Origin of the sequence: Streptomyces sp. S3(2020), from assembly GCF_013044505.1 — a bacterium.
GTDB lineage: Bacteria > Actinomycetota > Actinomycetes > Streptomycetales > Streptomycetaceae > Streptomyces.
In genome coordinates, this window is sequence record NZ_JABERD010000040.1 from 1 (window position 1) to 57,671 (window position 57,671).

43 protein-coding genes (1 of these 43 running past the window's edge) are annotated in these 57,671 nt (G+C 71.7%); 29 read left to right on the forward strand and 14 right to left on the reverse strand.

From position 1 onward, the window contains the following. Positions 1-515: helix-turn-helix domain-containing protein (locus HLK59_RS15625; RefSeq protein ID WP_171142023.1), on the reverse strand; the 515-nt coding region annotated here is incomplete at its 3' end. A 271-nt stretch (positions 516-786) separates the two neighbouring features. Between HLK59_RS15625 and HLK59_RS15630 the strand changes: the two genes are divergently transcribed. Beyond that, positions 787-1,995, forward strand: coding sequence for an acyltransferase (locus HLK59_RS15630; protein ID WP_277349485.1), 1,209 nt, complete (start codon positions 787-789; stop codon positions 1,993-1,995). Between the two features lie 35 nt (positions 1,996-2,030). Here HLK59_RS15630 and HLK59_RS15635 read toward each other — a convergent pair whose 3' ends face one another. Further along, on the reverse strand, positions 2,031-2,426 hold the full coding sequence (locus tag HLK59_RS15635) for a VOC family protein (protein WP_171142024.1): 396 nt from the start codon (positions 2,424-2,426) through the stop codon (positions 2,031-2,033). Positions 2,427-2,859: 433 nt separating this feature from the next. Here HLK59_RS15635 and HLK59_RS15640 point away from each other — a divergent pair, with 433 nt between their 5' ends. Further along, positions 2,860-3,825, forward strand: a complete 966-nt coding sequence (locus tag HLK59_RS15640) for a GNAT family N-acetyltransferase (RefSeq protein WP_171142025.1) — start codon at positions 2,860-2,862, stop codon at positions 3,823-3,825. A gap of 74 nt (positions 3,826-3,899) precedes the next feature. Here HLK59_RS15640 and HLK59_RS15645 read toward each other — a convergent pair whose 3' ends face one another. Together HLK59_RS15645 and HLK59_RS15650 are read right to left on the reverse strand one after the other, a co-directional pair. After that, positions 3,900-4,553: a response regulator transcription factor gene (locus HLK59_RS15645; RefSeq protein WP_171142026.1), complete on the reverse strand. Its 654-nt coding sequence runs from the start codon at positions 4,551-4,553 to the stop codon at positions 3,900-3,902. Then, positions 4,550-5,689, reverse strand: a complete 1,140-nt coding sequence (locus HLK59_RS15650) for a sensor histidine kinase (RefSeq protein WP_171142027.1) — start codon at positions 5,687-5,689, stop codon at positions 4,550-4,552. The genes HLK59_RS15645 and HLK59_RS15650 overlap by 4 nt, the downstream gene beginning before the upstream one ends. A 263-nt stretch (positions 5,690-5,952) precedes the next feature. Here HLK59_RS15650 and HLK59_RS15655 point away from each other — a divergent pair, with 263 nt between their 5' ends. Then, complete coding sequence (locus HLK59_RS15655) at positions 5,953-6,573, forward strand: hypothetical protein (RefSeq protein ID WP_171142028.1); 621 nt, start codon at positions 5,953-5,955, stop codon at positions 6,571-6,573. Here the strand turns inward: HLK59_RS15655 and HLK59_RS15660 are convergent. Beyond that, positions 6,563-7,678: an endonuclease/exonuclease/phosphatase family protein gene (locus HLK59_RS15660; protein ID WP_346779735.1), complete on the reverse strand. Its 1,116-nt coding sequence runs from the start codon at positions 7,676-7,678 to the stop codon at positions 6,563-6,565. The two genes, HLK59_RS15655 and HLK59_RS15660, sit on opposite strands and share 11 nt — an antisense overlap. Further along, positions 7,675-8,286, reverse strand: coding sequence for a M15 family metallopeptidase (locus HLK59_RS15665; RefSeq protein ID WP_240982430.1), 612 nt, complete (start codon positions 8,284-8,286; stop codon positions 7,675-7,677). The genes HLK59_RS15660 and HLK59_RS15665 overlap by 4 nt, the downstream gene beginning before the upstream one ends. Positions 8,287-8,414: 128 nt before the next feature. Between HLK59_RS15665 and HLK59_RS15670 the strand changes: the two genes are divergently transcribed. The 3 genes from HLK59_RS15670 (at position 8,415) to HLK59_RS15680 (ending at position 11,772) form a co-directional block, all read left to right on the forward strand. Then, positions 8,415-9,110 (forward strand): response regulator transcription factor, encoded by a 696-nt coding sequence (locus HLK59_RS15670; protein WP_171142031.1) that lies wholly within the window; start codon positions 8,415-8,417, stop codon positions 9,108-9,110. Further along, a complete protein-coding gene (locus HLK59_RS15675) occupies positions 9,103-10,230 on the forward strand; it encodes a HAMP domain-containing sensor histidine kinase (protein WP_171142032.1) in 1,128 nt (375 codons plus the stop codon). The genes HLK59_RS15670 and HLK59_RS15675 overlap by 8 nt, the downstream gene beginning before the upstream one ends. Positions 10,231-10,509: 279 nt before the next feature. Next, positions 10,510-11,772: an MFS transporter gene (locus tag HLK59_RS15680; protein WP_346779736.1), complete on the forward strand. Its 1,263-nt coding sequence runs from the start codon at positions 10,510-10,512 to the stop codon at positions 11,770-11,772. Here the strand turns inward: HLK59_RS15680 and HLK59_RS15685 are convergent. The 4 genes from HLK59_RS15685 to HLK59_RS15700 all read right to left on the reverse strand — a co-directional run bounded on the left by HLK59_RS15685 (position 11,758) and on the right by HLK59_RS15700 (position 15,935). Further along, positions 11,758-13,266: an MDR family MFS transporter gene (locus tag HLK59_RS15685; protein ID WP_171142033.1), complete on the reverse strand. Its 1,509-nt coding sequence runs from the start codon at positions 13,264-13,266 to the stop codon at positions 11,758-11,760. The two genes, HLK59_RS15680 and HLK59_RS15685, sit on opposite strands and share 15 nt — an antisense overlap. Continuing rightward, the gene (locus tag HLK59_RS15690) at positions 13,263-14,195 is read right to left on the reverse strand and encodes an aldo/keto reductase (RefSeq protein ID WP_171142034.1); all 933 of its coding nucleotides are present in this window, start codon (positions 14,193-14,195) and stop codon (positions 13,263-13,265) included. Before HLK59_RS15690 ends, HLK59_RS15685 begins: the two co-directional genes overlap by 4 nt. Beyond that, positions 14,195-14,770: a carboxymuconolactone decarboxylase family protein gene (locus HLK59_RS15695; protein ID WP_171142035.1), complete on the reverse strand. Its 576-nt coding sequence runs from the start codon at positions 14,768-14,770 to the stop codon at positions 14,195-14,197. The genes HLK59_RS15690 and HLK59_RS15695 overlap by 1 nt, the downstream gene beginning before the upstream one ends. A gap of 340 nt (positions 14,771-15,110) precedes the next feature. Next, on the reverse strand, positions 15,111-15,935 hold the full coding sequence (locus tag HLK59_RS15700) for an alpha/beta hydrolase-fold protein (RefSeq protein WP_171142036.1): 825 nt from the start codon (positions 15,933-15,935) through the stop codon (positions 15,111-15,113). Between the two features lie 201 nt (positions 15,936-16,136). Here HLK59_RS15700 and HLK59_RS15705 point away from each other — a divergent pair, with 201 nt between their 5' ends. The 8 genes from HLK59_RS15705 to HLK59_RS15740 all read left to right on the forward strand — a co-directional run bounded on the left by HLK59_RS15705 (position 16,137) and on the right by HLK59_RS15740 (position 27,405). Continuing rightward, complete coding sequence (locus HLK59_RS15705; protein WP_171142037.1) at positions 16,137-16,940, forward strand: IclR family transcriptional regulator; 804 nt, start codon at positions 16,137-16,139, stop codon at positions 16,938-16,940. Positions 16,941-17,506: 566 nt separating this feature from the next. Further along, on the forward strand, positions 17,507-19,111 hold the full coding sequence (locus tag HLK59_RS15710) for an ABC transporter substrate-binding protein (protein WP_171142038.1): 1,605 nt from the start codon (positions 17,507-17,509) through the stop codon (positions 19,109-19,111). 64 nt (positions 19,112-19,175) lie between these two features. Further along, positions 19,176-20,114 (forward strand): ABC transporter permease, encoded by a 939-nt coding sequence (locus HLK59_RS15715; RefSeq protein WP_171142039.1) that lies wholly within the window; start codon positions 19,176-19,178, stop codon positions 20,112-20,114. Then, on the forward strand, positions 20,111-22,009 hold the full coding sequence (locus HLK59_RS15720; protein WP_171142040.1) for a dipeptide/oligopeptide/nickel ABC transporter permease/ATP-binding protein: 1,899 nt from the start codon (positions 20,111-20,113) through the stop codon (positions 22,007-22,009). Before HLK59_RS15715 ends, HLK59_RS15720 begins: the two co-directional genes overlap by 4 nt. Next, complete coding sequence (locus HLK59_RS15725; RefSeq protein WP_171142041.1) at positions 22,002-23,006, forward strand: ABC transporter ATP-binding protein; 1,005 nt, start codon at positions 22,002-22,004, stop codon at positions 23,004-23,006. The genes HLK59_RS15720 and HLK59_RS15725 overlap by 8 nt, the downstream gene beginning before the upstream one ends. Before the next feature lie 32 nt (positions 23,007-23,038). Continuing rightward, positions 23,039-24,517, forward strand: coding sequence for an aldehyde dehydrogenase family protein (locus HLK59_RS15730; protein ID WP_171142042.1), 1,479 nt, complete (start codon positions 23,039-23,041; stop codon positions 24,515-24,517). A 168-nt stretch (positions 24,518-24,685) separates the two neighbouring features. After that, positions 24,686-25,867 carry an FAD-dependent monooxygenase gene (locus HLK59_RS15735; protein WP_171142043.1) on the forward strand — a complete coding sequence of 394 codons (1,182 nt, stop codon included), beginning with the start codon at positions 24,686-24,688 and terminating at the stop codon, positions 25,865-25,867. Then, a complete protein-coding gene (locus HLK59_RS15740; protein WP_171142044.1) occupies positions 25,867-27,405 on the forward strand; it encodes a hypothetical protein in 1,539 nt (512 codons plus the stop codon). The genes HLK59_RS15735 and HLK59_RS15740 overlap by 1 nt, the downstream gene beginning before the upstream one ends. Before the next feature lie 15 nt (positions 27,406-27,420). Here HLK59_RS15740 and HLK59_RS15745 read toward each other — a convergent pair whose 3' ends face one another. From HLK59_RS15745 to HLK59_RS15755, 3 genes are all read right to left on the reverse strand, one after another. Continuing rightward, positions 27,421-28,557 (reverse strand): NAD(P)/FAD-dependent oxidoreductase, encoded by a 1,137-nt coding sequence (locus HLK59_RS15745; protein WP_171142045.1) that lies wholly within the window; start codon positions 28,555-28,557, stop codon positions 27,421-27,423. A 461-nt stretch (positions 28,558-29,018) separates the two neighbouring features. Next, positions 29,019-30,725, reverse strand: coding sequence for a protein kinase (locus tag HLK59_RS15750; RefSeq protein WP_171142046.1), 1,707 nt, complete (start codon positions 30,723-30,725; stop codon positions 29,019-29,021). Between the two features lie 208 nt (positions 30,726-30,933). After that, the gene (locus tag HLK59_RS15755; protein ID WP_171142047.1) at positions 30,934-31,149 is read right to left on the reverse strand and encodes a hypothetical protein; all 216 of its coding nucleotides are present in this window, start codon (positions 31,147-31,149) and stop codon (positions 30,934-30,936) included. 118 nt (positions 31,150-31,267) lie between these two features. On the opposite strand from HLK59_RS15755, the gene ligA reads away from it, so the two are divergent. The 7 genes from ligA to HLK59_RS15790 all read left to right on the forward strand — a co-directional run bounded on the left by ligA (position 31,268) and on the right by HLK59_RS15790 (position 40,017). Beyond that, the gene (gene ligA, locus HLK59_RS15760; RefSeq protein WP_171142048.1) at positions 31,268-33,364 is read left to right on the forward strand and encodes an NAD-dependent DNA ligase LigA; all 2,097 of its coding nucleotides are present in this window, start codon (positions 31,268-31,270) and stop codon (positions 33,362-33,364) included. A 103-nt stretch (positions 33,365-33,467) separates the two neighbouring features. Continuing rightward, entirely contained in the window at positions 33,468-33,944 is a 477-nt protein-coding gene (locus HLK59_RS15765) for a hypothetical protein (protein ID WP_171142049.1), read from the forward strand. A 224-nt stretch (positions 33,945-34,168) separates the two neighbouring features. After that, a complete protein-coding gene (locus HLK59_RS15770) occupies positions 34,169-35,587 on the forward strand; it encodes a DEAD/DEAH box helicase (RefSeq protein WP_171142050.1) in 1,419 nt (472 codons plus the stop codon). Positions 35,588-35,663: 76 nt separating this feature from the next. Continuing rightward, on the forward strand, positions 35,664-35,894 hold the full coding sequence (locus HLK59_RS15775; RefSeq protein WP_171142051.1) for a hypothetical protein: 231 nt from the start codon (positions 35,664-35,666) through the stop codon (positions 35,892-35,894). A gap of 299 nt (positions 35,895-36,193) precedes the next feature. After that, on the forward strand, positions 36,194-37,333 hold the full coding sequence (locus tag HLK59_RS15780) for a 4-hydroxybenzoate 3-monooxygenase (RefSeq protein ID WP_346779737.1): 1,140 nt from the start codon (positions 36,194-36,196) through the stop codon (positions 37,331-37,333). 54 nt (positions 37,334-37,387) lie between these two features. Then, on the forward strand, positions 37,388-39,025 hold the full coding sequence (locus HLK59_RS15785) for a methyltransferase (RefSeq protein ID WP_171142053.1): 1,638 nt from the start codon (positions 37,388-37,390) through the stop codon (positions 39,023-39,025). A 218-nt stretch (positions 39,026-39,243) separates the two neighbouring features. Then, the gene (locus HLK59_RS15790; RefSeq protein ID WP_171142054.1) at positions 39,244-40,017 is read left to right on the forward strand and encodes a polysaccharide deacetylase family protein; all 774 of its coding nucleotides are present in this window, start codon (positions 39,244-39,246) and stop codon (positions 40,015-40,017) included. A gap of 69 nt (positions 40,018-40,086) precedes the next feature. Here the strand turns inward: HLK59_RS15790 and HLK59_RS15795 are convergent, their stop codons facing one another. Next, the gene (locus tag HLK59_RS15795) at positions 40,087-40,290 is read right to left on the reverse strand and encodes a cold-shock protein (RefSeq protein WP_037751662.1); all 204 of its coding nucleotides are present in this window, start codon (positions 40,288-40,290) and stop codon (positions 40,087-40,089) included. A gap of 477 nt (positions 40,291-40,767) precedes the next feature. Here HLK59_RS15795 and HLK59_RS15800 point away from each other — a divergent pair, with 477 nt between their 5' ends. From HLK59_RS15800 to HLK59_RS15835, 8 genes are all read left to right on the forward strand, one after another. Then, a complete protein-coding gene (locus tag HLK59_RS15800) occupies positions 40,768-42,399 on the forward strand; it encodes a phosphodiester glycosidase family protein (RefSeq protein WP_171142055.1) in 1,632 nt (543 codons plus the stop codon). Positions 42,400-42,698: 299 nt separating this feature from the next. Further along, positions 42,699-43,871, forward strand: a complete 1,173-nt coding sequence (locus HLK59_RS15805; RefSeq protein WP_171142056.1) for a Cmx/CmrA family chloramphenicol efflux MFS transporter — start codon at positions 42,699-42,701, stop codon at positions 43,869-43,871. A gap of 50 nt (positions 43,872-43,921) precedes the next feature. Next, complete coding sequence (locus HLK59_RS15810; protein ID WP_206327173.1) at positions 43,922-44,731, forward strand: leucine-rich repeat domain-containing protein; 810 nt, start codon at positions 43,922-43,924, stop codon at positions 44,729-44,731. Between the two features lie 219 nt (positions 44,732-44,950). Next, the gene (locus HLK59_RS15815) at positions 44,951-46,909 is read left to right on the forward strand and encodes a DUF1996 domain-containing protein (protein WP_240982431.1); all 1,959 of its coding nucleotides are present in this window, start codon (positions 44,951-44,953) and stop codon (positions 46,907-46,909) included. Between the two features lie 333 nt (positions 46,910-47,242). Further along, positions 47,243-48,109 carry a DUF4132 domain-containing protein gene (locus HLK59_RS15820; RefSeq protein ID WP_171142058.1) on the forward strand — a complete coding sequence of 289 codons (867 nt, stop codon included), beginning with the start codon at positions 47,243-47,245 and terminating at the stop codon, positions 48,107-48,109. Beyond that, positions 48,106-53,001: a DNA-binding protein gene (locus tag HLK59_RS15825; RefSeq protein WP_171142059.1), complete on the forward strand. Its 4,896-nt coding sequence runs from the start codon at positions 48,106-48,108 to the stop codon at positions 52,999-53,001. The genes HLK59_RS15820 and HLK59_RS15825 overlap by 4 nt, the downstream gene beginning before the upstream one ends. A gap of 101 nt (positions 53,002-53,102) precedes the next feature. Further along, positions 53,103-54,263: an AAA family ATPase gene (locus tag HLK59_RS15830; protein WP_171142060.1), complete on the forward strand. Its 1,161-nt coding sequence runs from the start codon at positions 53,103-53,105 to the stop codon at positions 54,261-54,263. Next, positions 54,260-57,671, forward strand: partial view of a DUF5682 family protein gene (locus tag HLK59_RS15835; RefSeq protein ID WP_171142061.1) — the 5' portion only. 146 nt of this gene lie beyond the right edge of the window; only the first 3,412 of its 3,558 coding nucleotides appear in the window; it begins with the start codon at positions 54,260-54,262; the stop codon falls past the right edge of the window. The genes HLK59_RS15830 and HLK59_RS15835 overlap by 4 nt, the downstream gene beginning before the upstream one ends.

The window sequence follows — 57,671 nt, forward strand, 5'->3', positions numbered from 1 at the left end:
AGAGTTGTATAAGAGACAGGCTCCTGGGTGCTCCGGAGCGCGGGTACGAGGCCGGCCCGCAGCAGGGAGGACTTGCCGCTGCCGGAGGGGCCGAAGACCGCGGCGAACCGTCGGCCGCGCAGCAACTCGACCAGGTCGGCGGTGAGTCGGTCCCGGCCGAAGAACAGGCCGCTGTCCCCGGTCTCGAACCGGGTCAGGCCTCGGTACGGCGTGAGTGATCCGTCGTCGTCCCCGTGGCCGTCACCGGCCGCCTCCTCCACCGCCTCCTTCCACCGGGCCTCCCATCGCGCCAGGTCTCCCCCGCACGCCCCCGCATAGGCCAGGGCCACCGCCAGCGTCGGCAACTGCTCGCCCGCCGCCGCCTGCGACAGCGTGGTCACCGAGTAGCCCGCCCGCTGCGCCAGCGACCGGTAGGTGATCCCGTCCGCCTCCGCCCTCAGCTCGCGTAACTCGAACGCGAACCGCTGCACCGGACCCGCCGCCGGATCCAACGGCACCTCACGACGCCCCGCCACCCCGTCACCCCCTTCAGCCGCCCCCGCACCACGACGGGCGGCCGCCCCACGCACCTCGACGACACCCGACGACTCGCGCGCCCCGCCTCATTGTTCGGCCCCCAGAACGGTACTGCCGAACAATGCTCCGGCCGCTGGACTCGGTGCCGTGCAGACCCCTTCAGGACAAGCCCATCGAGCACCTCATCGAAGACGACCTCGCCCACGCAGGGAATCCCGACCCCTCTCCGCTGCCTCGACGCCTTCGCTTCGCGTGGGTTCACGATCGCGGTTGGGTTGGTTGGACGCGTTGCGGGGCATCGCCGCACTCGTCGTGGTGTTCGACCACTCCTCGTACACCTTCATGGGCGACTTCCGGCGGGAGTTGATGCCGCAGTTCAACACGAGCCGCTACGCCATCATGGTGTTCTTCCTGGTGAGCGGCTACATCGTGCCCGCTTCGCTGGAACGCCGGGGCTGCGTCAGGACGTTCTGGATCGGGCGGATCTTCCGCGTGTACCCGCTGGCGGCGGCCGCCGTCACCATGCTCGTCGCCGCCGACCTCCTTGGTCTCGCGGAGATCCGCGACTTCGACCGGCAGAGCGCCGCAACCGTGATCGTCGCCCACGCCACCATGCTCCAGGAGTTACTGGGGACACCCGGTCTCCTGCTGGTCCTGTGGACGCTCTCCTACGAGATGGCCTTCTACCTGCTGGTCGTCGCCCTCTTCACGGTCCGTCTTCACCAACAGTCCGCGGAGGTCGCGGTCGTCCTCGCGGCACTCGCCGCTGCCGGTGTGACAGCAGGGGTGGTGCTGCCGGCCTCTGCCCTGTCCGGGCTGGTCGGCACCGGTCCGCTGATCGCGTTCGCCTCGATCGCCATGGCCGTCGCCATCGGCTGTGCGAGCGCCGGGTCGCCCGTGCTCCGGGGGTTCGGGGGCGTCCTGGGCGGAGTGCTGGCGCTCGTCCTGGTCCTGTTCAACGGCACGGTCCCGCTGTGGGAGGGCCTGGTGATCCTCGCCGTGATGTTCCTCGGTACCGCCGTCCACCGTGCCGAGAACGGTCAGAGCACCTGGCTCCGTGCGGCCTGCACGGCTGTCGGCGTGGTCGCCTGTGCCGTGGGGAGCGCGTACTGGTACGGCGACGGTGACCACTTCGCACGGCGCGGCTGGATCATCGCGTTCCTGATGGCTGTGCTCACCTTCGGCGCCGGACTGTTGTCGCGCCGCCGACGCATACCGCGGTCGCTGACCGGGCTGGGAACGATCAGCTACTCGGTCTATCTGGTGCATCCGGTGCTGCTCGCGGTGATCGACGGCACGGCCGGCCGACGGCGGCAGGACAGTCTCCTGCTCGAAGTCGCGTTCTTCGCCGTGCTGTTGCCGCTTTGCCTGCTGACCTACCGAGGGATCGAAGCCCCCGGCCAGGCGTGGGGCCGGAGGTTTGGCCACGGGCGTAGGTCAACGAGGCCTTCTCGGCCCCGTGAAAAGCGCGGTATATGACAGGACGGGATGGGGTACGGGGGCCCGCCCACGGCCTAGTTCCGCGGTGCCAGGGTCCGCAGGACGCAGAACTCGTTGCCCTCGGGGTCGGCCATGACCACCCAGTTTCGGTCCGGTCCCTGGCCCACATCCGTCTTCGTGGCGCCGAGGGCGAGCAATCTGGTGACCTCGTCCTCGGTACTGCCGTCGATCGGGCTGACGTCGAGGTGAAGCCGGTTCTTCACCGTCCTGCCCTCGGGCACTTGAACGAACAGCAGAGTGGGCGGCATCTGTCGGGCCCGGACCTCCTCGACCGTCGGCTCCCAGGAGCCGATCTCGACCTTGGCCTCGCTCCGGTCGATCACCTTGAAGTCCAGAACCTCGCACCAGAAGGCGGCGAGCCTCTCCGGGTCACGGCAGTCGACGGCCAACTCGGTGAACCTGCTTGTCACGACTCCCCCAGACAGTACGGACGGGGCTCAGAGTATGCCGCCCGTCCGACGGATCCGCGATCTTCCCGACCGGGGACATCGGCCGGGCTCGATGCCTGCGCCTCCGCACTGACGGGCGCGCCGGCCCGTCGGTGTCCGGGGCGAGCCGGAAATGGTGCGGGGCCTGTCCGCGTTTGCGGACAGGCCCCGGGTTGAGCGCCGGGCAGGCCTTGCACCTGCATTTCCCCGCAGGAAGCGGGGCGTCTTTCCTTAGACGACCAACGCACTGCCGGACAACCGAAGTTGTGGCGACCAGCTCGTGATCAAGCTTAGCGCATGCAGAGGGCGGTCATCACCACACGCCAGGTCCGCGCCGAGTCGCCGTGACCTCCTCGAAGTCGGTCGCCCGGAAACCGAGGTGCGTACGGACTCGGTGACACCTATCGTGCCGCCCATGCATGCGACGCCGACCCGTAGGCCACTCACGCTCGAAGACACCCCGGCCCTGGCCGAGTTGTTCGCCGCGGTGGAGGCGACCGACGGCACCGACGAGCACTACGACGCCGAGGACCTCGCCGATGAACTGGGCGACCCACACGTCGAGTTGCCCCACGACTCGGTGGGGGTGTGGTCCGGTGGCGAGCTGATCGGTTACGCCAGGGCGACGGGCTTGCCGGACGCGACCGACGTACACCTCGTGTACGTCGAAGGGGCGGTGCGACCCGACGCCCGCGGCCAAGGCGTGGGCACCGACCTGGTGAAGTGGCAGGTGACCCGGGCCGCGCAGCTGCATCACGAGCGGTTTCCTGACCTGCCGGGCGAGGCGCACATCCAGATCCACGCACCGAACACCGCCAAGCGCGACCTGTACGAGGGAGCCGGGTTCCAGGCGCGACGCTGGTTCTTCGACATGCGTCGGCCGCTGGACGGCGACGGGATTCCGGTGCCGGCCCCGGCGGGCGGGCTGCGCGTCGTACCCTTCACCGCCGCGTACGACGACGCGACCCGGTCGGCGCACAACGAAGCGTTCCGCGAGAACTGGGGTCACACCCCGGCCACGGCGGACCGGTGGCGTCACGGCGCCACCGGCGCCCGGTCGTTCCGGCCCGACGTGTCGTTCCTGGCGCTGGACGGGGACGAGGTCGCCGGGTATCTCCTCAGCCACGAGTACGACGCCGAGACCGCGATGACCGGCGTCCGCGAGTGCTGGATCGACCGGCTCGGTACCCGTCCCGCCTGGCGTGGCAGCGGCGTGGCCACCGCACTGCTCACCAGCTGTCTGCGGGCCGGTCAGGAGCAGGGCTATCGCAGAGCCGGTCTGAACGTGGACAGCGCCGACGCCAACGGTGCGCTGAGCCTCTACGAGCGGTGCGGGTTCCGCACCCTGCACACCTGGACCGGCTACGTGCGACCGCTGTAGCGGTAAGCGAACTCGGATGCCGATGCGGTATGCGCGTTCGTCCATGGCCGGACAGCCGCCAGACAACCGTGGTCTCACAGCAGACCGAGGTCGCGGGCGCGCAGTGCCGCCTGCGTACGGTCGCGCAGGGCGAGCCGGCTGAGGATGCGGGAGACGTGGTTCTTGACGGTGCCTTCGCTGAGGTACAGCTGCGCGGCGATCTCCCGGTTGGTGCGGCCGCGCGCCACGAGCCGCAGGATGTCGATCTCGCGCGGGCTGAGGCCGGGAGCGGCGGCGGACGGCTCGGGAGCGGGGTGGGGCAGCGCGGCGGCGAGCCGGGCGGCCACCGAGGAGTCGAGTTGGGTGACTCCGGAGTGCGCCAGGCGGATCGCGTGCGCGAGTTCCTCGGCCGGCAGGTCCTTGAGCAGATAGCCGCTGGCGCCCGCGCGCAGCGCCTGGACGACGTACTCCTCGTCGTCGAACGTCGTCAGCATCACGACGCGGCACTCCGGTGCCCGGCCGCGCAGCACGGCGACGGCCTCGACGCCGTCGAGTTCCGGCATCCGTACGTCCATCAGCACGACGTCGGGTGCCAGTTCCACGGCCTTCTCCACGGCTTCCCGCCCGTTGACCGCCGTACCGACGACGGTGATGCCGGGCCGGATCGAGAGCAGTGCGGCGATGCCGTCCCGGATCAGCTGCTGATCGTCCACCACCAGCACCCGGACCGCCGTCGGCTCCTGGCTCACCGCTCGCCTTCCCGCCGCGGGACGACGACCGTGAGTCGTGTGCCTTCGCCCGGCCTGCTGTCGATGTCGACGCTTCCCGCCACCAGGTGCACCCGTTCACGCATGCCGGTCAGGCCGAATCCGCCGGCCGCCCGGTCCGGTGTGAAGCCGCAGCCGTCGTCGGTCACGGCCAGGCGTGCGGTGTCCTCGGTGAGCCGGACCGCCACGGACACCCGCGAAGCCCGCGCGTGGCGCAGCGCGTTGGTCAGCCCCTCCTGCGCGGCCCGGTACAAGGCGGTCAGCGCGGCCGTGCCGTAGCCGTCCTCGTCGCCTGTCACCTGCACGCTGACGCAAGGCCCCGCACCGTCGTCGCGCGCCCATCCCGCGAGCGCGGCCGACAGCGACGGGCGCGGTGCGTCGTCGCGCAGCGCCCGTACCGACTGCCGTACGTCGCCGAGCGCCAGCTTGACCGACTGTCTGGCCTCGGTCATCGCCCGTCCGGCCGCGTCCGGGTCCAGGGCGCGGAACTCGGACGCGATCTCCAACTGCACGGAAATCGCGGTGAGATGGTGGCCGAGGCTGTCATGGATGTCGCGGGCCAGCCGGTTGCGTTCGGTCGCCGCGGACAGCTCCGCGACCCGCGCGGCGTACTCCTGCAGTTCCCGCCGGGCCCGTTGTTCGCCGACGGCGACGGCGGCCATCGAGATCGCCAGCACCAGGCCGACGGCGACCATCAGCAGGTCGGACACGTACTCCATGTCGCGATACCAGGCGGGGGCGGTCAGGACGAAGCCGGTGAGCAGTCCGGCCAGACACAGCGCCCCCAGGACGAGCGCCGTCGTGCGGCCGAACGCGAAGTAGGCGGTGAACGGCAGGAGCACGAACAGCACTTGGGACAGTTCCGAGGTGTCCAGGGCGACCACGGCACCCGTCAGTACGCACCGCACGAGCAGCGTCGGCACCGGGGACAGGTTCCGGCGGCGCCCCGCCACGTCCAGAGCGCACAGGGCGGCGAGCCCGGCGACGAAGCCGGCCGTACGCCAGGACAACAGCCCGGAGCCGGCGCCCAGGTCGGCCGCCAGGTAGTAGACGCCGCCGAGGAGGACCGCGCCGTACAGCAGCGGTGACACCCACGGCACGGGCACATACGCCGACATGCACACCCCCCACCCCCGAAGCCACCGCCCAGGCTAGGCCGCACGCCCGTGCCAGGCGACACCGACGGGAGAGCTCCGGCCGGGACCCACGAGGTGTGGCCGAACGACACATGCCGAACAGCACATGCCGAACGGCACTCCACCGGCCCCGCACGCCGGTGACCTCCCGCCCGGTTGTCGCCGCCCGGCATCTGCCCCGACCGACTGCTCCGTTTCTACGGTTCCGTCCTGACCTGCCCTTCGACGAACCGGAGTTGGCTCTCATGGCCTCACCGTCGAGTACCGCGTCCGCCCCTGCCCGGCTCACCCGCCTCGGCGCCCTCTGCGGGGTGCTGTCCGGCCTGCTCATCGCACTGCCCGCCGCCGTCGAGGCCTTCACCGGCGAAACGGCCGTGACCAGCCTCCTCCTGGCCCTCTCCCCCGCGTTCGCCCTGCCGTTCCTCACCGCGCTCCACCACTGGCAGAGCCCTGCCACCGGCCGCTTCGGGGAAACCGCCTACCTCGTCAACCTCATCGGCCTCGGCCTGTTCGGCGGGGCCGCGTTCGCCTCGAACCTGGTGCTCTTCTACTTCGACGACGACGTCATCGAAGCGGAACTCACGGGCCCCACCATTCCCGCGCTCCTCGCCTCGGCCGTCGTCTTCGCCGTGGGCTGCGCCCTGTTCGGGGCGGCGACGATCCGCGCCCGCATGCTGCCGAAGGTTCCGGCGTGGGGGTACGCCGTCGCACTGCCCCTGTTCGCCTTCCTGATCGCGCTGCCCGACTCGGTGCTCACGAGCGCACTGCACATCGTCGTCGGCATCGTCCTGGTCTGGCTCGCCACCGCCCTGTGGCGGTCCGCCTCGGCGCACGACCGGACCTCTGTCGCGGCGTTCACCAGCTGATCCCGGCCGCCACCGGCAGATGGTCGCTGCCGGTGGCCGGCAACACCCACGAGCTGACCGGCCGCACCCCCCGGACCAGGATCTGGTCGATCCGTGCCACCGGGAACGTCGCCGGCCAGGTGAAGCCGAATCCGTCCCCGGCCGTGTCCTGCACCGAGTCCAGCCGGGAGGTGACGCCGGCGAGCGCGCGGTCGTCCATGGTGCCGTTCAGGTCGCCGAGCAGTACCACCCGGTCGTTCCGCTCGGCGGCGACGGCCTTGGCGAGCGCCCGCGCGTTCCTGTCCCGCGAGTCCGTCCAGAAGCCCGTCCTGGGAGTCACCCGTACGGACCCCAGGTGGGCGACGTACACGGCGAGGGGACCTTTGTCCGTGGCGACCGTGGTACGCAGGGCCCGGTTGTAGGTCATCTTGACGGCGGCCGGCTTGGTGTCGCCCAGTGGCCCGGCGTCCATCTCGGTGTCGACCGGCCGGGTGTCCGACAGCGGCAGCTTGCTCCACAGCCCGACCGTGCCCTGGACCGTGTGATGCGGGTACGTCTTCGCCAGACCCTTCTCGTAGGTGCCCCGGGCCTCCGGGGTCAGCTCCTCCAGCGCCAGCACGTCCGCACCGGAGGCGGCCAGGTCACGGGCGGTGCCGGCCGGATCGCGGTTGTCGGCGCCGACGTTGTGGCTCGCCACGGTGAGGTCACCGCCCGCGTGGGACTTGTCGCCGAGCAGCCCGCCGAAGAGGTTCAGCCAGACCATGACCGGCAGCAGCAGAGCGGCCACCGCGGAGGCGGAGCGCCGCCACAGCGCCGTGGCCAGCAGCGGCGGGACGAACAGGCCGAACCACGGCAGGAAGGTCTCCGTCAGGCTGCCGAGGCCCCCGATCCGGTTCGGGATCTTCGCGTGCAGCAGCATGAGCAGGCCCAGCAGCAGCGCCAGCGCCGCGAGCACCGGGCCGCGCTTCCACGGTTCCGGCCGGGAGATGACACGGATCGCCCGGCGGATGCCCGCGGGCCGGGTGGCGGTGTCGGTCCCCGGCCTGCCCGCACCGCCCTGTCCGGTCTCCGTCGTATCAGCCGTATCAGGCTGCGTCACCGTCTGTCCTCGATCACTGCTGGTCACTGCTGCATCCTGGGGTCCTGGGTGGGGTCGGCATACATGCGCGGGCATTCCCGGGCTTTCGCCTCGGTGCGCAGTTCGTAGTGCCAGGGTTCGTTCTCGTAGATCTGGCACAGCCCGTACTCGGCGCCGTGCGCGGACAGCCACGCCGTCGCATCGGAGCGTCCGATGTCGACCGCGTCCCCCGACACATGGGGAGACGTCGCCGGGGTGGCCACCCATCGGGCGGCCTCCTCTTCGGATCCGTACTCGGAGACCGCCTCCCGAAGAAGCCGCTCCTGGTACTCCGGGGAACGCCAGCCGCTGTTGACGTAGAGCATCACGCCGGTGTCCGCGGCAGCCGTCGCGGCTTCACGGAGGGCCTTGAGCAGATCCGGGTCGAGGGCGGTCAAGGCCGGAAGCTCGTCGTCGAAGACCGTGACCCCGGCGGGGACGGCACCGCCGGCCTCGCCGAGTCCGCCACGGGGCTCACCGCGATGCGGGCTCGTGAGTGACGCGGTCGAGGGAGGTAGGCGGGGCGAGGCGGACGTGGACCTCGCCACCTGGTGGCCGAGGGCCGCGATGATCCCCGCCAGGACGACGAACAGGCCGACACCAAGGAGCCATCGCATCCGGTGAGTCGGTGTTCGTGCGGGTAATGGGGTTCGTGTCATACCGCCAGTCAAGGCAGCACGGTGTTGCCGGCACGTATGCGGTTTTCGATATGCCGACGATATGCGCCGCCTCGTAGCCTCGGAGCATGCGTGTGCTGATTGTCGAGGACGAGCCCTATCTGGCCGAAGCCATCCGCGACGGGCTGCGTCTGGAGGCGATCGCGGCGGACATCGCGGGTGACGGCGGCACCGCTCTGGAACTGCTGAGCGTCAACGCCTACGACATCGCCGTCCTCGACCGCGACATCCCCGGCCCGTCCGGTGACGAGATCGCCCAGCGCATCGTCGCCTCCGGCAGCGGCATGCCCATCCTCATGCTCACCGCGGCCCACCGTCTCGACGACAAGGCCTCCGGGTTCGAACTCGGCGCCGACGACTACCTCACGAAACCCTTCGAGCTCCAGGAACTCGCGCTGAGGCTCCGAGCACTCGACCGCAGACGCGCCCACAACAGGCCTCCCGTGCGGGAGATCGCGGGCCTACGGCTCAACGCGTTCCGCCGCGAGGTGTACCGCGACGACCGTTACGTCGCGCTGACCAGGAAGCAGTTCGCGGTGCTCGAAGTCCTCGTCGCCGCCGAGGGCGGTGTCGTCAGCTCCGAGGAACTCCTGGAACGGGCGTGGGACGAGAACGCCGACCCGTTCACCAACGCCGTGCGCATCACTGTCTCCGCGCTGCGCAAGCGGCTCGGCGAGCCCTGGATCATCGCCACCGTGCCGGGCGTCGGCTACCGCATCGCCACACAACCGCAGGCCGGACACGAGGGACGAGACCATGGATAGAGCACCTGGTCTGAGCGTTCGCCTCAAACTCACCCTGAGCTACGCCGGATTCCTCATGGTCGCGGGCGCCCTGCTGCTCACGGCGGTATGGGTCTTCCTCCTCCGCTACGTCCCCGACCGCGCGATGCTCATCAACCCCGACGACAGGCCCACGGGTGGCGTCTTTCCCATCCGGTCCGTCCTTCTGGGCGTCTTCGCTCCGAGGGCGTTCGCCGTGCTGGCGTTCCTGCTGGTGTTCGGTCTCGTCGGCGGGTGGCTCCTCGCCGGCCGGATGCTGGGCCCGCTGACCCGGATCGCCGACGCCACCCGGCTGGCCTCGACCGGATCGCTCTCCCACCGGGTCCGGCTGCCGGGCCGCAACGACGAGTTCCGCGAACTCGCCGACGCCTTCGACACCATGCTCGCCCGCCTCGAAGAACACGTCGCCGAACAGCGGAGGTTCGCGGCCAACGCCTCGCACGAGTTGCGCACCCCGCTCGCGATCTCGAAGTCGCTCATCGACGTGGCCCGTGGCGATCCGGCACAGGACACCGTCGAGATCATCGAGCGCCTCCACACCGTCAACACCCGAGCGATCGACCTCACCGAAGCGCTGCTCCTGCTCAGCCGTGCCGGCCAGCGGTCCTTCACCCGGGAACAGGCCGACCTCTCCCTCCTGGCGGAAGAGGCCACCGAGACACTCCTGCCCCTGGCGGAGAAGCTCGGCGTCACCATCGAGACCTCCGGCGACATCGCCCCCGCCGACGGCTCTCCCGCGCTGCTGCTCCAGCTGACCATGAACCTCTTGCACAACGCGATCGTCCACAACCTGCCCGGACAGGGCACCGTGTGGGTGACCACCGGCGTCCGCCCCAAGACCGTGGTGCTCACTGTCGAGAACACCGGCGAGAAGCTCACCCCCCAGCTGCTTTCCACCTTGACCGCACCGTTCCAGCGCGGCACCGAGCGCATCCGTACCGACCACGAAGGCGTCGGCCTCGGCCTGGCCATCGTCAACACGATCACCCAGGCACACGACGGGACACTCACGCTCACTGCGCGCTCCTCTGGCGGGATCCGCGTCACCGTGGAACTCCCCCGGGCCCCCTGCCCACCGACGGGCGACGGATCAGGGAACTGAGGCGGGCGAAATCGGCTTTCGCGTCGGGCCGACGGCGGATAGCGTTTGCGCGCGGCGAGTCGTCCAGGCGAGTCGAGTCGCCGTCGCCCAGGAGGAGTTGAGAAGAGATGGTCGGTCTTCCGAGCGTGCGTTGACGTCGTAGGCCGTGACCGGCCCGTCATCGCGTGCTGCCCTTGATGTCGCGGCACAGCGAGCCTTCTCCTGCCTGAACCGGAACCGGCTGCGCACCTGTCGGGTGCCCGGTGGCAGGCCTCGTTGTCGGCAACCCGAGGGATTCCCGTGGCGTCGAGCCTGTGGCGGGACAGTGATTTCCGCGGACTCTGGGTGGGGCAGACGGCCTCCCAACTCGGGGAGCACACCGGGCTGGTGGTGCTTCCGCTGTTCGCCGTCCTGGCGCTCGATGCCGGTGCGACCGAGTTGGGTGTCCTGCGTGCCGTGGGGCAGGCGCCGGTCCTGTTGCTCTCGCTGTTCGTCGGCGCGTGGGTGGACAGGTGGCGCACGCGCACGGTGATGGTGCTGACGGACGCGGGCCGGGCCGTTGCCCTGGGCGCCGCCGCCGTGGCCGGCCTCTTCGGCTGGCTCGGCCTGCCCACGCTGTTCGTGATCGCCTTCGCCGTCGGGGCCCTGTCGGTGTTCTTCGACGTGGCGTACCAGGCGTGCCTCGTACGGCTGGTGGGTCGCGATCAACTGGTGCGCGGCAACAGTGCCCTTGAGGGCAGCCGGTCCGCGGCGCAGATCGGCGGTCCCGCCCTGGGCGGCGCGCTGGTGTCCCTGCTGTCGGCGCCGATCGCCGCCGCCTCCAGCGCGCTGTTCTTCGCGCTGTCGTTCCTGTCGATCCGACGACTGCGCCGGACCGAATCGATTCCGGACCGTCCGGACCGTCCGGGGCGTCCCTCCCGGGTCTGGCGGCGGATTCACGAGGGTCTGCGTTTCGTCGTCGGCGATACGGCCCTGCGGACGGTCTGTCTGGCCTCGGCCGCCTTCCAGTTCTCCTTCGCGGCCGTCATGACCGTCTATCTCCTCTATCTGCCGCGGGAACTGCACCTCTCCGGCACCGCCGTCGGACTCGCACTCGCGGCGACAGGGCCGGGCGCGCTCCTGGGTTCCCTGCTGGCCGCGCGGCTGCCGAACCGGTTCGGGTACGGCCCGGTACTCGTGGCCGGGGCGGCTCTCGGCGACGGGGTGTTCTTGTGCGTACCCGCGCTCCACGGCTCCCCCGCGGTGACCGTTCCCGCGCTCCTCGCGGTCAACTTCGTGTTCGGGGCCGGCAGCCAGTTGGTGAACGTGACGGTCATGGCCGTCCGGCAGACGGTCACTCCGGACGGCATGCAAGGCCGCGCCGCCGCGACGATCACGTTCGTCGGCATGGGACTGTCCCCCCTCGGTTCCCTGCTCGGCGGATTGCTCGCCGAGGAGTGGGGGTCGCGCACGACTCTCTGGGTGACGGCCGCGGGCATGCTGGTGTCCCCGCTGGTGATGACCCTGTCCCCGCTGGCCCGCCTTGGACGGACGGTTCCGGCCCCGCGGTCACGGCGAAGCTGACCGTCGTGGCCCACCGCGAAGGACGGGGCGTTCGCCAGTACCCCGGTCGTGGGTGGGACATGGTTCGGTGGCGGCGTAGGCCTCCCGGACCCGCCGGTCGCTGACGCGGAGGGCGAGGAGGGCGGCGCACAGGCACAGGGTGGCCAGGGCGATGTAGGCGATGCGGTGGCCGAAGGCGCTGTCGGCGGCGTTCGGTGAGGTGAGGGAGGCCACGAGTGTCCCGGCCAGGGCTACTCCGAAGGCGCCGGCGGTCTGTCGCTGCATGTTGAGGAGGGTGGTGGCGTCGGCCGTGCGGGAGGACGGGATCGCGACGAAGGCGGCGTTCTGGGCGCTCGCGAAGAGCAGGCCGACGCAGAGGCCGAGCAGGTACATCGAGGGGTAGAGGGCGAGGGGGTGCGGGGTGGCGGTGAGGATCGCCAGGAGGACGATGATCAGCGCGGCTCCGGCACCGCCGCCGACCATCAGGCGGCGTGGGCCGATCCGGTCGTGGAGGCGGGGTACGAGCTGGGAGGCGGTCAGCATGCCGAGCGCCTCCGGGAAGGCCGCCAGGCCCGAGTGGAACGCGTCGTAGCCGAGGTCGCTCTGGAGGAACTGGGGGTACAGGTAGAGGACGCCCATGAAGGCGGCCCCGGTGGGCAGCAGCACCAGCTGGGTCGTACGGAAGAGGTGGTCCTCGGCGACCCGCAGATCGATCATGGGATGTCCGGCGCGCAGTTCCCAGGGAACCAGCAGGGCGAGGAACACGATGCCGCCCGCCAGCGGTACGAGGGTGCCGCCGCTCGCCCAGCCGCGGTCCGGGGCCCCGGTGAGGGCGTAGAGGACCGCCGCGAGTCCGCCGCCGGCCAGGACGAACCCCAGCGCGTCGAAACGGGGCGCCCCCGGGCCGGGGAAGTCGGGCAGCACGCCCAGCCCGAAGAGCAGGGCGAGCATTCCGACGGGCAGGTTGACCAGGAAGACCCAGTGCCAGGAGGCGGTGTCCACGAGCCGGCCGCCCAGGACGGGGCCGAGGGCGGGGGCGACGGCGGTCGGCCACATGACGTACTGCTGTGCGCGCAGCCGCTCGGCCACCGGGAACGCGCGCAGCATCATCGTCATCCCGACGGGGGCGAGCAGTCCGCCGCCGGCGCCTTGCAGGATGCGGTATCCGGTGAGCGCTTCGAGGGAGTCGGCGGTGGCGCACAGGCCGGAGGCCACGGTGAACAGCAGCAGCGCGGTCAGTGCGGTGCGTCGGCTGCCGAAGCGGTTGCCGAGCCAGCCGGAGACGGGGATGAAGACCGCGAGGGCCACGAGGTAGCCGACGTTGACGGAGCTGAGGCCGGAGGTGTCCACGCCGAAGTCGCGGCCGATGGCGGGGAGGGCGACGTTGACGATGGTGGTGTCCATGATCGCCATGAAGTTCGCCGCGACGAACACGACGCAGACGGCGACCTTCGCCGGGACGCGATGACCGAGTCGCGGGGTGCGTCCGGTGCCGGCCGGTCGGTCGGGGCTCACCGGCCGTCACGGAGCCGGCGGACCTGCTCGTCGGTCAGCGTGAGACGGCGGGCCTGGAGCGAGTTGTCGATCTGTGCGGTCGTCCTCGCTCCGATGGACGGCCAGACACCGCGGTGGTGGAGGGTCCAGGCCAGAGCGACGGTCTCGGGCCGGGAGCCGAGCTGTCCGGCGAGTTCGATGCAGCGGAGCCGTCGGGCGCGGTTGTCCGCGGTGTCGTACGGGTCGGGCTTGCCGTGGTGCGCTTTCGGTCCGGTGCGCGCGAAGTGGCCGCGGGCCTGCGAGGACCAGCCGATCAGGGGCAGCCGGTGTTCGCGTACGACGTCGAGGACGGCGCTGTCGGCGTGCAGGCTGCCCTCCAGCAGCGCCGGGTCGGGTTCGGCGAGGCTGAACTGGTAGCTGGCGACCGGGGTGTGGCCCCGCTCACCGAGTGCGGTGGCGAGTTCCGCCAGCCGCTCTGCCCGCCAGTTGGAGACCCCGACCCGGCGGACGTGTCCGGCCCGCACGAGGCTGACGAGAGTGTCCGCGAGGTCGGCGACCGGGCGGGCGGGGTCGTCGCAGTGGTAGAGGAGGACGTCGATGGTGTCGACGCCGAGGTTCTCCAGCGCGGACCGTACGTGCGCGAACACGGTGTCCCGGCTCAGCGGGATGTCGCCGCCGGTCGTGTCGTGGCCGACCTTGGTGGCCACACCGAGCGTGCCGGGGTTCCGGCGCAGCCAGTCGCCGACGGCGGCCTCGGCCTTGCCGCCGGCGTAGCTGTGCGAGGTCTCGACGAGGAGCCCGCCGGCGTCGGCGAAGTGGGCGAGCCGTTCGGCGGTGGTCTCGGCCGGCTCCGCTCCGAAAGGGCCGCCGAGGACGAATCTGTGCGCGGCGCTCTCCATGCCTTCCTCGTCGAGGAGTCCGTCGAGCAGCTGAAGGGGGGAACGCGGCATCAGGCCTCGCCCCCGGCGACCCGTCGGAATCCGTCGACGTCGGCGAAGGGCCGGGGCAGGTGCGGCCGGAGCGGGATGCGGAAGGTGTTGAGCATCATCGCGGACATGCTGAAGCTGCCGATGCAGCCGATCAGGTCCAGCACACCCTCCTCACCGAACAGTCCGATGGCCTCGGCGTAGGTCTCGTCCGTGACGAAGTGGTCGTAGAGCATCTCGTGCGCGAAGGCGTGGAAGACGCGTTCGTCCTCGGCCTCGAAGCCGGGGTCCTCGCCGCGGGCGAGGCGGTCCAGGCACTCGGCCGGGATGCCTTCCTCCAGGGCCTGCTGGATATGGGCGTTCCAGGCGGCCTGGCTGTCGAAGTGGCGGCCGGCGATCAGCACGCTGAGCTCCCGGAGCCGCTGCGGGAAGCGGGACTCATTGCGGCAATAACGGCCGAGGTGTTCTACCCAGGGGGCCAGTTCCATGTTGTGTGCCCAGGCGATGAAGGGTGGGGGCGGTTCGACTCCGGGGCCGACGATCGCTTCGAGGAGTTCGGTCTGTTCGGGGGTCAGGCTGGGAAGCGGGGTCAGGCGCATGGTCGTGGTGCCTTTCGAAAAGGGGAGGGAGTTACCGAAAGCGGGAGTTGCCGAAGGGCGGGAGTCGCCGAGTCGCGGTCGCTCCCACGGGAGCGGTGAGGGTGCCCTGGGAAAGGCCCGCGCCCGGGGCGCGGCCACCCATCGCCGCGGGCGCGATGCCGAGGCCGAAGACGGGTGAAAGGGGAGGCACCCCGGGGCGCGGGCGGCCGTCACCGGCGGGCCGGTGACGGTGAACCATCGGCCGGGCGGGCGGGAGCAGGGGGCGATGCGGTGGCTCGGGTGCGGGGAACACCCCGGACGGGGTGCTCAACCCGCCGCTGTCGAACGGGTGGGCGGCCGGTCAGACGGTGCGCCACCAGGCGTAGTACTTGTCGCCGTAGCCGTCCATGATGTCCGGGTACTCGTGGTCGGCGTCCGGGAACTCGAAGAAGTCGTGCGCCACGTCGAGTTCGGTGAAGCGGGCGTCCAGGTCGCGGATGGTGGGCGCCAGGCGGGTGTCGAGGCGGCCGGAGAGCAACCGGACCTGGCTGGTGCGGCGCAGTTCGGGGGCGTTGGCGAGGACCAGGCTCCAGGGGTGGCAGAGGTCGTAGTACTCCTGGTCGCCGAAGTAGGTGTTGTTGACGCGGTCCTCGGGTTCGTCCTTGAGGTCGCGCAGGATCGCGGGGGCGACCGCGGAGACCTTCCCGAAGATCTTCGGGTACTTCAGGCCGAGGTGCAGGGCGCCGAAGCCGCCCATGGAGAAGCCCTCGACGGTGCGGGCCGTGGCCTCGGGGATCGTCCGGTAGGTGTCGTCCATGTGCCGGACGAGGTCGAAGGCGGTGATCTGGGCCAGCGGGCGGGCGCCGTCCTTGGAGTCGACGTACCAGCCGATCGGGAGGATCTGCGGCACGACGACGATCGTCGGCGGGATCACCTCGTTCCGGATGGCCTTGTCGATCCGCGCAACCATTTCCGAACCCTGGCGGGCGTTGCCGAATCCGCCGTGCAGCCAGTAGATGACAGGGAACCGTCGTTCCGGCTCGCTCTCGTACCGGGGCGGCAGGTAGAGCTGGTAGTTACCCTGGGCGTCCGCGCTGCCGCGCGAGGGCTGCGGGTAGAGACCGAAGGTGGTGAGTTCCTGGTCCTCACGGACCTCGTCGATCCACTGCTGTTCGATCTCTGCCATCTGCTCAAGCGTCGTGCGTACCTTGTGAACCTTCTCGGCCACGGGGTCGTCCTCTCGGAGATGAGTTGTCGTGGTGCGGACCCGGGTCTCCGAGGTGGGTGCGGCAGCCCTCCGACCCACCACCCGGGCGTTCCATTACGTGAAATGGCGTATCTTCTAGTGGAACGTTCATCAGTGAAACCCTGCGACGGGAGCCTGTCAATGCCCGGGATCGAAACTTCAGAGGACTCTCAGACCGCAAGCCGCGGAGGGCGCAGTTCCCTCGCGGGCAACGCCACCGACAAGGCCCTCAATCTGCTGGAGGCGGCTTCGGCGCCCGGTTATCCGCACCGGCTCGGCGATGTCGCGGCGGCCGCGGGAGTACCCAAGGCCAGCGCGCACCGCATCCTCCAGAACCTGGTGACCACCGGTTTCCTCGCCGCGGACGGCTCCGGCGGCTACGGCCCAGGACCCCGGGTCCGGGCCCTCGCCGCCCGGATCACCCAGGGCTGCGAGGAGGACCAGGTGATGCGCGCCGAGCTGGAGGTGCTGGGCCGCAGGATCGGGCACACCGTGCACATGGGCGTGCGCACCGGCGATGTGATCACCCTGCTGGTCAAGGTGTCGGGCCCGAACCCGGTGCAGGACTCCTCCCGGGTGGGCATGCAACTGCCGCTGCACACCACCGCGATCGGCAAGTGCGTCCTGGCCGGCCTCGACGACGGGGAACTCTCCGCCCTGGTGGACCGGCTGGGCCTGCCGCCCCGCACGGACAACTCCCTCACCGGTCTCGCCGAACTCCGCACGGAACTCGCCCAGGTCCGCGCACAGGGTTTCGCACTGGACGACGAGGAGAACGAACTCGGCGTACGCTGCCTCGCCGTACCGGTCCGCGACTCCAAGGGCACGGCCATCGGCGCGGTCAACGTCTCGACGATCACCTTCCTGGAGACCCGCGAGGCCCTCCTGAGCCGGGTCGGCCTCGCACGTACGACCGCGGAGGCGCTGCACGGCCTGCTGGGCTGAGCGGCAGCGGTGGCCACCCGGTGAGGCCGGCACCTACAGCAAGGTCCGGCCCCCGCGCCACACCATGATCCGCACGCTTATCTTCCGCGCCTGTCACCCGATTCACCTTGCACGGACGCTGGACAGCAGAGCTTCGTTTCAGCAGGGTTACACCACTGGGCCGAGCGCGTCTCCTCCGCACCGCGGCACGAGACACCCACGCCCTGGTTCTCCGGTCAGCCCCCGGCGAGCCCGCAGCATCTGAGCCTGATCCTCGCGAGCAGCGGGAGCACCTCCGGTTCGTCGCCGCTCATCCCCGAAGACCGCCGGCCCGACACGGCCCGTCTCCGGCCGTCCCCGCACGGCGGTCCCCAGCGACGCGACCGCCCCTCCCTCCCGGCCCCTCGCCGGGCGGCTCGCACCCTCCCGTGAACATGCGCAGGTGGACCCCGTCGTGGGTGCCACCCGGGTCCCGCGACCACCGTCGCCCCGCGCCCGGCACGCGCGGTTGTTCCCCCTCACCCTCAGCTGCCCGCCCTTCCGGTCTCCGCCGCCGTGGCGGAACTCCCGTGGCGCAAGGAGAAGACATGCGCACCTTTGACCGCACACCCCACCGGCCCACCACGAGAACGCACCGCGCCGCCCTGGCCACGTTGTGCGCCGCTCTCTCCCTCACCCTGGCCGCCTGCGGCGGCGGTACCGACACGACCACCGACGCCCAGAGCACCGGCAAGGCGGTGCCCGGCGACACCCTGACCGTCGCCGAGCAGCAGGCCCCTCCCGGCCTCAACCCGGGCACCGCCGACCTCGGCTTCGTCGACTTCACGATGCTCTCCTACGAGTCGCTCTTCTACCTCTCCCCCGAGGGCACGGTCGAACCGGCGCTGGCGAAGTCCTGGAAGTACGTCGGTACCGGCAACACCGAGCTGTCGGTCACCCTGCGCGACGGGGTGGAGTTCGCCGACGGCACCGCGGTGACCGCCGAGGCGGTCAAGGCCTCCCTGGAGTACGCGAAGAAGGCCCAGGGCAACCAGGCCCACTACCTCACCGACGCGACCATCACGGCCACCGGCGATCTGACGCTGACGATCAAGCTGGCCAAGCCCAACCCGATCCTGCCCACCCTGCTGACCCAGTCCTACGGCATCGGCCAGATCATCAGCCCCAAGGGCCTGGCCGACGCGGCGAACCTGACGCCGACCAGGACCAGCCAGGGCGCCGGCCCCTATGTCTACGAGCCCTCCGACAGCGTCGCGGGCGACCACTACACCTACTCCGCCAACCCGAACTACTACGACAAGTCCAAGCAGCACTACAAGAAGATCGTGATCCGGATCGTCCAGAACGGCCAGACCGCGGTCAACGCCATGAAGACCGGTCAGATCGACGTCTACAAGGGCGACTACACCTCCGCCGCCTCCGCCAAGTCGGCTGGCATGTCCACCGTCGGCCTCCCGGTGATCCTTCAGGGACTGAGCCTCATCGACCGCGAGGGCGAGGTGTCCGAGCCGCTCGGTGACGTCCGGGTACGGCAGGCGATCAACTACGCCATCGACCGGGAGGCGGTGACCGAGGCGCTCCTCGGCTCCGCCGGCACCCCGACGACCCAGACCGTGATCAAGGGCGGCGACGGCTACTCCGAGGCCATGGCCGACTACTACCCCTACGATCCGGCGAAGGCCAAGGAGCTGCTGAAGGAGGCCGGTTACGCCGACGGCTTCGAACTCCCGGTGCTGGCTGCCACGTTCGTCGGCTTCGACACCATGGCTCAGGCGATCGCCGGCCAGCTGTCCAAGGTCGGCATCAAGGTCAAGGTCACCGCGGTCACCAGCATCACCTCCTTCGTCGAGAACCAGACCAACAAGAAGTACCCGGCGGTCTCGGGCGGCTTCACCGAGGAGCCCATGTACCTGGAGGGCCTGGACCTGTTCATGCCGGGCTCCAAGGTCTTCAACGGCTTCGGCAGCACCTCGCCGGAGCTCACCGAGCTCTTCGACAAGGCGGCCGCCGCCGACCCGACCGAGCGGGCCGACCTCGACCGGCAGATGCAGGAGTACCTGGTGAAGAACGCCTGGTTCGCCCCGGTCGCCTTCACCCCGGTCAACTACTACGTCCGTCCCGGCACCGGTGGGGTGAAGGTCAGCGCCGGAGCGCCCTTCGCGAGCCCGCTGGCCTTCTACGCCACCAAGTAGGCACTCCGGGCGGCCCCCCACCTGACCGCGGGGGCCGCCCGGCCCAAGAAAGGAGTGAGGTGAGATGCACAGGATCCTCTTCCGCTGGCTGCTCGGCGCGATCCCGGTGGTGTTCGGCGTCAGCGTCCTGACGTTCGTGCTGACCAGCCTGGTGCCGGGCGACCCCGGCCGCACCATCCTCGGCGCCAACGCCGCCCCCGCCCAGGTCGCGGCCCTCGACAAGCAGCTCGGCCTCGACCACCCGCTGCCGGTCCGCTACTGGGACTGGCTGACCGGCGCCCTGCACGGTGACCTCGGCGACTCGATCACCTCCGGGGTGCCCGTCAGCGACCAGCTCACCTCGCGCCTGGGGGTCACCCTCTCCCTGATCGGCGGCGCGATCCTGGTCGCCGCCGTGGCGGGAGTGGCGCTCGGGGTGCTCAGCGCCCTCAAGGGCGGCCTGCTCGGACGGGCCGTGGACGGCATCTCGCTCGTCGGGCTCGCGGTGCCGAACTTCTGGTTCGGCCTGGTGCTCATGACCGCGTTCGCCGTGCAGCTTCCCGTCTTCCCCGTGTCGGGATACGTGCCGCTCACCGAGTCGCCGGTGCAGTGGTTCCAGTCCCTGGTGCTGCCGGTCCTGACCCTGGGGGTGCCGGCCACCGCGCCGGTGGCCAAGCAGACCCGCGACGGCGTACTGACCCAGCTCGACCGCGAGTACGTCCGCGTGCTGCGGGCCCGCGGCATCCCTGAACGGTCGGTCGTCCTCCGGCATGTGCTGCGCAACGCGGCCGCCCCGATCGTCACCGTGCTGGGCGTCGTCGTGGTGACCCTCTTCGGCGGCACCGTCCTCGCCGAGACCCTGTTCGTCATGCCCGGCCTCGGCGGCCTCGCCGTCACCGCCGCGCAGACCCAGGACATCCCCATGGTCCAGGGCGTCGCCCTCGTCTTCACGGTCACCGTGATGCTGATCAACCTGCTGATCGAAATGGTGTACACGATGCTCGACCCGAAGGTGCGGACATGAAACGGTTCGTGCGCAAGCGGGCGGCCCTCGTCTCCGCCGGCTACCTCCTCCTCGTCGTCCTGGTGACCCTGCTCGCCGGTCCGCTCTCGCCGTTCGACCCCGACGAGCAGGACCTGACCGCCGCGCTCCAAGGCCCCAGCGGCGCCCACTGGCTGGGCACCGGCGAGCTGGGCCGTGACGTCCTGAGCCGGCTGATGCACGGCGGGCAGATCACCCTCCTCGGCGTGGTCATCACCCTGACCGTCTATCTGACGCTGGGCGTCCCCGCCGGAATGATCGCCGGCTACCGGGGCGGCTGGTTCGACCGGCTCGTCCTCAAGAGCGCCGACCTGATCTCCGCCGTCCCCGTCATCATCGTCCTGTTGGTGGTCCTCGCGGTCTTCACGAACAACGAGAGCGCCGCCATGGCCGCCAACGGCCTCCTCGGCGCACCTCTGCTGGCCCGGGTGGTCCGCTCGGCGACCCTCGGTGTGCGGCAGGAGCTGTACGTCCGGGCAGCCGTCGCGGGCGGCATCCGCGACCGGGTCATCATCCGCCGGCACGTCCTGCCCCGCGTCACCGGCGCGATCCTCGTCCAGGCCTCCGTGTTCGGCGCCTACGCCGTCCTGTTGGAGACCGGGCTCGGCTTCCTCGGTCTGGGCACCACCGAGGCCAGTTGGGGCAGCATGATCGCCGAGGCGTCCAAGAACATCGGCACCGATCCCTGGCTCCTGGTCCCGTCCGGCTTCATGATCATCAGCTTCGTCCTGGCCCTCGGACTGTTCACCGACGGCCTGCGCGACACCTTCGCCGAACGGTACGCGCCCCCGGCCGACAAGCCGCCCTCCCGCCGCACGGGCCGGCCCCGGGGAGCCTCGCCCGCGTCCGCACCGGTGCGCGCCAAGGTCCCCGTCGAGGAGCCCGACGCCGACGCCCTGCTGTCGGTGCGCGGCCTGACGGTGTCCCTGCGGATCGAGGGCACGCCCACCGACGTCATCCGTGACGTCTCGTTCGACCTGCGAGCCGGCGACGTCCTGGGCATCGTCGGCGAGACCGGCTGCGGCAAGACCGTCACCGCCACCTCCCTGCTGGGCATGCTCCCCGCGGGCGGCAGGATCGCCTCCGGCACCATCCGCTTCGAGGGCGCCGACCTCGCCCGGGCCGACGCGGCGACGCTGCGCGCGGTACGCGGACGCCGTATCGGATGGATCTCCCAGGACCCCATATCCAGCCTCGACCCGTCGTTCACCGCCGGTGCCCAGGTCGCCGAGGCCGTACGCCTGCACACCGGCTGCTCCCGCAGGCAGGCCCGGCGGCGCGCGCTGGAGCTCTTCGAGAAGGTACGACTGCCCGACCCGGCCCGGGTCGCCGGCAGCTACCCCCACCAGTTGTCGGGCGGCATGGCCCAACGCGTCGGTATCGCTGCCGCGTTGGCGGGCGAACCGTCCCTGGTGATCGCCGACGAACCCACCACCGCGCTCGACGTGACCGTGCAGGCCGAGATCCTCGACCTGCTGCGCGAGCTCCGGTCGGCCGGCACCGCCTTCATCCTCATCACGCACGACTGGGGCGTGCTGGCTGACCTGTGCGACCGGGCCGTGGTCATGTACGCCGGCGAGGTCGTCGAGGAGGCCGAGGTCACCGCGCTGGTGACCACGCCGGCCCACCCCTACACGGCCGGGCTGCTGGGCTCGGACCCCCACCACGCCCTGCCGGGCCGGCCGCTGCCCGCCGTCGAGGGCGCGGTACCGCCCCCGGCCCAGTGGCCCGTCGGCTGCCACTTCCAGAACCGCTGCCCGCGGGTGACCGACGCCTGCAAGGAGAAACCCGTCGTGATCTCTCATCTGGTCGGGCCGACACGGTCGACGCGGTGCCTCCGCCCGCTGGAACTGATCGGAGGGGGAACCCATGAGTGAGCTGCTGCGGGTGCGCGGACTCGACGTCACCTACCGTCGCTCCCGGCTGCGCGGCGGCGACGTCGACGCCGTCCGCGGCGTGGACCTGACCGTGGGACGCGGGGAGACCGTCGGCCTGGTCGGCGAGTCCGGTTCCGGCAAGTCGACCATCGGCTCCGCGGTGCTGGGGCTGGTGCCGGCGACCGGCGGCAGGGTCGAGTTCGACGGCGCCGACATCACGCACAGCTCGCGCGCGGACCGCCGGCTGCTGGCCCGCCGTATGCAAGTGGTCTTCCAGGACCCGTACGGCTCCATGAACCCCGCCCACACCGTCGGCGACACCCTCGCCGAGGCCCTCCGGTACAACCTGGGCCTGTCCACGGACGCGATCCGCGAGCGTGTCCTGCGCGCCCTGGACGACGTCGGGCTGCCGCCCGGCGCCACCCACCGCTACCCGGTCGCGTTCTCCGGCGGCCAGCGCCAACGCATCGCCATCGCACGGGCGTTGGTCATGGAGCCCGACTTCGTCGTGTGCGACGAGGCGGTCAGCGCCCTCGACCTGTCGGTCCAGGCGCAGGTCCTCAATCTGCTGGCCCGCCTGAAGCGCACGCGCGGCCTCAGCTACCTGTTCATCTCCCACGACCTGGCCGTGGTGCGCCACCTCAGCGACAGCATCGTCGTCCTGTACGCCGGCCGCGTCGTCGAGCGCGGTCCGGCGGCGGTGGTCGCCGAGCACCCCGCCCACCCCTACACCCGTGCCCTGCTGGCCGCGGCTCCCGTCCCGGACCCGGTGGCGCAGCGGCGCCGCCAGGCCGAGCGGCGCCTCACGAGCACGACCACCACCACGGGACGTGTCAGTGCGGGCTGCGCCTTCGCTCCGCGCTGCCCGTTCGCCCAGGAGAACTGCTGGTCCGTCCAGCCCGCACTCGTGGAGCACGACGGCGTCGCGGTGGCCTGCCATCGCCGCGAGGAGATCGCGGCGGGCACCGCTCTTCCCCTGTCCCAGCCGGTCGCCTGACCACTCAACACCCCTTTCGTACAAGGAGCATGATGACCACCACCGTCCCCGCCGCCGTCGACATCGCCGCGCTGCTGCCGGAGGGAACGCATCTCGTCGGCGGGGAGTGGGTCCCCGCCCGCTCCAAGGCCACGATCGACGTCGTGAACCCGGCCACCGGAGCACTCATCGCCCGCGTCCCGCGCGGCACCGCCGAGGACATCGACGACGCCGTACGGGCGGCCGAGGCCGCACTGCCCGCCTGGCGTGACACCGACCCTGCCGTGCGCGGCGAACTCCTGTACCGCTGGGCCGAGTCGGTACGCGCACACGAGGACGACATCAACCGGCTGGAAGCCATGGAGGTCGGCCGTCCCGTCGGACCCTCCCCCATCGCCGCACGGCTGACCTATCTCGCCGGCAAGGCCGACAAGGTCTTCGGTGACACCCTGCCCACCCGCTCCCCGGACGTCCTGGGCCTGACCCTGCGCGAGCCGTACGGCGTGATCGGCGCGATCATCCCCTGGAACGCGCCCGGCCCGATGACCGTCTTCAACACCGCCGCCCCGATCGCCGCGGGCAACACCGTCGTCCTCAAGCCGGCGGAGGACGCCCCGCTCACCGCCCTGTACCTGGCCCGACTCGCCCAGGAGGCGGGCATCCCGCCGGGTGTCCTCAACGTCGTCACGGGCTACGGCGACGAGGCCGGAGCCGCCCTGCCCGCACACCCCGGCATCCGCAAGATGAGTTTCACCGGCTCACCCGCCACCGGCACCGCCGTGATGGAGGCCTGCGCCCGCAACCTGATCCCGCTGCAACTGGAGCTGGGCGGCAAATCCCCCCAGATCGTGCTCCCGGACGCCGACCTCACCAGGGCCGTACCGGCGATCGTGCGCAGCATCGTGATGAACAGCGGCCAGGTCTGCGCCGCCGGCTCCCGTGTCCTGGTCCACTCCGCCCTCCACGACCGCCTCGTCGACGAACTCGCCCGGGCCTTCCGCGCCGTACGGGTCGGGATGTGGGACCAGCCGGTCGACATGGGCCCCCTCATCAACGCCCGCCAGGAGAGGCGGGTGCTGGAGTACCTGGCCATCGGCCGTGAGGAGGGCGCCGAAGTGGTCGTCGGCGGCGGCAAGCTGACCGGGGCGCCCTACGACGGCGGCCACTTCGTCGAACCGACCCTGTTCGACCGGGTCACCCCGGACATGCGCATCGCCCAGGAGGAGATCTTCGGCCCCGTGCTCTCCGTCCTCACCTACGAGGACGAGGAAGAGGCCGTCGCCGTCGCCAACGGCACCCGCTACGGCCTCACCGCCACCGTGTGGACCCACGACGTGGGCCGCGCGATACGACTGGCACGCCGGGTCCAGGCCGGACAGGTCGCCGTCAACACCCTCGGCGACGGCGGCCCCGCCGGGGCGATCGGGGCACCCTTCGGCGGCTACAAGCACAGCGGCTTCGGCCGCTCCATGGGCCCCGACTACCTGGAGGACTGGACCCAGGTGAAGTGCGTCGTCATCAACTCGGCCTGAACACCGGGGCGCCCGTCGAGGGAGCGGAAGTCACGTTGACAGGTCTCTGTCGACATGTTGCTATGAGGCGCTGCTCAGCCGGATCCGCGTCTCGTCGCACACCGCTCGGGCACCGGACCGACGGCCATCAGAGCGGGGGCAGTGCCCCTCAGTACAGAGCGAGGAACCATGCCGCAGCGCGCCGCGACCATCGTCGGCGGTGGCATCGGCGGCCTCGCGGCGGCCATCGCCCTGCACCGCCGGGGCTGGCGCGTCGAAGTGCTGGAGCGGGCACCGGAGTTCACCGAGATCGGCGCCGGCATCTCCCTGTGGCCGAACGCGCTGCGCGCGCTGGAGGCGCTCGGCCTGGCCGACACCGTCTCGGCACTCGGCGCCGTCGAGGCCGCGGGCGGCGTACGCGACCGCCGGGGCCGGTGGCTGTCCCGCACGGACAACGCGGAACTGGCACGCCGCTTCGGCCACCCCCTGACGGTCCTGCACCGCGCGGACCTGCTGCGGGCGCTCACCCAGGCACTGCCCGCCGACAGCCTGCGGCCGGGCAGCGAGGTGTCCGCGGTCCACGACGACGGCGACCGTCCGGTCGTGGCTCACCGTGGCGGCGAGTCCCGGCCCGACCTCGTCATCGGCGCCGACGGGCTGCGCAGTGTGGTCCGCCACGCCCTGTGGCCCGCCGCGGCCGGCCCCCGATACGCCGGTTACACCGCCTGGCGCATGGTCACCGAGCCCCTCCCCCAGCCGCCCTCCGTGGGCGCGGCGACCTGGGGCCGCGGGGAGAGGTTCGGTTACACGGCGCTGCCGGGCGGGCGGCTGTACTGCTTCGCCACCGCGTCCCTCCCGGCAGGAGCGGCCTCCGCCTCCTCCGAGTACGCCGAACTGCTGCGCCGGTTCGGATCCTGGCCGGATCCCGTTCCCGCCCTGCTGGCCGCCGTCCCCGCGGACGCGGTGCTCCGCCACGACATGTACGACCTGCCGCCCCTGCCCTCCTTCGTGCGCGGCCGTGTCGTGCTGCTGGGCGACGCGGCCCATGCGATGACCCCCAACCTGGGCCAGGGCGCGTGCCAGGCGCTGGAGGACGCGGTCACGCTCGCCCACTGCCTCGACGGCACCCCGGACACCGCCGCCGCGCTCCGCTCGTACGATCTGCTGCGCCGCCCGCGCACCCAGGCCGTCACCCGCCGCTCCGCCCGCCTCGGCGCGCTCGGCCAACTGTCGTGGCCGCCCGCGGTGTTGCTGCGCGACACCGCCGCCCGGCTGACACCGGCACGGGTGACGCTGCGTTCCATGGCTCCGGTCCTCGGCTGGACCGCACCCGATGCCCCGACGCCCGCGACACGGAGCGAGACCCGCTGATGCCGGACTGGACCTATCACCCGCTGCAGCAAGCGGCCGCCGCGGTCCTCGGCCGACGCCGCTCGCAGCGCACCGCGCTGGGGCTGCTGGCCCGGATCGGCTCCCGCCCCGCAGGCGCGCGGCTGATCGCCCAGGGATTCGGTCACCGTCATCCGCCGCGGGAACTCGCCGGGGACATCGTCGGCGTACCCGTGACCGTCCGCCTCGGCATATCCGTCCCGCCCTCGCTCGCCCGCGAAGCGGTACACGCCATGCCCCCGCTCGGGGCCGGTGTCGTCGAGGTGGGGCCCGTCTCGGCGGCCGACGCGGACACCGTACGCGAGGCCGCCGCCGGCCGGACGATCCCGCTGGTCGTCCGCGCCTGCGACCCCGAGACCGAGGCCGCCCTCAAACCCCACGTCGACGGGTTCACCACCGGCGACGATCCGCACGTGGTCCGCGTGTCCGACCCGTCGGTCACCGCCGCGGCCACCGCCCTCCAGGAGCCGGGCACCGTCGTCCTCGCCCGGCCTGCGGTGCTCGTCGGCTCCGGGCCGGGCTGGTTCGCCCGGGTCACCGAGGCGGCCACGCCGACCGCGCCCGCTCCGGGCCTGCGGGACGTCGGCCTGGACCCCCGCCGCTGGCCCGCCTGGTGGTGGGCGCTGCTCGTCGGGCTCGGGATGACGGGGGGCGGGCTCGGGGCCGCGGCGATCACCCTCGGGCCGGTGCTGCTCTGGTACGACCGCGACTACCTCGGTATGACCCTGCACGACCTGCACCACGCCAACCACCACCTCGTGCACTTCCTCCAGCACGACCGGATCACCATGGCCGGCACGATGGTGGCGATCGGCGCCCTCTACACCGGCCTCGCCGTGGGCGGCATCAGACGCGGCTGGCCCTGGGCCCGCGAGGTGTACCTGTTGTCCGGGGCGATCGGCTTCCCCACCTTGTTCTACTTCCTGGTCACCGGCTTCGTGGAACCCCTGCACACGGCCACCACCCTCGTCCTGTTCCCGATGTTCGTGGCCGGGGTCCGCCGCACCCCGCACCGACCACGCTGGCGCCTGGCGCCCGAGGGACCGGAGCCGGAACGCCGACGGGCACTGACCGGCCAGCTCCTCCTGATCGTCACGGGAGCCGGGCTGTTCGTCGGCGGAGCCGTGATCTCCGTGGTCGGCCTGACCGGCGTCTTCGTACCCACCGACCTGACCTTCCTGGGCACCAGCGCGCAGACGCTGGAAGCCGTCAATCCCCGGCTCGTGCCGTTCGTCGCCCACGACCGCGCGGGGTTCGGCGGGGCCCTGATGTCCGCGGCGGTGGCGATCCTCCTGCTCAGCGCGTGGGGCTGGCGGCGGGGTGAGGCCTGGGTGTTCTGGACCCTGGCCGCGGCGGCGACGGCCGGCTTCCTGCCCGCCGTCGTCGTCCACGGAGTGATCCACTACACCGACTTCATCCACCTCGCGCCGGTCTACATCGGCATCGTCCTCACCGGCACCGGCCTACTGCTCGCGCGCCCGTACCTCTGCGCCAGGACGCCGGCCCCGCTGGACGACTGACGGTCGGCCGCCGGCTCATGGGGCCTGCTTGGCCTGGGTGAACGCGGCGACCAGACCCTGGGCCGTGTTGTTCTCGGAGTCGATCCGGTGGAGTTCGGCACCCTCGAACGTGGCGACCTCGGCGCTGCGGCGGAACATGGCCTGTTCGTACTCGGTGAGCGCGGCCTCGATGTCGTCGGGGTGCGCGGCAAGGGCTCGGCCGAGTTCGGCGCCGTCGAGCATGGCCAGGTTGGCGCCCTCGCCGTTCGGGGCCGCGAGGTGGGCGGCGTCGCCGACGAGCGTCACCCCCGGTACCCGGTCCCACCGAAGCCCGGCCGGCAGCGCGTAGTGGGGGCGCAGGACCGGCGCGGTGTCGCCGTCCGTGATCAGTGCGGTCAGTTCGGGTGCCCAGCCGGCGAATTCCTGGGCGATCCTCGCCGTGGCCGCGGCGGCATCGGTGAAGTCGATCGCGGCGAACCACTCGTGCGGCTTGCTCAGCGCCACGTAGGTGTGCAGCGTGTCGCCGCTTTCCCGGTGGGCGAAGATCTCCCTGCCCGGGGAGGGCGCCATCAGCGACCCACCGCCGACCGCCTTCGCGCAGACGGGGTGGCGGGTGTCGGCGTCGAACAGGTAGGTCTCGACGAACGACGTGCCGACGTACTCGGGTACGGCCGTGGAGAGCAGCGGCCGCACCCGTGACCACGCACCGTCCGCGCCGATCAGCAGGCTGGTGACGACGGTGGTGCCGTCGGTGAACGTCACCTCGTGGCGGCCCTCGCCGAGGGCACGGGTGCCGTCGGCCTTGTGTCCCCATCGGACGGTGCCGGCCGGGAGGGAATCGAGCAGGATCCGCCGCAGTTCACTGCGCTGCGCCTCGGGGCGTCCGCCGGTGCCGTCGTCGCCCTCCTCGAACAGGACGGTCCCGTCCCGGTCGAGGACCCGCATCGCCTGGCGGCCCTCCAGGACGATGGCCTGGAACTCGTCCAGCAGGCCGGCCGCTTCGAGGGCGAGCTGTCCGTTGTAGTCGTGGATGTCGAGCATCCCGCCCTGTGTCCGCGCCGACGGGGAGGACTCGGCCTCGTGGACCGAGACCGGGATGCCGTGGACGTGCAGGACACGGGCCAGCGTGAGTCCGCCGAGTCCGGCGCCGATGATCGTGACAGGTGTGCGCATGGTGGCTCCTCGGGAATCGGGCCGCCCGGTGATCTCCGGCCGGCCTCCTCCGGAAAGATCCCAACGCCCACCGACAAGCCACCTACATCGCACCCACAGTCCCCGACAACCGGCCTGCACCACACCGCTGATGATCGTGACAGAGGTCTGGCCCGCCGCTACGGGGGAGAGCGACGGGCCAGTACCTCCACAGTGCCACAGGCGCGCACGAGATGTGCCGTGTCACGGGAAAGCGCCACCGCTCACGAGGCCCAGAAGGCCGGAAATGCACCGAGCCCGCCCCGGACGCATCCGGGACGGGCTCGATCGTGGAGCGCCGGGCAGGCCTTGCACCTGCATCTCCCCGCAGGAAGCGGGACGTCTTTCCTTGGACCACCAACGCACAACCAGGAACCAGGAGTTCTGGCGACCGGCTCAAGATCAAGCATAGCGGATGCACGACAGCGGACCGCACATAGCTGTCAGTCCTCCGCCGGGTTCACATCCGTCACTTTGCCCTTGGTGTCGGTCTGCAGGTAGCCGGAACGGCCGTACTTGTCCGAGAAGTAGACGGACAGTCCGAACGTAGGCTCGAAGACATTGGGTTGGCGCACCAGCACATAACGGGTCTCGACATTCTTGACGTTCAGCTTCTTCTCCGCCTCTTCCAGGAGAGCGGGAATCTTGTCCCAGCTGAAGTCTTCGGGGGCGAAGGGTTTGTAGCCACTCGGCATGGTGCTGTCGATGATGCTCTTCTCCGCACCCGTGCCCGGGCGGTAGTCGTACGTCTCGTACGCGGAGTCGCTGCCGTCGACCATCATCCAGGCTGTCACGTATTCGTCGTAGACGGAGAAGGCGCCGAATCTCTTCCGGCCGCTCTCCTTCTCCAACGCCTTGATGGCGATGCGGATGTTGGCCGGGGTGAGCATGCTCCCGGTCGTGGTCTCCTTCGCATCCGATCCGGTGGAGGCCGAGCCCGACGTGGGTGTCGAGGAGGACGTGGGTGTCGAGGACGACGAGGACGTCGAAGGGCCGCCCGTGCTCAGGTCGGCGGTGCCGCCGTCCAGGGGCAGCAGCCACCACAGCAGGGCTACGGCGCCGACGAGCGAGGTGCCTGACAAGCCCAGCAGCACGGGGCGGTTCGGGGTGCGTCGGCGTGGCGCTCGGGCGGGACCGACCACCGACTGGGGAGCCGTCGGTCCTGATACAGGCCGGCCGGTCGCGGGGCCGAATCCAGGCGGGGTGGCAGGTGCTCCGGGGTACGAAGGGCTCGTGGGCGTGGACGGCGCGGCCAGCGGGTAGGAGGTGGGCTCGTCGCGCGGGGCGGTCGGGCCGGTCGTCGGCTCCGCCTCGATCACGGCCAGTCTGCGGTCCAGGACCGCGGCGGAGGCCCGCGCCGCCGGGTCGCGGACCAGCACGCTCATCAGGACGTCGCCGAGAAGGCCGGCCCGCACCGGCGGTGGCACCTCCTCGTGGAGGACGGCGGCGAGGGTGGCCAGGGTGCTGCCCCGGCGCAGCGGGTGGTGACCCTCCACCGCGTTGTAGAGCATCATCGCCAGCGACCAGAGGTCGGACGCGGGTCCGCCCTCGTGGCCCGAGATGCGCTCCGGTGCCATGAAGTCGGGTGTGCCGATGATGGAGCCGGTGGCGGTGAGGCTGGTCGTCTCACGGATCGCGGCGATACCGAAGTCGGTGAGGACGGGGCGTCCGTCCGGCCGTAGCAGGACATTGGCGGGCTTGACGTCCCGGTGCTGGATTCCGGCGTCGTGCGCGGCGGTCAGCGCGGCGAGTACCCCGCGGCCTATGCGTGCCGCCTCGGCCGGGGACATCGGCCCTTGGGCCAGCCGGTCGGCGAGCGAGCCGCCACCGACCAGTTCCATCACGATCCACGGGTAGGTGCCCTCGCCGCCGTCGACGATGTGGTGGATGGTGACGACGTTGGGATGGTCGATCCGGGCCAGGGCCCTGGCCTCGCGCAGGACGCGCTCGCGCAGCATCCGTGCGGCCTCGGGGTCGTACTCGGCAAGATCGCGGTCCGGAGGGCGGACCTCCTTGATCGCCACCAGCCGGTGCAGGACCAGGTCCCTGGCCCGCCAGACCATGCCCATCCCACCGCCGCCGAGGCGGGCCTCCAACTCGAAGCGCCCGTCGACGACTCGTCTGCCGGGACCTCCGTCTGCCTCACTCATGGGCGGGAGCTTAGTTTGCGCCACCGACATCGCTCGACCCGGTACGGCGGTGAAGGCGGTGTCCCGGTTCCGTGCCGTGCCGTGCCGTGCCACCACGTCGACCACTTCCTCGGTCCTCAGACTGACGCCGAGGTATCGCTCAGGATCCGAAGGGCCGAGCCATACGTCCCCCTGCCAGGCGGGCGTCTTCGCTCATGGGGCGAGCCGTTCAGCCAACGTCCCGCTTCTCGAGTGCCCGCCGCCGCTTCGGTGAGGGAAGCGCACGATCGAGGATCGCGCCCACGGCGGTCGCCGCGCCCACGATCAACAAGGCGATCGAGAGGACACGCAGCCCTCCCTCGCCGTACAGGGCCTGGTAGCCGAACCAAGCCACGGCGATGCAGGACATCAGGCCACTGCCGATTCGCCTGAGGGGCGGCGTCATGCGCACTCCTGAGTCAGGTACGTCAGGTACGCCCTTCAAGCAGGGCACCTGAGTGTGGCACGGGCCGGCCGCGCGGACCGTGGCGGCATTGTCAGTGGTGGCAGGCAGGATGATGACCATGACGACACCAGCTGTACAGATCGTGGATGCCGCCGCCTACGCGCAGGCGGTCGAGGATGCGGTGAAGGCCGCGGCCGCCTATTACGAGGGCGGCACCTCACGCCTGGACGACGATGCCTACGACCGGCTGGTGCGTGGCATCGCGGCGTGGGAGGCCGAGCATCCCGATGAGGTGCTGCCCGACTCTCCGTCGGGGAAGGTCGCCGGCGGGGCCGTGGAGGGGGATGTTCCGCACACGGTGGCGATGCTGAGTCTGGACAACGTGTTCTCGCCGGAGGAGTTCACCGCCTGGACCGCCTCGCTGGCCCGGCGCATCGACCACGACGTCACCCGCTTCAGTGTCGAGCCGAAGCTCGACGGTCTGGCGATCGCCGCCCGCTACACCCACGGCCGCCTGAGACAGCTGATCACGCGCGGCGACGGGACCGCCGGAGAGGACGTCTCGCACGCGATCGGCACCATCGAGGGGCTCCCGGAGGAGCTCTCCGAGCCGGTCACCGTGGAGGTGCGCGGCGAGATCCTGATGACCACGGCGCAGTTCGAGCACGCCAACGAGGTGCGTACCGCGCACGGCGGGCAGCCCTTCGCCAATCCGCGCAACGCCGCGGCGGGCACTCTGCGCGCCAAGGAGCGCGCCTACACCGTGCCGATGACCTTCTTCGGCTACGGCCTGCTCCCCCTGCCCGACACCCGTCCGGAACTGGCGGAGCAACTCGGCGAGAGCGCGCACAGCGGCCTGATGGCGAGGGCCGCCGGGCTCGGCGTGAACACCACCGCGACGACCGCCGTGCCCGGCAGCACCGCCGACACCGTCGAGCAGGTCCTGACGCGGGTCCAGGAGATCGCGGCCCTGCGTGCGGAGCTGCCGTTCGGGATCGACGGGGTCGTCATCAAGGCCGACCTGGCCGTCGACCAGCAGAGCGCCGGCTCCGGCTCACGCGCCCCGCGCTGGGCGATCGCCTACAAGCTCCCCGCCGTCGAGAAGGTCACCCGGCTGCTCGATGTGGAGTGGAACGTGGGCCGCACCGGCATCATCGCGCCCCGCGCCGTCCTGGAACCGGTGGAGATCGACGGCTCCACCATCACCTACGCCACCCTGCACAACCCCGCCGACATCACCCGCCGCGATCTGCGTCTGGGCGACCACGTCATGGTCTACCGCGCGGGCGACGTCATCCCCCGCATCGAGGCTCCCGTCGCCCATCTGCGTACCGGCGACGAACAGCCGATCGTCTTCCCCGAGGTGTGCCCGCGCTGCGGCTCCGCCATCGACACCAGCGAACAGCGCTGGCGCTGCGAGAACGGCCGCAACTGCCATCTGGTCGCCTCCCTGTCCTACGCCGCGGGGCGCGACCAGCTCGACATCGAGGGCCTCGGCCACACCCGTGTCGTCCAACTCGTCGACGCCGGCCTGGTCGCCGACCTCGCCGACCTGTTCACTCTCACCCGCGAGCAACTCCTGGCCCTGGAACGGATGGGTGACACCAGCACCGACAACCTCCTCTCCGCGCTGTCCACGGCCAAGGAGCAGCCGCTGTCACGGGTGCTGTGCGCGCTCGGGGTGCGCGGTACCGGCCGGTCCATGTCCCGTCGTATCGCCCGCTACTTCGCCACCATGGACCACATCCGGGCCGCCGACGCCGAAGCGATGCAGCAGGTCGACGGCATCGGCACCGAGAAGGCGCCCTCCATCGTCGCCGAACTCGCCGAACTCGCCCCGCTCATCGACAAGCTCGCCGCGGCCGGGGTGAACATGACCGAACCGGGCGCCACCCCGCCGGTCCCGGCAGACGGCAACACCGCGGACGCCGCGGACACCGACGCAGACGTTCCAGGCGCGGAGCTGCCCCTCGCGGGGATGGCCGTCGTGGTCACCGGTTCCATGACCGGCGCGCTGGAGAAGCTCTCCCGCAACGAGATGAACGAGCTCATCGAACGCGCCGGAGGCCGCTCCTCCTCCAGCGTCTCCAAGAAGACCACCCTGGTCGTCGCCGGAGACGGCGCCGGTTCCAAGCGAGCCAAAGCCGAGGACCTCGGCATCCGTCTGGCCACCCCGGACGAATTCGCCACCCTCATCGCCGACTTCCTCGCCTGACACGCGACAGGCGCAGTCGTGCGGACGGGTACGCGCTCAGTACGTCCGGCATCTCAACGGCAAGCCACCGGCATGTCAGGGGCGGCAAGTAGCCTCGGGCGGCATGGGGATCGAGATCGATGTAGTGGTGGGGCACCCGGTCGACGACGAGGTGGAGCGGGTGCTCGGGCTGGCCGAGGCGGTCGACGAGCCCGTCACTGTCACGTTCCTGTGGGAGGGGCGCGAGGAGGCGGAACGCGCGGTGCTGGTGCCCGCGGCCATGCTGGCGCTCTGGGAGCACTGGGCACCCACCGCCTATCCGTCGGGCGGCGCCGGGGAAGCGGACCGGGCTGTGGCGGAGGAGGAGAGGGAACTTGCCCACCCTGCCGAGTTCGGCGCGTTCACTCTCTATCGCCGTCGAGCAGGAGGGCGCACAGCGGTCGCCCGTGGAGGCGTCGTCGTCGCCGAGCTCCTGGACCCCGCCGAGGCGCACTGGCTCCGGGAGAAAGCGCGGGACGTCCGCCAAGGGTTCATGGGTCCGCAGCAGAGGGCGGCGTTCGAGGACTTCCTGGCCCGGCAGGCATCCTCTGATGAGAGGTGACGTACCGGTACATGCCGCGCACCCGCACCCGCACCCGCACCGCTAACCAAACACATGTTCCCATCCGGGCGACGGAGCCTCGGCATGATCGCGCGGGGCCCGGACCAGCGGGCCGCCGGGTGTCCGCTGGTAAAATGGGGTCACGCTTCGACATCGACGGGGCCCGTACCAAGGGGTACGGGCCCCGGATCGTTCCGGGGCGCCACTTCAGGAAGGTTCCCCTCATGAACGCCAAGCCGTCGACCTCCGGACGCTCCCGTGCCGGTGCACCGCAGCGGGCGACAGGGTCGCAGGGCGACCTCTCGACGCCGGAGTCGGTGTCGCCCGGCCTGCCTCCGGTGGCGTCCTTCGACGCGCTCGGGCTGCCGTCGGAGCTGACGAAGGCGATGACGGACCTCGGCGTGACGGAACCGTTCCCGATCCAGGCGGCCACCCTGCCCAACGCGCTGGCCGGCCGCGATGTCCTCGGCCGGGCACGCACCGGCTCCGGCAAGACGCTGGCCTTCGGGCTCGCGCTGCTCGTCCGGACCGCGGGCCTGCGAGCGGAGTCGAAGCGCCCGCTCGCGCTGGTCCTGGTGCCGACCCGGGAACTCGCGCAGCAGGTGAGCGACGCGCTGACGCCGTACGCGCAGACCCTCAAGGTGCGCCTCACGACGGTGGTCGGCGGGCTGTCGATCAACCGGCAGCAGGCCGCGCTGCGGACCGGAGCCGAGGTGGTCATCGCGACGCCGGGGCGGCTGGCCGACCTGGTGTCGCGCCGTGACTGTCACCTGAACCAGGTGCGGATCACGGTGCTGGACGAGGCGGACCAGATGTGCGACCTGGGATTCCTGCCGCAGGTCACGGAGATCCTGGACCAGGTCCCCTCCGACGGACAGCGGCTGCTGTTCTCGGCCACGCTCGACCGCAACGTCGACCAGCTGGTGCGCGACCACCTCCACGACCCGGTGCTCGCCTCCGTCGACCCGGCGGCGGGCTCGGTCACCACGATGGAACACCACGTGCTGAACATCCACCCCGCCGACAAGTACGCGACCGCGACCGAGATCGCCGCGCGGGACGGCCGGGTCCTGATGTTCCTGGACACCAAGGCCGCCGTGGACCAGTTCACCCGTCACCTGCGGGCCAGCGGCGTCCGGGCCGGAGCCCTGCACAGCGGAAAGTCGCAGCCTCAGCGCATGCACACCCTCGGCCAGTTCAAGGACGGCGCGATCACCGTGCTGGTGGCCACCAATGTCGCCGCGCGAGGCATTCACATCGACACCCTCGACCTCGTCGTCAACGTCGATCCGCCGGCCGACGCCAAGGACTACGTGCACCGCGGCGGGCGTACGGCACGCGCCGGGGAGTCCGGAACCGTCGTCACCCTGGTCACTCCCGGCCAACGACGTGACGTCAACCGGATGATGACCGAAGCCGGGATCCGGCCGACGGTCACACAGGTACGTTCCGGCGAGGCGCAGCTGACCGCCATCACCGGTGCGAAGCGGCCGCCGACGGGGACGAAGTCCACCACCGGCAACATCCCCTTCCGCGGTCTCGGCGACCGTTCGGGCCGCCCCGCGAAGGAATCCCGCAAGGCCGCCGAGGCCCGCAAGGCAGCGGAAGCCCGCGCGGCGGCCCGGGTACGCAGAGGCCGCTGACGCCGGAGCAAGCCGACCGAATGTCCGCTACGAACCCTTCTGTGACCGACAACCCATCGGCAGTAGGGAGTTAGCCATGCAGCGCAACAACACCACCACACCGGGCCGCAGGCGAGCCGGGAGGCTCGCCGCCGCCGTCGCCGCGGTCGGTGTCCTCGTGGGTGGCGGGATCGCCGCGGCGGGGCCGGCCAGCGCCGACACCTTCTGCGGAGCGACCGGGGACGGCGGCTTCGGGTGTGTGATCGACCAGGGCGACGGAACGTTCAAGATGGTCAACAGCAACGGGGACATCGTCTACAACTGGTGACGGCACACGCCTGGCGCCTGATCTGACGACGGGTGGACGTCGGCCGACTCCCGTCGGCGTGCGTCCACCCGTCTGCGTCGCCGGCTCGACCACCCGCACGGGGCCTGCTCTCACCACTGCTCAACACCCCTGCCGCAGAGGTTCTTTGGCATTGAATCGTGTAACAGTCACCCTTACAGAGCAATTGATCACTTTCGAGTACCTGTGCCCGAGATCAGGGTGATATGAAACCCCTTGTCGAACGCTCCACTTCAGAGGCGGGCATGAGGAAACGGTTCCACAAGGGAACGCAGGTCGGCGTGGTGATTCTCGGGGCCGGCCCGGCGGGGCTGGTTCTGGGGAATCTGCTGCTGGACCGAGGTGTCGACTGCGTGATCCTGGAGCGGCGCGGCCGGGCGGCCGTCGAGGGACGGGCCAGGGCGGGGTTCCTCGCGGCGAACTCCGTGCGGCTGCTGGCGGAGAACGGGCTGGGCGCCGGGGTGCTGACCCGGGGGCGCGCACACGGCACGTGTCTGTTCCGCAGCGACCGTGGGGAGTTCACCCTGGACTACGGGAAGTTGGGGCAGGGCGAGACACACACCGTCTATCCCCAGCAGGAGCTGGTGCGCGATCTGGTGGCCGAGTTCCTACGGCGCGGTGGTGACCTGCGGTTCGAGGCCGAGGCCGAGGAGATCTCGCAGGGCCGGGTGCGGGTGCGCGGCGGTGCGGAGGTGGCGGGTCGGTACGTCGCCGGCTGCGACGGGCACCGGGGTGTCGCTCGCCGGGTCCTGGCGGCCCGGGGGGTGCGGACGGACCGGTGGGATCACGGGGTCTCCTGGCTGGCGGTGCTGGTCCAGGCCCCGCCCAGCCTGGCGGCCGTCGGATACGCCCTGCACGAGCGGGGGTTCGCGGGTCATATGGCCCGTACGGAGTCCGTCACCCGGTACTACCTCCAGTGCCCGCGCGGAACCGATTCCTCTGACTGGAGCGAGGACCGGATCTGGGCCGAGCTCGCGACGCGGATGCGGACGACCGAGTTCGGGCCCCTGCACGAGGGCGCCGTCCTGGAGAAGGCGGTCGTCGACCTGCGTTCCGACGTGCTGGAAACCCCCGGTTCCGAGCAGCTGTGGCTGGCCGGCGACGCCGCCGGACTCATCAGTCCCTCGGCGGCCAAGGGCGCCAACCTCGCCGTCCTCCAGGCCGAGTTGCTCGCCCGGGCCCTGCACGGGGCGCTGGCGCGCGGGGACGAGCACGGCCTCGCCCGGTACGCCGCGGACTGTCTTCCCCGTGTATGGCGGGCACATGAGTTCTCGCACTGGATGAGCACACTCCTGCACGGCCCGGCCGACGGCGGTGCCGAGGCCCGCTACGGGCGGGCGCTCCAGTACGCCCGGCTGGACAGCCTGCGTACCTCCCGCGCACATCAGGACTTCTTCGCCGAGAACTACACCGGCATCTGATCCCCGGGGCACGTCTGTCCCGGTTCCGTCCGCACGATCATCGGAAACCCCTTCATGAACCTCCCTGTCGCTCAGGCCTGCCTGTCCGCTTCCGACCTGGAGCGAATTGGCCGCGCGGCCGCCCATGTCCGCGACTACGACACCGAGCAGGTCCTCGCCGAACTCCTGCCCGGCCTCACGGTCGAGGAACGGAACGACGTCTGCCGCCACCTCGTGTTCGACCACACCGCCGTGCTCGTCTTCCCCGCTTCCCTCGACGGGCTCTGCGACGACCTGCGCCGCAACGGGTTCGAGCCGGGGCCGGTCACGCCGAGCGTGGTGGTCCGCGAGCGGCTGGTCCGCCGCTACGGCGCGCTCGTCGGCGACACCCCGGTCGGGATCGTGCATGTTCCCGTGGACGGGCGGAGCGTGGAGATCTTCGCGCTGCCCGTGCCGCCGGACTCTCCGAGGCAGGCCGTCGCCGACGACGAACGCGCCGCCGAGCACGAGGTGCACCACGCGTTCGCCGTCACCGCGCCGGGTGCGGTGGTACCGGCCGGGCTGCGGACGCTGCTCCAGGAGCGGGGCGGCGCGGTGCCGGACGGCGGTGGGTACAACGGCCATGAGAACGTGACCGTCCTGTACTTCCGCACCCGGCGGCACCGCCGCTTCGAACTGCGGCTGCCCGGCCGTCACGAGCCGCTGCCGGACCCCTCGGTCTCGTTGCTCGGCGTCATGACCGGCGCCTGGGCCACCCAGGCCGTCGCCGCCATGGCGGAACTCGGAATCGCCGACCACCTCGCCGCCCGGCCCGGCCTCGGCGCCGACGCCCTCGCGTCTCTCACCGGCACCGATCCGGACGCGCTGCGCAGGCTGCTGCGCTATCTCAGCGCGCTGGGCCTGCTGACGTCCGCCGCAGATACGTATCACCTCACCGCCCTCGGCCAACCCTTGTGCACCGACACGGAGTTCTCCCTCCGGCCGCTGGCCCAGCTCTACGGCGGCCCGTTCTACGACTCCTTCGCCGGGCTGACGTACTCCGTACGCACCGGACGGGAAGCCTTCGCCCACCGCTACGGGCAGCACCACTTCGCCTACTTCGCCGAACGGCCCGAACTCGGCTCGCTGTTCAACCGGGCGATGGCCGCGAGCGCGGAGATGTTCACGCCGGTTCCGGCCCTGGTGGACTTCTCCGGTGCGCGGCGCGTCGTCGACGTCGGCGGTGGAAACGGCGCGCTGCTCATGCGAGTGCTGCGGGCACACGGGCAGTTGGAGGGCGTACTGCTGGAACGACCCGAGGCACTGGAGGCGGCACGCAAGGAGCTGGCCGCGGCGGGGCTCGACGCGCGGTGTTCCTTCGTCGTCGGGGACTTCACGGTGGCGGTGCCGGAGGGAGGCGACGTCTATCTGCTGTCCCGAGTGCTGCACGACTGGGACGACGAGCGGTGCCTGACCATTCTCCGGCGGTGTGCGCGGGCGATGCGGGCGGGCACCGAACTGCTCGTCGTGGAGCGGCTGTTGCCCGAAGGCGAGGGGGTGCCGTCGCCTGCGGTGGCCTGGGACGTCCATATGTTGTGCAACGTGGGCGGCCGGGAGCGGACCGAGAAGCACTACGAACGCCTGTTGGCGGAGGCGGGCTTCGAGGTGACGGCTTGCCATGGTCTGCCGCTGGGCGGCTCTCTGATCCATGCCGTACGGGGTGCGGGGCGGTGATCGTCCACGACTTCCCCGACTTCTCCGACTTCCCCGGCTGACGACTGTCGGCGAGTTTCCAGCCCGGTTCCGGCTGCCGCTCGCCGAGTTGTCCGTGAACTCCCCCGGAATTGTCCTTGATCGGTAACAGGCGGATCCCAGGGCCACCATCCGTCGTCCTGCCTGGTGTCGTATGGCGACGCGGGATCAACGAGTAACTGTCAGAAGGTGGGACGGACATGGCACAGCACGGCGGCGGGCGGGGCTGGTACGGCAAGGTCGTCGGGGCTGCGCTCGGTGTGACGGTGCTGGCCGCCGGTGCCTCTGCGTGGTCCGCGCAGGCCGGTGCCGTGGACGGCACGTCCCCCCGGGCGGAGAGTTCCGCCACGCCGGGCACCGGCGTCAAGCCCGTGTCGGTGACCATCGCGCACGCCTCCGACAAGGGGGCGCGCGGCGTCAACATCACCATCGATGACGGCCCCGACCCCGTGTGGACCCCGCAGATGCTCGACGTGCTGCGGGAGAACGGCGTGAAGGCCACGTTCTGCATGGTCGGGACGCAGGCACAGGCCCACCCGGACCTCGTGAAGCAGGTGGTCGCGGCCGGGCACCGGCTGTGCGACCACTCGGTGGCGCACGACACCACCATGGACACCAAGGACCAGGCGTACCAGTCGCAGCAGATCCTCGACGCCGAACGCATGATCACGGAGGCGTCCGGGGGTGTGCGGCCGATGTACTACCGGGCCCCCGGTGGCGCGTTCACGCCCTACAGCCGCAAGCTCGCCGCCTCCCGGGGCATGCGTCCGCTGGGCTGGAACGTGGACACCAAGGACTTCGAGCGACCGGGCGCCGACGCCATCGTCGCCACCGTCCAGCAGGAGCTGTCCAACGGACCGACGCTCCTCTTCCACGACGCGGGCGGCGACCGTTCCCAGACCGTCGAGGCGCTGCGCCGGGTCCTGCCCTGGCTCAAGGCACAGGGCTACGCCTGCGGCTTCCCGGTGCGCTGAATCCCGGCAGCCGCACATGCTTCGGGCCCGCGAGCTCGGCTCGCGGGCCCGAAAAGACTGCCTTCAGAACTAGGCGGGGGTGATGTTCTCCGCCTGCGGGCCCTTCTGGCCCTGGGTGATGTCGAAGGTCACCGCCTGGCCTTCCTGGAGCTCACGGAAGCCGGAGGCGTTGATGTTGGAGTAGTGCGCGAAGACGTCCGGTCCGCCGCCGTCCTGGGCGATGAAGCCGAAGCCCTTCTCCGCGTTGAACCACTTGACGGTTCCGCTGGCCATGCTGGTACCTCTCAATAGACGTCAGAACCGCACCGCGCGGTCCTGAAGGTGCTCGCCCTGGTCCGGCACTGCACAGCAAAACGCCCGCGCCTAAGCGCGGGCAGGTACTGCGAACCACGACAGCTGGAAAGGACGCTACACCTCGGAAAGGACGATCACCAGAGAGTGTTCAGAAAGGTACGGAAAGACCGGCCTCTCACAGTCTGAGCAGTGCTCTTCCCCTGCACTCCACGACCGATGCTCCGCCGGCTCTCATGCCGTCGGGCAGCGGTCCACCACGCAGCCCCCCCGACGCCGAGTTCTGCCCCAAGGAACGCGAGACGGCTCGATCCGCTCCTTCTCGGTCTCCCTGATATCAGCGAGGCTTTCCCTGGTCATGCCCGCGTCTTCACGCAACGGTCCTCGCGCGGAGCTGTGATGACGGGTGCGGTGCTCAGGTGCCGTCGCCCACCGCGCAGGTCAGAGGTCAGGAGAGGTATGTCTGTGATTGCCGAGACACCCGGACGCACGGCACACCGTGGACGGCGGCGGACCGCGCGGAGCTTCGCGCTGGGGACCGCGCTCGCCCTGATCGCGTTCGCTCCGTCGGCGGCCGCGAGCGAGCGGGACACCTCGGTCGACGGCGGTGCGATCTCGTGGACGACCCAGTACGTGGCTCCCGGAGTGGAGGTCCGTACCGGGGTGTTGAGCGCCCCGGAGGCCGCCGGGGTCTGGACGGTCACGGTCCAGGCACCCGCGGTCAACCGCCTGACCGGGGCCGCCACGTGGGCGCCGCTCGGCGACCGGTCCTGGGCGGACACCACCGCCGAGAAGCTGCGGGCGGCCGGATTCGCACCGCGCCTGGAGCGGGTGACCTGGGACGCGTACGCGGACACACCGCGCGGCACGATGGGATGGCAGGTCAGGGTCGGGGAGTACGGCACCCAGGCCGAGGCCCGTACTCTCAACTCGGCGGTGTCGGGGGCCGGTTTCCGTACGTCCGTGGAGTGGACGGGCTACGACGGGCGGCAGCCTGCCGACGCGGAGCGCGTCCATGTGGCCGTGGTCGATCCTGGACGGCTGCGGGGCACGGTCGAGGTCAGTGACGGCGGCAACGCGGCCGATCGGGAGAAGACCTCGGCGGTGGCCGCCCGGCTGGGGTCCCTGGTGGGTGTCAACGGCGGGTTCTTCGTCACGTCCGACGCGGATGGCGTGCAGGGCACGGTCGCCGGTCTGTCGGTGGTGGACGGTGAGTTGCAGTCGATGGCGGTCGGCTCTCGCGCGGCGCTGGTCCTCCAGGACGGGGGACGGCACGTGCGTGTCGCGGATCTGTCCAGCAGCGCCACCGTGCGCGCCGGATCCGCCGTCCACGCGGTGGAGGGCATCAACCGGGTGCCGGGCAAGGTGCGCAACTGCGGGCGTCCCGGGGCCGTACCCACCGAACTGCCCCGTCAGGACCTCACGTGTTCCCTGGCGGACGATCTGGTGAGGTTCACCGCTTCGTTCGGGGCACCGCTGCCGACGGGCGCCGGGGTCCAGGTCGTCCTGGACGAGCAGGATGTCGTCGTCTCCCGTGGCGACCGGGGCGGCTCCGTGCCTGCCGGGGGCTCCGTCCTCCAGGGCACCGGGGCGGCAGCCAACTGGCTGGCCGAGCATGCCGAGGTGGGCCGACGGCTGCACCTGCGCGAGACCGTGCGGGACGCTGCGGGGCGGGAGCTGCGCCTCGGTCCCGACGACGACATCGTCAGCGCGGCACCCACCCTCGTCCGGAACGGCCGCGTCCACATCGACGCCGCCACCGAGGGCACGTTGGACCCGCTCGACCTCTCCTTCGGCTTCGCCTGGTCCAACGTCCGCCAGCCCCGCACCCTGGCCGGCATCGACCGGCACGGCAGGCTGCTGCTGGTGACCGTCGACGGCCGGCAGCCCGGCGTCAGCGAAGGTCTCACGCTCGCCGAGGCCGCCCGGTTCATGCGGTCCCTGGGTGCCGTCCAGGCACTCAACCTCGACGGTGGCGGCTCCAGCACGATGGCCGTCGACGGGGTGCTGGTCAACGTGCCGTCGGACGCGGCCGGTGAGCGAGCGGTCGGTGACACCGTCCAGGTCCTGCCGCGTGCGGGGCAGGACTGAGTGGCCCCGACACGGCCGTAGGGCCGGCGTGGCCGGTGCGGAACACGACGTCGGAGACGCGGTCCGGGTCCCCGGAAACCGAGGTGCCCTGGCCGACGTCGGTCGGGTAGCGTGCGGGCCATGTCGAGTCCTGAGTCGGACGAGGTGGGGGCTTTCGGTCACGCCGTCAGCCCCCTGAACCACTGAGCTCACAGCCCTGCCGTCGCGCCGCGTCCCGCGGTGGGACGAGCGTGCTCCTGAGGGCTGGCCGCGGTGACGAGATGACCCTCTCGTGCTTCTCCTCACCTCGGAGCCACTCGATGCCTCTCCCCCTTTATCTGCTTGCCGTGGCGGTCTTCGCCATGGGCACCTCGGAGTTCATGCTCGCCGGCCTCCTGCCGGACATCGCCTCGGATCTCGATGTCACCGTCGGTACCGCAGGCGTGCTCACCTCGGCCTTCGCCATCGGCATGGTCGTCGGCGCCCCCGTTGTCGCCGCCCTGGCCCGCGACTGGCCCAGGCGCTCCGGTCTTCTCGGGTTCGTCCTCGTCTTCGCGGCAGCCCACGCCGTGGGCGCCATCACCACGAGTTTCCCGGTCCTGTTCGCCACCCGGGTCGTCGCCGCGCTCGCGAACGCGGGGTTCCTCGCCGTCGCGTTGACGGCCGCCGCCACGCTCGTCCCACCGGACAGGAAGGGTCGCGCACTGGCCGTACTGCTGTCGGGTACGACGGTGGCGACGATCGCCGGTGTCCCTGGTGGGTCGGTCCTCGGCGCGTTGCTCGGCTGGCGAGCCACGTTCTGGGCTGTCGCCGCTCTCTGCCTGCCCGCGGCTCTCGGCATTCTCAAGGGGATCCCGAGGGGACGGGGGAACGATGGGGCGACCGGTGGTCCGGCCTTGCGGGCGGAGCTCGTTCAGCTCGCGAAGCCGAGGCTGCTGCTGGTGATGCTGCTCGGCGCACTGGTGAACGCGGCGACCTTCGGCGGCCTCACCTTCCTGGCGCCCGTCGTGACCGACACCGCCGGGCTCAGTGAGCTGTGGATCCCTGTCGCCCTGGTGCTGTTCGGCATCGGCTCCTTCGTCGGGGTCACCGTCGCCGGCCGTCTGTCCGACCGGCGGCCCGGCCGGCTCATCGCGGTCGGCGGGCCCCTGCTGCTCGTCGGCTGGCCGGCGCTGGCGGTGCTGGCCGACGAGCCGGTCGCCCTGCTCACCCTCGTGTTCGTACAGGGCGCGCTGTCCTTCGCGCTGGGCAGCACGCTGATCACCCGGGTCCTCTACGAGGCCGCGGGAGCCCCCACCATGGCCGGCTCGTACGCGACGGCGGCGCTCAACGTCGGTGCCGCCGTCGGCCCCCTCATCGCCGCGTCCACCCTCAGCGCCTCGGCTCTGGGGCCGGCGTGGTCGAGCGGACTCCTGGTCGCTGTCGCCCTGCTGATCGCCTTCGTCTGGCGCGGGGTGATCACGGCCGGCCGGACCGACGAAGTGCTCCAGTAACGGATGCGAACCGTTATGTGGTTCTACAACGTTCCTCGTATGTTGGCGCCATGACGGACGAGGGAGAACCGACGCTCCATGCGAACCGCTGGGGCGACATTTCGGCGCCGGGCCGGGGCGGGCCGGAGCCCTCCACCGACATCTGCTCGTGCTTCGACGGCTCCGAGCCGCGGCCGGGCGCCGACGTCGGGTTCCACTCCGAACGGCAGGACACCTCCGCCCCGGGCTGGCAGCACCTGCTGGAGCTGGTCGACGAGGCCGCCGCCGACGGCCGTGAAGAGTTCCGTCCCCTGGCCGAACTGAGCCCCGCGGAGCGGCGGCAGGTCGTCACCCTGCCGCCGAGCATCGCCAAGCTGACCGCGGTCAAGCACCTCATGCTCTACGGCAGCAACCTCGTGCGGATCCCGCCCGAGATCGGGGCCATGACCGGCCTGGAGCAGTTCACGCCGTACACCTCCTACCGGCTCCACTGGTTCCCGTACGAGATCACCCGGTGCCGCAAGCTCATCAGCAGCACGGTCAGCACCCGCGCGCTGTTCGGCAACTACAAGCTGCGGCCGCCCTTCCCCCGTCTGGAGCCCTCCCGGGACTCCGTCACGGAGCTGGACACGGCCCACCTCGATCCCGGGCGCTGGGGAGCCACCGCCGTGCACCAATGCGGTGTCTGCGAACGGCCGATCACGCGGAACGGCCTCCATCAGGTGTGGATCTCGATCCGGGTGGCCACGGACGTGCTGCCCCTGCTGGTCAATGCCTGCTCGTCCGCGTGCGTGGCCGCCCTGCCCGACGGCGCCGAGGACCACATCCGCACACCCCACAAGGGTGGCCATGTCGATCAACCGCCCTCTGACTGGGACTGAGCCGCGCGTACTGGCGAGGGCGCCCACGACACCCCCGTCATCTATGAGGGTGCTGTGAATTTCCGATGCGTTTGAACGGACGCGAGTCCCCGTCCGTATGGGTCCGGGGGGATTTCCATGCCCGGGACGGACGACAGGCGCAGGAGTACTTCCGTGGGACGCAGTAATCGCAGACGCCCAACAGGTGCACGACGTGCGACCTTTGCAGCCGTAGCGCTCATGTTGGGGGGTGGTGGCCTGGTGGCGGCGAATGTGTACGCCTCCGCGACCGAAGGCAGCCCCGACACGAGCCGGACGACCGACGGCGGTTGGCAGGCGGGCACGATCGACTGCCCCGACGTGGGCGACACGTTGACGAACGTGCCGGACGACGCGCGGGCGGAGGTCGACAAAGAACTCGCTCTGCTGGACCAGCAGATAGCCGAGGCGTACCAGAAGTTGCAGGACCCCTCGGTCCAGGGTGACGAGGCCGCGGCAGACGGGATCATGGATCCGCTGGCGGAGAACCGGGCCGCGACGATCGAGCGTATCGCCGCCGCACTCGAACGCGCCGGGGAGCGCCCCGAGGGCCTCGACGAGCTGGCGGCGTGCGCACTCCGCCAGTCCGACGACCAGGCCGACGACCAAGGCGACGGGCAGGGCGACAACCAGGGTGACGGGCAGGACGGATCCCAGGACGGCCAGGGCGATCAGGGCGATCAGGGTCAAGAAGGCGGCCAGGAGCAGGACGGTCAGGATCAGGGCGGCCAGCAGCAGGGCAACGGCGGACAGTCCGGCAACGGCCCCGTCGCCGCCGACTTCGCCGACATCACCACCGCACCGCCCGCCGCACAGGCCCCGAATCCTGGAGGCGACGCCTCCCGCGGCACCTTCGCCACCAGCTGCGGTGTGAACGCGAACGGCCTGTTCAACTCGGACAACGTGATCGTGGCCCCCGGCGTGTCCAACGGCGCCCACCACTTCCACGACTACATCGGCAACCAGGCCAACAACGCCTTCGCCGACGACAACGAGCTGGCCAACGGCGGTACCAGTTGCGTCGATCAGGGCGACAAGTCTTCCTACTACTGGCCCGTCCTGCGTCTGCAGAACGGCACCCAGGAGCAGGACGCGGGCGCCCCCGGCGGCGGCATCGAGGGCAACGCGGGTGAGATCGTCACGCCCAAGGACGTCACCCTCACCTTCGTCGGCAGCCCGAACAGCAAGGTCACGGCCATGCCGCGGCTGCTGCGCATCATCACGGGCGATGCCAAGGCGTTCGTCAACGGCACCACCAACGCCAACGCGTCCTGGAGCTGCACCGGGTTCGAGGACCGCCAGTTGAAGGACAAGTACCCGGTCTGCCCCCAGGGCAGTGACGTGGTCCGCACCTTCAAGTTCCAGAGCTGCTGGGACGGTCGCAACATCGACAGCGCCAACCACCGCACCCACGTGGCGTTCGCGCAGGCCGACGGTGCCTGCCCGGCCGGCTTCGAGGCCATCCCGCAGCTGGTCCAGCGCATCGTCTACGACGTCGACGCGCCGAGCCTCCAGGACGGCGGCCGTACCTCTCCGCTCTTCGCCGTGGACGCGTTCCCCGAGCAGCTGCACAAGCCCGTCACCGACCACGGCGACTTCATCAACGTCTTCGACGAAGGCCTGATGAACGAGATGGTCGGCTGCATCAACGAGGGCCGCCAGTGCGGAGCGGGCGCGGACGAGGAGCCCGGCAACGGCGACGACAACGGCAACGGCAACGGTTCAGACGACGGCAACGGCGACGACAACGGCTCGGACCCCGAGCCCAGTTCCGGCACCGGTTCCGAGAACCCCGGCGGATCCGACGACGAGCCGCAGGAAGAGCCGACGCCGACCGCCGACGAACCGAGCGATGACGCGAGCACCGCACCCGCGGACGACCAGCCCAAGACGTACACCTCGCCCTCGGCCACCCAGAAGCCCGACGTGCAGTCCCCCGAGGCCACCTCGTACCCCCGCAACGACAGCACGCCGAGCGCGTCCGAGAGCGGCTCGACCGGCATCGTGGCGCAGCCTCCGGCCGAGGCCCAGCCCGCCCCGCAGGGCGGCAGCGGCAGCCTCGCAGAGACCGGCGGCCAGTTGTGGCCCGCCGCGGCCGGAGCGGTCCTGCTCGTCTCCGGGTTCGTGCTCCTGCGCCGCACCAGGCGCCGTTACATGTGACGCGATCCCTCGATCGGTTCGTGACGGCATGACACGCCGTCACGAACCGGTCTCGCTCTTCCAGCACTTCGCACGCACCTTCACGCACGCGCGACCTGGCTGAAACAGCATGCTCCGGTCCGCGACTTCGCAGCTCAGCGCCGACCGCGCAGACTTCTCACGGACGCGATCGCCATCCCTTCCGCGCGCGCCTGCCACGACCCCGGCACCGGCCCGCGGGACCGATTGTCAGTGATCGCCGCTAACGTTCCTCACATCGTCGCACTGGCGCCGGGATCTCCCCGGCTGAACTGTGCTTTCTTCTTGCTGTCTCGATGCGGAAGGCGGGGACTCGTGGGTTGGCTCTCGGCGGGTGACGGGTATGAAGTCGCCCTGGTGGAAGGGCGGGTGGCAGCGCGTGCCACCTCGGGCCGGTCGGCGGGGCGGCAGTTGAAATCACTGCCGCGTGCGCTGCGCGACCACCCGGAGGTGGACCGGCTGCGCCGCTTCGCCGAATGGCTGGATCGGCACGCCACGGCATGTGTCGCACAGGTCGACTCCTGGATGGTCTCGTCGCTGCCCGTGCCCACCGGCCTGCTGGCCCGGGTGTGGCCGGACGAGGCCTGGCAGGCCGCGCTGCGTGACATGGCCGTGGTGGGCGACGACCCGGACGAGGTCGGATTCCTGCGGGGCGCCACCGAGGACGGCGAGCTGCGAGTGGTGAATCTGGACGGCGAGACGGTACGGCTGTCGCCGCGCACGGTCACCCTGCCGCATCCGGTGCTGCTCCCCGACCTCGACGACATCCGGGAGTTCGCGGCGGAGCTCGGCATCGTCCAGCGCGTCGAGCAGATCCACCGGGCGACCTGGCAGCGGCCCGACGACCTCGACCCCAAGGCCACCGAGATACGGGAGTTCACCGGCGGTTCCTTCCGTTCCCGCTTCGCGCTGGCCGCGCGGGCGAGTTCGCTGGGCTACCGCGTCTCCGGGGGCTACTCCACGGCTCGGGTCCGCGACGGCGAACGCACCGTGGAGGCCTCCGTGTGGATCGGTGAGCCGTACTGGGAGGACACGGTGGAGACCGGCAGCCTCACCTGGCAGGACCAGGACGGGCGCGCCCTGCCGCTGCGGGAGGTGGGCCCGGTGGCCTGGTCGGAGGGGATGCGGATGGCCGCGGCTCTCTATGCCGGGCGTGTGATCGAGGAAGGCAAGAACGCATGAGCGGGGGGACGCGGGTGTCGTACGAGGAACTGCTGGCGGCGGGCGCGGTGCTGCCGCCGGACACCGAGGGGGGCGGCGAGCGCGCGGTGCCGCTGACGGCGCGCGCCTACCGGCACCCGGGCCTCGACGACCGTGTGGTGGTGCGGCTGGTGGCCGGTGAGCTGGGGGCGGCCGAGGACCTCGCCGCCGGGTTCCTCGGCATGGAGCCGGACGGCGAGCCGGCCGTCGTGGGGCTGGGGCTGCGCCAGTCCTTGGGCTTTCCCGAGTGGGTGCTGGTGCACCACCCCGAGGACGGCCACCACGCGCTGGGTGTCGTACCGGACCTGGAGCGGGCGGCCCGGCAGGCGAAGTCCCGTCCGAAGGCCGCCCTGGACGCCTATCTGGAACTCGGCCAGCGGCTGGCCGCCTCGGTGCCGCACTTCCTGCCGACGTTCTACGAGCAGGCCGGACGGGTGTTCCTGGCCGAGGAGAACGCCACCTACGCCGCCCAGTTGTTCACCCGCGCCCGCAAGGCCGAGGCGGAGCACGGACTGACGGTGGAGGAGGAGCGCCTGGACGCGGTGTTCCTGGAGTTCGCGCTGGCCGGTGCCCTCCCCGTCAAGGTGCTGTCCTCGTACGGCAAGGAGCTGGCCGCCCGGGTGCCGGCCGAGGAGGCGCTGCGTCGTTTCACCCGGCTGTGTCTGCGCCGCACCGCAGGTGGTCTGCCGCCGTCCGCGCAGATGGCCAACGACCTGCGCAAGCTCGCCCGCGCCGCGGGCCAGGACGCCGACCGCGCCGAGCAGGACTATCTGGCCGAGCTGCTCGGCCTGCCCGCGACGCTGCGTGCCGCGGCCGGCTGGTGGAAGGGCCACCGTGCCGCCCTGGTGGCGCTGGCCGAGCGGGACCGGCGGGTGCGCGGCACGCTGCTGGACATGCTCCCCGCGGGCGCCGACAGCGCGCTGCCCGCGATGTGGCTGGAGGTGCTGGAGGAGTCCGGCGCGGCGGCGGGGTTGTGGGACGGCTCGCTGCCCGCGGAGGAACGTCCGGGCAACGGTACGGCCGACTGGCTGGAGCGCTTCCTGACGTTCCGGGAGCGGGCCCGGTCCTGGCGCGCCTCCACCCGGATGCCGGAGCTGTACCCGCTGGTGGAGCGGGCGGCGGACCGGATGCGTGCCGAACTCACCGCGTCCGGTGGTGCGTTGACGGTGCTCCACGACATCGACCTGATCGATCTGCTGCTGTCGTTGGACGTACCGGTCGCGGCCCCGACCAAGGACCAGGCGCTGCCGCTGACCGCGTGGGCCGTGGGCGAGGGGCAGCGGGACCTCGTACGGCTGGGCGCCGAGTCCCGTTTCCGGGACGGTTTCCTGCGGGGCGCCGATCACTTCCACAACACCGACCAGGCACAGCGGGCCATCCGGCTGCTCGCCGCGTCGCCCGGTGTCCGCCCCTGGCTGGCGGAGTGGGTCAGCTCGGTGGTACGGCGGTTCACCGCCGTCGGTCTGCCCGGCCTGCCGAACGCGCTGACCCGGCTGGGGTGGCTCCCCGCCGAGGCGCTGGCGCTGGCCGAGGACGACGTCCGCGCCGCGGTCGGCACCGACCTCGCACCGGTGCTGGCGCGCACCCTGCGTACCGGGCTCTTCGACGAACTGGGCTGGCCGGCCTGGGAGGAGGCGACCGCCGCTCTCGTTCCCAAGGACCGGGTGGAGGACATCGTCGTCGCCGACGCCTGGCCCCACCTCGTCGTGGCCGGCAACGCCCAGGCGCGGGTGATCGGCGCCGACGGCACCCTGCTCACCCATGACCTGCGACTGCCCGCGAACGACGTGTCGGGCGACCCGGGTTTCCACCACGTGGACGGTGAACTCCTCGTCTACTGGAGCTCCCGCAAGGACGGTCTGCGCGGCTACTGGCACTCCCGTGCCGACCGCGTCGAGTCCCTCAAGGGACCGCACGGCACCCGGGGCACCGAGATGGACTGGTACCGGGCCGACTTCCCGATCACCCTGCCCCTGCCGGACGGCGGCCGGACCACCGGACGCGGTGTCCTGCACGCCGGGGACACCACTCTGCCCGAGGAGCGTCCGCTACTCTTCGACGGCTCCTCCTACTGGGTGTGGCACGCGGACTCCGAGGACAGCGAGACGCACGGCTGGTACGAGTACGACCCGGCCACCGGCGAACGCGGCCGTATGAGCCGCCCCGCCTTCCTGGCCGACGCCCTGCGCGACGCCCCCGAGGGCAGCAGCTTCGCGGGCGGCCGGCTGCGCCCCTCCCCGACCGCCGACGCCACCGCGACCTGCGCTCCCGTGGACGGCCTGGTCGGCCTGCGCGTGGTGGAACTGCCCGACGGCTCACGGCGCGCCGAGAACCTCGCCGGACACACCGTCACCTTGCCCGCGGACGCCGGGAAACCGACCGCGCTCGTCGTCTTCCCGGGCGCCGAGCGGGCCAGCGCCGTCGTGCGCGACAACTGGCAGCTCGAACTGGTCGACGCGGACGGCACCGTCACCGCGCGGGCGCAGACCGACCGCACCCCGGGCGCCTTCGGCGAGGGCACCCTGCTGCTGCCGCCCGTGCAGTTCTGGGAGTGCCTGACGCCGCGTGACCCGGAGGGGTCCAAGGCGCTGCGGGCCATCGACCGGGACACGGCCGCCGAGCTGCTGGCCGCCGCGGCGAGCGAGGACAAGGAGGCCGTGTCCGACGCGATCCGCACCCTCCTCCCGGTCACCCACGAAGCGCTGGTGACGGGCATCGCCGGCGTCGCCCGCTACGCCGCCGCCCAGCAGGCCGTCCTGGACGCGGCGGCCGCCCGGCTCACCCGCGCCCTCGAAGGCGGTCTGGAGGACGAGGGGCCCGCGGGCCCGCCGGACACCAGGCTCGCGGCGGCGACCAGCGGTCTCGGTACGACGAGGGGTTACTGGTGGCACGGTGACGACGAGGCCGACACCGTCTTCCGTTCCCTGCGCCTCCTGGCCCGGGCCGCGGGGCTCGCCGGGACCGCCCTCCCCGACGCCCGATTCCACTTCGACGGTCAGCCGCTGCCGACCGGGCAGCCGAGCCTGGAGTCCCTGCTCGAACGGACGGCCGCCCTGGCCTACCGTGCGGCCTCCGGCACCACCGCCGAGGAGCACCGTGAGGTGGTGCGTTCGCTGCTCGTCGAGTTCGACCGCCTCGGACTGGCCCCGGCCGCGTCCGCGCACTGGCGCAGGGTGAGCCTGCACGTGCCCGCGGGCCCACTGCGCACTCCCACCGGCCAATGGCGCGAAGGGGAGTGGAACGGGCTGCTCCCGCTGGCCGACGGCGCGTTCATCGCCGTCACCGGACGCCGCGAGCTGGACGACGACGGCGCCACCTTCACCGGCTACTTCCACGACCCGGCCGACCGGTTCGAGGCACCGCAGCCCTACCGGACGCTGGCGTCGGAGCCGCTCGGCGGGGACTCCGACACGGGACGGTTCGGCAGGTTCCTCGCCGAGCTGGCCGCGCGCGGCCCGGCCCCCTGGTTCCCGGCGGCCGCCGAGGAGTTCGCCCGCCGCACCGGTGTCACCGAGACCATGGCCCGGCTGATCGTCGCCGGTCTGCCGCGGATCGACGTCTACGAGCGGACCTTCCTGAGCACCGAGGCGCGCACCCTCATCGGCGTGAAGGTCGCCCCTGCGGCGGTCGCCAAGGACGAGCTGAAAGCCATCGACGGCGCGGTGCGTGCCGCGGTCGTGGGCGCGCTCCTGCCCGCCGAGCCCGCCCTGCTGTGGACCGAGGGCCCGGACGTGGCGGCGGCCGCCGCGGTGTGGAACGCCCAGGTCGGCAAGCGGGTAGCCGTGCCCGAGGAGTTGCTCGGCGACGCGGGGCGCACGTTCCGGCACGCGTCCTGGGCGGTCCGGCAGGCGCTGCCCGCCCTGCTGGACCCGGCCGGCTCTCCCCGGCTCAGCCGCGACCTGGAGTGGGCGGTCGACGGCGACCGGGTCAAGCCCGTCGGTGACGACACGGACGGGTTCACGGCGGACACGCTGGTCGGCGCGGTCGGTCTCACGGCCTGGCTGGCCCACCGGCTGCCCGCCGGCGACGCGGTGCGAGCCGCGCTGCCGCCGGCGCTCACCGCCGTGCGGGAACGCCTCGCCCACCCCGGGCTGATGCTCGACCTGGGGCGGTACATCAGCCTCCCCGACTTCCGGAAGACCGCCGGTGCCCCTTCGGAGACCGGTCCGGGCTTCGAACGGTACGGGGCCGTCGTGCTGGCCACCCACGACGACCAGCCCGCGCCGGGCCTGCGGGTCGCGCTCCTCGACGAGGCGGGCCAGGACCCCTACCTGCCCGCGGTACGGGTCGACAATCAGCGGCCCTACACCGCCGAAGTGGCCCTGCGTCTGGTGCGCGACCAGCGGTTCGCGGCCCTCCTCGCGGACCCCGGGGAGCCGCTCGCGGGCGACCGGGGCAAGGACGGCACGTGGTGGCCGCAGGACCCGGGCCGTTCGGTGCCCGAGCTGGTGACCGAGGCGGCCAAGGAGTACGGCCTCGGTGAGGACGCCGCGACGCTCTATCTGATGCTGCTCGCCATGCCCGACCCGACCGACCGGATGACGGCCCGGTGGACGGGCTGGAAGCCGGCCCGGCTCAAGGCGGCACGTGCCGAACTGGCCGCCACCGACCTGGTGGTAGAGGCCAGCCGGACGCGGGCGGGCAGGTCGCTCTTCCTGCCGGGCGGCTGGGTCTCGCAGTCGTCGCCGCGGGTTCCGCTGGAGCGCTGGAAGCTGCCGCTGTTCGACGATGTGACCGAGGAGCACACACCGTTCGGTGTGATCGTGCCGTTCGAGCCGGCCGCGGAGCTCTACCGCAGGGCGTGGCAGCGGGTGCTGGACGGCGACGCACCCCGGTTCGAGGAGCTGAAGGTGCGGCGGGCCCGCCGCCGCTGACGTCACACAGCCCGGGGCGCCGCTCAGTGGCGGCGCCCCGATCCCCCACGTCTGTCTCCCCCACGCCCCGACACAGACCGATCCACCGAGCAAGGACATCCATGCCCCTGACCGACACGGTGTCGGCCCTCCCGGCCCGGCAGACCCTGCCCGCCGAAGAGCGCTTCGCCACCGAACTCGCCTTTCTCGCCGCCCACGACGACGGTCCCCGTCCGCCCGGCTGGCTGCTGACACCCCGCGCCGTGATCACGTTCGTCTGCGGCAGCGGCGGCGAGGCCCTGAAGCTGCCCGACGCACCCGAGGCGCTGCCGGACGCCCTGGTCATCGCCCCCAAGTTCGTCGGCGAACGCGCTCTGGTGGAGCGGTGCGTGGTCACCCTCGCCGGAGAACGCGGACTGCTGCTCGTCGGCGAACCGGGCACCGCCAAGTCGATGCTGTCCGAGCTGCTGTCGGCGGCCGTGTGCGGCACCAGCGCCCTCACCGTGCAGGGCACCGCGGGCACCACCGAGGACGCCCTGCGCTACGGCTGGAACTACGCCCTCCTCCTCGCCCAGGGTCCCACCCCGCAGGCCCTGGTGGACTCCCCGGTCCTGGCCGCGATGCGCGCCGGGAGCGTGGCCCGTATCGAGGAGATCACCCGCTGTCTGCCCGAGGTGCAGGACGCGCTGGTGTCGATCCTGTCCGACCGGCGGATGAGCGTGCCCGAGCTGTCCGGCACCGACGACGCGCAGGTCGCCGCCGCGCCCGGGTTCACCGTCATCGCCACCGCCAACCTCCGCGACCGCGGTGTGTCGGAGATGTCCGCCGCCCTCAAGCGCCGCTTCAACTTCGAGACCGTGCACCCGATCGCCGACGTCGAGGCCGAGACCGCCCTCGTCAAGCGGCAGGCCACGGCGGCCGTCGAGCGGGCGGGCGCGGCCTTCGGTGTCGACGACGCGGTCCTCGACGTCCTGCTCACCGTCTTTCGCGACCTGCGGGCCGGACGCTCGGCCGAGGGCTGGGACGTGGAGCGCCCGGGGACGGTGATGTCGACCGCGGAGGCGGTGCAGGTCGCCGTCTCCCTGGGGGTCGCCGCCGCCTACCTCCCCGGCGGCGACTCGCTGGACCTGGTCCCCGGCCATCTCCTGGGCGTGGTCCGCAAGGACGACCCGGCCGACCACGCGCGGCTCCTCGGCTACTGGGACGGCCCGGTGCGCCGCCGCGCCGAGGACGGTTCGGCGACCTGGCGCCGGCTGTGGGACCTGCGGGAGAACCTTCGGTGACACTCGTTCAGGAACCGAGGGCGGCCCTCGCCGCCCTCGCCGGCTCGGTGGTGCCGTACCTGCTGGGCGTACGGCACCACAGCCCGGCGCTCGCCGCTGCAGTCCCCGCCCTGCTGGACGCCTGTGGCGCCGAGGTCGTGTGCGTGGAGCTGCCCACCGACTTCCAGCCGTGGCTGACGCATCTCGGCGCGCCGGGCACGCTCGCCCCGGTCGCGCTGGCCGGGGCCGGTGAGGGCGGCCGGCTCGGCTTCTACCCCTTCGCCGATTTCTCGCCCGAACTCGCCGCCATCCGCTGGGCGCGCGAGCGTGGGGCGCGGGTCGTCTGCTGCGACCTGCCGATGTCCGACCCGCGCTGGACCGCCGAAGCCGGGGACACCCGCCGGTCGGCGGCCGAGGCTCCCACGGCGTTCGCGGCCGCCCTCACGGCTGCCGGAACGGGCCGCGACGGCGACGACATGTGGGACCGCAGTGTCGAGGTCCTCGCCCCGGGCTGCGCCCCCGAAGCCGTCCGCCGGGCCGCCCTGGGCGTCGGATGGGCGCTGCGACGCGACGCCGAGTCCACGGGCGGGGTCCCCGCGGTGGACCTGGCCCGCGAGGCGCACATGCGTGAGGTGATCGCTCTCGCCGCGGTCGGCGGTCGCCGCGTCGCGGCGGTCGTAGGAGCGTTCCACGCACCGGCGTTGACCGAGGGATCAGAAGGATCCGAAGGGGCCGAGGCGTCCGCCTCGGAACCGGTGGCCGTCGCGGGGCAGTCGGCCGTCGTCACCTCCCTCGTGCCGTACGCCTTCGATCTGCTGGACTCCCGTTCCGGCTATCCGGCCGGTATCCGCGACCCGCGCTGGCAGCAGGCCGTGTTCACGGCCGGCGGCGATCCCGAGCGGCTGCACGAGGCCGCCGCGCGGGCGATCACCGATGTCTGCCGGGAGCTGCGCGCGGCCGGACATGTCGCCGGTACCGGCGAGGCCCGCGAGACGCTGCGCGTGGCGTGCGACCTGGCCCGGCTGCGCGGTCTGTCGGCTCCCGGCCGCGGCGAGGTGCTGGAGGCGCTGACGAGTGTGATGGGCCAGGGCGAGCCGCTCGGCCGCGGCCGGGCCCTGGCGCGGGCGTTGGAGGTCGTCCTGGTCGGCACCGACCGCGGCCGCATCGCCCCGGGCACGCCCCGCTCCGGGCTCGGCCCGTCCGTCGAGTCGGAGCTCGCCGCGCTGCGCCTGCCGGGACCCGACGATACCGCCGGGCGTGAACTGCGGCTGGACCCGATGCGGTCGGCGCTCGACGGCCGCCGCGAGGTGCTGCTCCAGCGGCTGGCCGTGTGCGCGGCCGGGTACGGCGAGCCGGTCCAGGTGGCGGGTACCGGGGATGCGGCCGCGCTCACCACGCGGTGGCGCCTGTCCTGGACCCCGGCCGTGCCCGTCCGGCTGGATCTGGCCGGCATCCGGGGTGTCACGGCGGCCCTGGCCGCCGAGGGCACCCTGCGGGAGACCTTCCGCAGGGAGTCCGCGGACGGCGGCCCCACCAGCGCCCTCGTCCTCGCGGCACTGCACGGCGCCGCCCGGTGCGACCTGCCGGATCTGGTGGCCGAGCGGCTGGCCGACGCCGCCGAGATACTCCCCACCTGCGCCACCCTCCCCGAACTCCTCGGCGCCCTGGACCTGTTGGAGGCGCTGCGGCGGGGCCATCTGCCCGGCACCACACCCGAGGCCCGGCAGACGGCCGTCGAACTCGCCGCGGAACTCCTGGAGTCGGCGGTACGGTCCCTGCCGGGACTGGCGGGCAGTGACGACCCGCAGGACGCGGACGCGCTCGTGGCGCTCGCCTCCCGCGCGGGGGAACACCGTCTCGGGCTGCGGATGGACGGCGCGTTGGACGACCTCGCGCGCACCGGATCCCCGCTGGTCCAGGGAGCCGCGCTCGCCGCCCGGGTCATGCTCGACCTGGACGACGCCGGCACGCTCGGCACCCGTACCGCGGGCTGGATCGACACCGCCACCGGGCCCGACGAGCGGCACGCGCTGAACCGCCGCCTCACCGGCCTGCTCAGCGGGGCCGCTCCTCTGCTCCAGTCGGCACCGACCGCCCTGGACCCGCTGCTGGACCGCATCGACACGCTCACCGACCAGGGGTTCCTCGCCCGGCTGCCCGCCCTGCGCGGCGGCTTCGACGCGCTCAGCCCGGCCGGTCGCGGCCGGCTGCTGGACACGGTGACCGAGCGCCTGGGCGACCGGCTCGACCTGTCGCTCGGCGCCTCGCCACAGCTGCTCGCGCTGTGGACGGCCGCCGACGCGGCGGGCCGGGCGGCGGTCGACGCGCTCCGGCCACCCCTGGGCACGGCCCTGGCTCCGGCGGTCGAGAACACCGCGTCTCCGGAGGCCGCGGACACCACCGGGGCGCCCGAGGTGACCGCGTCCCGGCCTGGGGTAGGGAACGCCGATGCCCTCCACCTCACGCCGACCGACCGCTGGCGGCTGCTCCTCGGCCGGGAGAGCGACAAGCTGCCGCAGGGCGCCCGCCGTTACGCGCACGCGCTCGACGAGCTGTACGGCACCGGCCGTGGCGAGGGCTCTGCGGACCTGGGCCGGGAGGGAGGCCCCGGCGGCGGTCAGGAGGCGTCCTTCCCGACCGCCCGCGAGTGGGCCGAGGAACTCGACGCGCTGTTCGGCACAGATGTCCGCGAGGAGGTGCTGGCCCGGGCCGCCGACCAGGGCCGCAGCGACGTCCTGGCGGAGCTCGACCCGAAGGCGGTCCGCCCGTCGGTCGACCTGCTGACGTCCGTGCTGACCCTCGCCGGGGGGATGCCGGAGCAGCAACTGGCGCGGCTGCGGCCGCTGGTGCGCCGTCTGGTCGACGAACTGGCCAAGGAGCTGGCCACCCGGCTGCGCCCGGCGCTGACCGGGCTGGCCACACCACGGCCGACCCACCGGCCGGGAGGCCGGATCGACCTGCCGCGCACCCTGCGGGCCAACCTCGCCCACACCCGCAGGACGGACGACGGCCGCACGCTGGTCGTCCCGGAGCGGCCGGTGTTCAGCACCCGTTCGCGCAGGGAGGCGGACTGGCGGCTGATCCTGGTGGTCGACGTGTCGGGGTCGATGGAGGCGTCCGTCGTCTGGTCGGCGCTGACCGCGGCCGTGCTGGGCGGGGTCCCCACGCTGAGCACGCACTTCCTCGCCTTCTCCACGGAGGTGATCGACCTGACGGAGCGCGTCGACGACCCGCTGTCGCTGCTCCTGGAGGTGCGGGTCGGCGGCGGCACGCATATCGCGGCGGGTCTGGCCCAGGCCCGTTCCCTGGTGACCGTCCCCAGCCGGACCCTCGTGGTGGTGGTCAGCGACTTCGAGGAGGGGTATCCGCTCGGCGGGCTCCTCGGCGAGGTCCGGAACCTCGCGAGCTCCGGCGTCCATCTGATGGGTT

Bases quoted from the DNA above. Each gene is read 5' to 3' on its own strand.
- HLK59_RS15715 (WP_171142039.1), top strand. From the start codon at position 19,176: ATGCACAGGATCCTCTTCCGCTGGCTGCTCGGCGCGATCCCGGTGGTG.
- ligA (WP_171142048.1), top strand. From the start codon at position 31,268: ATGACGACACCAGCTGTACAGATCGTGGATGCCGCCGCCTACGCGCAG.
- HLK59_RS15650 (WP_171142027.1), bottom strand. From the start codon at position 5,689: ATGTCGGCGTATGTGCCCGTGCCGTGGGTGTCACCGCTGCTGTACGGC.
- HLK59_RS15795 (WP_037751662.1), bottom strand. From the start codon at position 40,290: ATGGCCAGCGGAACCGTCAAGTGGTTCAACGCGGAGAAGGGCTTCGGC.
- HLK59_RS15640 (WP_171142025.1), top strand. From the start codon at position 2,860: ATGCATGCGACGCCGACCCGTAGGCCACTCACGCTCGAAGACACCCCG.
- HLK59_RS15695 (WP_171142035.1), bottom strand. From the start codon at position 14,770: ATGCGCCTGACCCCGCTTCCCAGCCTGACCCCCGAACAGACCGAACTC.
- HLK59_RS15720 (WP_171142040.1), top strand. From the start codon at position 20,111: ATGAAACGGTTCGTGCGCAAGCGGGCGGCCCTCGTCTCCGCCGGCTAC.
- HLK59_RS15745 (WP_171142045.1), bottom strand. From the start codon at position 28,557: ATGCGCACACCTGTCACGATCATCGGCGCCGGACTCGGCGGACTCACG.
- HLK59_RS15705 (WP_171142037.1), top strand. From the start codon at position 16,137: ATGCCCGGGATCGAAACTTCAGAGGACTCTCAGACCGCAAGCCGCGGA.
- HLK59_RS15830 (WP_171142060.1), top strand. From the start codon at position 53,103: ATGCCCCTGACCGACACGGTGTCGGCCCTCCCGGCCCGGCAGACCCTG.
- HLK59_RS15675 (WP_171142032.1), top strand. From the start codon at position 9,103: ATGGATAGAGCACCTGGTCTGAGCGTTCGCCTCAAACTCACCCTGAGC.
- HLK59_RS15730 (WP_171142042.1), top strand. From the start codon at position 23,039: ATGACCACCACCGTCCCCGCCGCCGTCGACATCGCCGCGCTGCTGCCG.
- HLK59_RS15755 (WP_171142047.1), bottom strand. From the start codon at position 31,149: ATGACGCCGCCCCTCAGGCGAATCGGCAGTGGCCTGATGTCCTGCATC.
- HLK59_RS15775 (WP_171142051.1), top strand. From the start codon at position 35,664: ATGCAGCGCAACAACACCACCACACCGGGCCGCAGGCGAGCCGGGAGG.
- HLK59_RS15725 (WP_171142041.1), top strand. From the start codon at position 22,002: ATGAGTGAGCTGCTGCGGGTGCGCGGACTCGACGTCACCTACCGTCGC.
- HLK59_RS15665 (WP_240982430.1), bottom strand. From the start codon at position 8,286: ATGCGATGGCTCCTTGGTGTCGGCCTGTTCGTCGTCCTGGCGGGGATC.
- HLK59_RS15805 (WP_171142056.1), top strand. From the start codon at position 42,699: ATGCCTCTCCCCCTTTATCTGCTTGCCGTGGCGGTCTTCGCCATGGGC.
- HLK59_RS15770 (WP_171142050.1), top strand. From the start codon at position 34,169: ATGAACGCCAAGCCGTCGACCTCCGGACGCTCCCGTGCCGGTGCACCG.
- HLK59_RS15670 (WP_171142031.1), top strand. From the start codon at position 8,415: ATGCGTGTGCTGATTGTCGAGGACGAGCCCTATCTGGCCGAAGCCATC.
- HLK59_RS15815 (WP_240982431.1), top strand. From the start codon at position 44,951: ATGTTGGGGGGTGGTGGCCTGGTGGCGGCGAATGTGTACGCCTCCGCG.
- HLK59_RS15735 (WP_171142043.1), top strand. From the start codon at position 24,686: ATGCCGCAGCGCGCCGCGACCATCGTCGGCGGTGGCATCGGCGGCCTC.
- HLK59_RS15790 (WP_171142054.1), top strand. From the start codon at position 39,244: ATGGCACAGCACGGCGGCGGGCGGGGCTGGTACGGCAAGGTCGTCGGG.
- HLK59_RS15785 (WP_171142053.1), top strand. From the start codon at position 37,388: ATGAACCTCCCTGTCGCTCAGGCCTGCCTGTCCGCTTCCGACCTGGAG.
- HLK59_RS15800 (WP_171142055.1), top strand. From the start codon at position 40,768: ATGTCTGTGATTGCCGAGACACCCGGACGCACGGCACACCGTGGACGG.
- HLK59_RS15765 (WP_171142049.1), top strand. From the start codon at position 33,468: ATGGGGATCGAGATCGATGTAGTGGTGGGGCACCCGGTCGACGACGAG.
- HLK59_RS15810 (WP_206327173.1), top strand. From the start codon at position 43,922: ATGACGGACGAGGGAGAACCGACGCTCCATGCGAACCGCTGGGGCGAC.
- HLK59_RS15710 (WP_171142038.1), top strand. From the start codon at position 17,507: ATGCGCACCTTTGACCGCACACCCCACCGGCCCACCACGAGAACGCAC.
- HLK59_RS15700 (WP_171142036.1), bottom strand. From the start codon at position 15,935: ATGGCAGAGATCGAACAGCAGTGGATCGACGAGGTCCGTGAGGACCAG.
- HLK59_RS15740 (WP_171142044.1), top strand. From the start codon at position 25,867: ATGCCGGACTGGACCTATCACCCGCTGCAGCAAGCGGCCGCCGCGGTC.
- HLK59_RS15690 (WP_171142034.1), bottom strand. From the start codon at position 14,195: ATGCCGCGTTCCCCCCTTCAGCTGCTCGACGGACTCCTCGACGAGGAA.
- HLK59_RS15750 (WP_171142046.1), bottom strand. From the start codon at position 30,725: ATGAGTGAGGCAGACGGAGGTCCCGGCAGACGAGTCGTCGACGGGCGC.
- HLK59_RS15655 (WP_171142028.1), top strand. From the start codon at position 5,953: ATGGCCTCACCGTCGAGTACCGCGTCCGCCCCTGCCCGGCTCACCCGC.
- HLK59_RS15825 (WP_171142059.1), top strand. From the start codon at position 48,106: ATGAGCGGGGGGACGCGGGTGTCGTACGAGGAACTGCTGGCGGCGGGC.